This is a genomic window from Leifsonia sp. 71-9, assembly GCF_001898805.1.
In the GTDB taxonomy this organism is placed as follows: Bacteria; Actinomycetota; Actinomycetes; order Actinomycetales; family Microbacteriaceae; genus Leifsonia.
This window is the reverse complement of sequence record NZ_MKVJ01000001.1, coordinates 277,463-320,703: the sequence shown is the minus strand read 5'-3', so window position 1 is coordinate 320,703 and position 43,241 is coordinate 277,463. Positions and strand designations below refer to the sequence as shown.

The following is a 43,241-nucleotide window of genomic DNA, read 5'->3' as shown; positions in this document are numbered from 1 at the left end:
GCCCGATCCCGTGGCTGATGTAGCCGTCCTGCGCGAGGCCGCGGAGCGCGGCGGCGAGCTTCGCTCCGGCGCCCGTCACGCCGGCGGTGTACTTCTGCAGCACCGACGTGAGCTCGTCCGGCACGACCGTCGGCTTCGGCACCGCGTCGGAGCCCGGCTGGACCTTCTCGAGCTGAGCCGCGGTCAGCGTGGGCTTCACCACGAAGTCGGCGGTGTAGCTGTCCCCCGGCCGCAGCGCCGTGGTGACCGCCCCCGTGCCGGTCACGTCGTTGTAGAAGAACGCTCCGGCCAGGGTCGACGCGTCGCCGCCGGCGAAGGAGATCTGCTGCAGCTGACCGGTGCCGGGCACCCACGGCCCCCGGTAGTCGCGGACCGTGACCGTGAGCGCGCGATCGGTCCCGGTGACGTGCGACTGATCGAGGCGGTACGGGACACGGGTGAAGGAGCCGGAGGCGCTCGTCGACCCGTCGCTGCCCACCGCGTAGGTCACGCCGTCGTAGGTGTCCAGGGTCGCGATCCGCAGGCGCCCGTCCGGCGGGAGCCCGGAGACCGTGAGCATCGGCTCGTCGGCGCGCGGGCTCTCGAGGTAGGCGCGGAACCCGCTGAGCGGGCTGGGATAGGCGCGCGGGTCGAACGGCTGCTCGACGGCCGTGCGCACGACCTGCCGGTCCGCTGCCGGCGGAACGACGGCCGCGGCCGCGATCCCGACGGCCGAGGCCCCGACCAGCATCACGAGCGCACCCACACCGGTGAGCAGCGCGGTCGAGCGTCGTTCGCGCGGGGTCTCGACGGAGAGCCCGCTCTGCTCCCCCAGCGCCCGCAGCGCCGCGGACCGGCGGCGCAGACGGAACCGGATCAGCCAGACCAGCAGGACCGCGAGGAGGCCGAGCACCAGCCAGAGCGGAACCGCCGACGTACCGGGGCCGAGCGCGATGCCGGCGAGCAGGAGCAGCACCGGCGGGAGGGCCGCGGTCTCCGGGATGCGCGCCCGCAGAGCGATGCTCACCGTGACGACCGTGGTCAGCAGGATCAGGATGTACGCGGGGACGAGGAGCGCCTGGTACGACCCGACGGGCACGGAGATGGTGACGAGCTGCTTCCAGCTCAGCCAGGTGGCCTGCACGAGGTCGACGAAACCCGCGCCGGTCGGCAGGACCCCGCCTGCGGCGGTCTCGGCGGCCACCGCCAGCTGCACCCCCGCCCCGAGGTAGACGAGCAGCACGGCGCCGGCCACGACGATGCTGGGCCAGCGGAACACCGCACCCAGCACGGCCACCGCGCCGCCGAGGGCGAGCGTCGCCGCGACGAGCACGACGAACGCCGCCGACTGGTACACCGGCCAGAAGGACCATGCAGCGAGCCCGACGACGGCCAGCGCGATCAGAGTGTCGACGGTCGCGCTGCCCGCGCGCAGCCGGCGCCTCATGTCGCGAGCCGTTTCGCCAGGCTGTGCTTGAGATCCTCCAGGTAGCCGATGGTGAGCACGCTCAGATCGGCCACGCGCCGCAGCGACGGCACCGCGCCCGCGTCGCAGACGATCGCGACCACGTCCACGCCCAGCGGGAAGTGCGCGGCGGCGGCCCGCAGTTGGGCAGCGGTCGGGGCGGAGCCGGCGATCAGGAACGCGATCGACGTCCCCGCCGCCTCGTCCACCGACACCTGCGCCAGCTCCGGCAGCCGGAGGGCCGAGGACGTCGTCTCGACCCCGGCGAGGTCATCCAGCAGCCGCCCGCGGTTGACCGTGCTGAGGCGTCGGGCGCTCAGCACCATCCGCTTCGCGAACTCGGGGGTCGCGGCACTGGCCACGACGGACACCGTGCGCGAATCGAGCATGGCGCGCACGCCGAGCGAGCCGGTCGCGCTGACGGCGAGCTCGAACTCCTCGTCGGAGGCGTAGTCGGCCGCGGACAGGCTCAGGGCGACGAGGAGGTGGCTGCGCCGCGTCTCCTCGAACTGGCGCACCATGTAGCTTCCGGTCTTCGCGGTGCTCTTCCAGTGGATGTAGCGGCGCTCGTCGCCGGGCTGGTACTCGCGCAGTGCGTGGAAGGCGATGTCGCTCGCCGTGAGGTCGCGGGTCGGCGCCCCCTCCAGGTCGCGGATGAAACCGGTGCTCATGCTCGGGATGGCGACCGTGCGCGGATGCACGAAGAGGTCGAGCGAGTCGGCCCAGACCACCTCCCGGCGCAGCAATCCGATCGGGTCGGCCCTGACGGTTCGCACCGGGCCGATCGGGACGATGCCGCGCCGGGCGGTCGGCACGACGAAGACGTCCGAGTGCTCCTCGCCGGCGGAGAGGGCCGGCGAGGCGAACTCGGCGAGCCCTTCGCCGACGGGCACCTCGATCCGCAGGCCGGACTGGCGGCGGCGTCCGGGGTTGCGCACGGCGACCTCCCCCGGCGCGCGGTCGCCGACGACCACCCGGTTGGCGGGCAGCGACAGCCCCACGTCGACGCCGATGCGCCCCGCCAGGTAGCCCGTGGCGATCACGACGAGCGCGACGGCCGTCCAGCCGGCCACGACGGCCTCGGTCCAACCGAACACGTACCCGAGCACCAGGGCGACCACGGCGACCGCACCGAGCGACCAGCCCAGCGGCGTGACCACCGAGCCGACCCGGCGCGCGACCCGGGCGACGGCGCGCCCCGTCACGGCGCTGGTGCGCACGATCCACACGATCGCGTCGGCCATCGCGCCTTCGCGCTCGCCCACGATCCGGGCGCGCGCGTTGGTGAGCTCGGCCTGCGTTCGGGTGACGGTGCTGGTCACACGGCGATCCGGTCACTCGGCGGCGGGACCTCGATGAGCAGCTGGCCGACGACGCTGGACGCCGAGACGCCCTCGAACTCCGCCTCGGGGTCGAGTACCAGACGGTGCGCGAGCACCGGCTCGGCCAGCGCCTTCACGTCGTCCGGCGTCACGTAGTAGCGGCCGTTGGAGGCGGCGAGCGTCTTCGCGGTGCGCACGAGGGCGAGCGCGCCGCGCACACTGACGCCCAACCGGATCTCCTCCGCACCGCGCGTCGCCTCGACCAGGCGGGCGACGTAGTCGTTGATGGTGGCGTCGACGTGCACGCCGCGGGCCATGGTCGCCATCTCCACGACCGTCGCCGCCGAGACGACCTCGGGCACGACGACCTCGTGGGCGCGGTGCTCCGCTCCCTCCAGGATGCGCAGGGTCGCCTCGTGGTCGGGATAGCCGATCGACGCCTTCATCAGGAACCGGTCCAGCTGCGCCTCGGGCAACCGGTAGGTGCCCGCCTGCTCGATCGGGTTCTGCGTGGCGATCACCATGAAGGGCGCCGCGACGGTGTGGCGCACGCCGTCCACCGTGACCTGCTGCTCCTCCATCACCTCGAGGAGGGCGGACTGGGTCTTCGGGCTCGCCCGGTTGATCTCGTCGGCGAGCACGATGTTGGCGAAGATCGGCCCGCGGTGGAAGTCGAACGCGCCGGTGCGCTGGTCGTAGATGTTCACGCCGGTGATGTCGCCCGGGAGCAGGTCGGGCGTGAACTGGATGCGGTTGGTCGAGCCGCGCACGCTCTCCGCGATCGCGCGGGCGAGCGACGTCTTGCCCGTCCCCGGGTAGTCCTCGAGCAGCAGGTGGCCCTCGCTCAGCATCGCCGTCAGCGCCAGGCGGATGACGTGGGACTTGCCCAGCAGCACGCCGTCGATGTTCTGCACCAGCCGGTCGAACACACCCGCGAACCAGGTGGCCTGCTCAGGGGTCATCGTCATGCGCGGGCCTCTCGGGATGGGGAACAGGATGCGGACTGCGGCGAGCCGGTCCGGACATCAGTATGACGCCGCCTCGTCATTGCATGCCCGAAGCGTTGTAGGGGGTGCTGTACGTGTCGCCCGCGTTCCGCGTCACCGAGATGACCAGGGCGGGGTCCGGGTCGGTGCCGGGAGCCTGGCAGCTCGCGGACTCCCCGACCGCGGGCATGTCCGCGTTCGCGCCGCCGCAGCTGTACCGGACGGCCGAATAGCCCGCCCCCGTCGGCCACGCCGTCCAGGTGAACGTGCGGGTCGCGGCGTCGTAGTGCTGACCGCCGATCGCGGTGCTCACGGCGACGCCGAGGGGGAAGCTGTTCGCGGACTGATCGTGGCAGAGCTGGGCGCCGTCGGGGTAGGTCTCGCAGATCTGGGTGATCGTGATCGCGAGGTCCATGCCGTAGTGCGGGCCGTTCGCGCCCGCGGCGATCCGGTTCGTGGAGGTCAGGACGCCGCTGTCGATCGCGCTCCCGCCCGAGGTCAGCGTGTACGACACCGTCGACGTCGTCCCGCTGCCGGCCGCGTAGGCGACGGTCCCGATGGAGAAGTCGAACAGGCCGGTCGCGCTGGTCGTCAGGGACGGGTCGACCGCGACGTCGGACACCTGGCCGGGCGCGCGGCGCTGGGTGGCCGTGACGACGGGGCTGGCCGTGCACCCCTGACCGTTGTACGCGTACACGACGAAGTTGTACGTCTGGTTCGGCTGCAGCCCGGAGAAGTCGACGCTGCCTCCCTGCGTCTTCTTGAACGACCCGGAGGGCGGGTCGACGTGCAGGACCGGGCTGCCGTTCTCCACCCCGGTGACCGTGCAGCTCGGCTGGGCGCCGCCCTGGTAGACGCCCGCGAAGTACGCGACGATCGCCCGGCCGTTGTCGCTGAAGACGCCGGGCCAGCTGAGCGTGGCCGTGCTGCCGTCGGCCGTGTTCGGCGACGCGACCGGCGCCACGGCCGTGACGAGCGGCGCTCCCGCCGGGACGCCGCTGCTCTGCGTCTGGTTCCAGGTGGTGCGGCCCTGGTAGAACTCGTTCCGCGAGGCGACCGTGATGCCCACGGAGATCCCGTTGGCCAGCGTCGCGTCGGTCACGTTGAGCGCGTACGCGGTGCCGACGGCGTCCGATCCCGAGACCTGCAGCGAGCTGGCCACGCCGCCCACCGTCACCAGGTACGACGTGATCGGGCTGGCGCCGGCCGCGTTGGCGGGTTTCGTCCACGTGACGCGCAGACCGTTGTTCAGCGCGGTCGCCGCCACCCCGGCGGGAGCGTTCGGCACCACGTCCGACCACGTCGCCTCGGCGTAGGGGGTCGGGTCCGAGAGGCCGAGGGCGTTGCGCGCGCGCACGCTTAACCGCACGGCGTTGTCCGGTCCGTTGCCCGGCGTCTGGATGGCGCAGGAGGTCGTGGTGCACGTGGTGGTCGCCAGCGTCGCGCCGCTGGCGGCGGCGGTCGTGGTCACCTCGAAGCCGGTGATCGCCGCGTTGTTGAACGCCCCCGGGATCCAGCTCACCGTGAGGCTGCGGTCGCCGATGGCCGTGATCTGCACGTTCGACACCGGCGACGGGCGGTCCTGCACGGAGATCGTGATGGTGCCCCAGGTGTAGCGGTCCGGGTCGCCGGTGGCGTCGGCGACCTCGTACTGCAGCGTGGTGTCCGCCGGTGCCGCCGTCGTCGACACGGTCACGTCCAGCGTCGCGTTGTCCGCGCTCGGGACGATGCTCACCCCGCTCGGGAGGGCGCCGCCGAGGCCGCGCACCGCGACGACCCGCAACGGTTTGCCCGGGAACGGGTTGGTCGCGGCGTCGTTGGCGAGCACGTCGACCCGCGTCGTCTGACCGCGCGGCGCGATCACGCGATCGGGCTGCGGGCTCGCCAACGGCCGGGTCGAGGGCACCACGTTGATGTCGATGCGCCCCGCCTGCCCGGCGTTGACCGCATCTTTGACCCCGATGGAGATCGACGGGGTGGATCCCTTCTGCGCGCCGGCCGCGACCGCGACCGTCAGCTTCTGGCCGCTCAGGGAGGTCGTGACGCCGGCGGGCTGCGGATCCTGGACCGAGTAGGTGAGCTCGCCCTGGTCCTTCGCATACGGGTAGCTCGTGAGCTTGGTCAGGTCGATCGTCTTGCTCTGGCCCGGCTCGAAGTCGATCAGTGCACCCGTGAACACCGGCGGCTGGTTCTCGCGCGGCGTCACGTCGATCGGGAGCACGATCGTGGCGACGTTGCCCTGCGGATCGGTCGCGCTCGACCCGTCCGTCACCTGGAACGAGATGGAGGCCGGGCCGAAGTACCGCGCCGACGACGTGTACTGCAGGGTGTCGCCGCTCACCACGAGGTCGTCGCCGTTGGCGTGGGTCGCCCGGACGGTCGCCGCGTCGGTCAGCCGCACCTTGCGGCCGCCCACCGCCACGATGTAGTCGTTGAGCCGGATGGTGAGGGTCTTCTCGCTGACGACCGAGAGCTTCGGCGCGCCGCGCTTCACCTGCGGGAGCGCGTCGTCGTACCCGGGCACGTGCACGAAGCCGTACGCCACGACGGAGGTGTCCTCGGGGTTCGCGACGGCGAACGGGATGATCTGGCTCTTGGCGCCGATGGTCACCCGCACGCGCTTGCCCGCGGTGACCTGGGCGCTGTTCCCGTAGCCGGGGACGACCGACAGCTTCAGGGTCGAGACGGCCCCGTCGGCGAAGAACACGTTCGCCAGGACGTTCACGTCGACGTGGTCCTTGCCCAGGATGTCGGAGAGGCCGAGCGTCGTGTCGTCCACGAGCGGGCGGGCGGGCGGCGCGTTCGCGTCCACCGTCACGCGGAGGAACGCCTGGCTGGTCCCGCCGCGCTCGTTCTGGATCGTGTAGAGGAAGCCGTAGACGCCCTCCTTCTCCGGAGCCGAGACGACCACGATGTCTCCCGAGACCTTGGCCTTCGCCGTGCCGTCGAGGGAGGTGACCCCCGTCACCGCCAGCGGGCTGCCGTCCGGGTCGCTGTCGTTGGCGAGCACCTGGACGCTGAGGGTCTTGCCGGGGCGCGTGGTGACGTCGTCCTCCACCGCCACGGGGTTGCGCGCGCCCTCGACCCGCGCGGCGATGCCGACGCGGACGGTGCCGGTGGCGCGCGCGCCGAGCGCATCGACCACTGCGTACGTGAAGGTGTCGGTCCCGGCCGCGTAGTCGCCGGCCTGGAAGTCCATCCAGTCGGGGCCGGAGGCGATCACCGCGCCCTTCTGCGGGTTCGTCTCCTGGCCGATGAACTGCACGGAGTCGCCGTCGGGGTCGATGCCCGAGAGCGGGATCGTGATCCGCACCACGTCGCCGGCGAGGACGCGGGCCGTCACCGTCTTGGGCACGGGCGGGTTGTTCGTGGCCGCGTCGCGCTCGCGCACGGCGATCGTGACGTCGGCCGTCGCCCATTGGCCGTCCTCGCCGACCACCTTGTACGCGGCGGTGTAGTTGCCTGGCTTGGTCGGCGCCAGGTAGCGCAGGTGGTCGCCGCTGGCGAAGAGGAGGCCGGCGCCCGCGGGGAGCGGCGCCGCGAGGGTCGGGTCGAGGGTGAGCTTGTCGCCGTCCGGCTGCACGTCGTTCGCCAGCACCGGGATGTCCACCACGTCGCCGACCCGCACCGCCACCGAGTCGGGCGCGGCGATCGGGGGCTGATGCACCGTGAGCGGCGGCAGCTGGACGACCGTGACCGTGCCCGTGGTGTCGGCGAGCCCGTTGCTGAGGCGGTAGTGGAAGTCGACCGGGCCGGCGAGCGGCCGGCTCAGCGTGACCCGGAGCGTGCGCTGCTGCAGCACCTGGACGTGCACGCCTGTGCTCGCCTCCGGCTCGCTGACGCCCGTCACCAGCAGCACGCCGCCCGACGGGTCGATGTCCGTGGCGAGCACGTCGACATCCTGCGTCGCCTGTTCGCGGATGAAGGCCGTGTGCGGCACGGCGATGGGCGCGGTCTTCGCACCGGGCGGCGCCTTGACCTCCACCCGGACCAGCCCCGTCGTCGTGACCACGCCGTCCGTCACCGAGTACTCGATGTTGTGGGTGCCGGGCTGATCGGAGTCGAACCGGAACGTGCCGCCCTGATAGTCCGGGGTGATCGTGGCGTCCGCCTTCGTGGGCACCGTCGCCAGCCGCACCGTGCCGTTGCCGCCGCGCACATGGTCGAGCGGCTGGATGGTCACCTCCTGGCCCTCGTACGCGAGCACGGCGAACGGATCCGCGATGATCGGCACCTGGCCGGGGGCGCGCACGGTGACGGCGAGCAGGCCGGTGCCCTCCGCGCGGCCGTCGGAGAGCACGAGCGCGACGTCCTTGAGGTCGCCGCCCTCGCCGTGGTCGGAGAACGCCACCTGGCCCTGCGGGGTGAAGGTCACGGTGTCCGGAGCCGGCACCGTGGCGCCGGCGAGGTAGAACGAGTCGCCGTCGGGGTCGTAGCAGTCCCCCAGCACATCGGAGGTCACCCGCCCGCCGGTCTGGACGACGGCCTTCGCGTTGCGCACGCAGACCGGCGGCGAGTTCTCCTGCGGCCCGCGCACGGTGACGGTCACGTGCGCGGTGGCGGTCCCGCCGCGCCCATCGGAGATGGTGTAGTCGAACGCGATCGCTCCGCTCGCGGTGTCCGGCAGCGAGATCTGCAGCTGCTGGTCGGCGTTGGTCAGCTCGATCGTGCCCTGCTGGTCCGGGATGGCGGTGAAGGAGTCGATCGTGAGCACGTCGCCGTTGGGGTCGTAGTCGTTGAGCAGCACCGGCAGCGGGGTGACACGCCCCGGACGCGCGCCGAACTGGTCGTCGACCGCGACGGGAGGCTGCTCCTGCTTCTCGAACTGCGGCGCGGTGTCCTGCTTCGACTGGTCGACGAGCTCCTGCGTCGTCTTCTTCGCGACCAGCTCGTCCCAGTTGTCGATGCGCGTGTTCCCGCTCTGCACGGCCCAGGAGACACCGGACCGGGTGTCGTTCAGCACGGCGCGGTCCCCGTTCACCCGGAAAGCGAGCGTCGCGCCCGACGGCACGTCACCGAGGGCCGACCGCTCCCCCGTCCCCGAGGCCCCGCACGAACGCCAGGCGGTTCCGTCGTTCCAGCCGGCGTACGTGCAGTCGCCGACCGTCACCGGCGCGGCCGCAGCGCCGGACGCGGCGGAGAAGGGCGTGGAGGCCGCGGTCCCGTCCAGGGGCACTCGGACGACGCCGCTCGCGGTCCCGATCCAGACCGCATCCCCCGTCGCGGAAGGCTGCTGCAGCACCGGATCCGCGTTCTGGCCGAGGCGGGACGACAGGCTGACGGAGCGTCCGTCGATCCAGAGCCGCCGCTCGTCCGGATCGAGGAGGGCCCAATGGCCGGCCACCGTGGTGAGCGAGACGTTCGCGCCGTCGCCGCTCGTCGCCACCTTCGTCGTCGTCGTCGACGGCTCGCTCCCGCTCAACTGGATCCGCACGACGGAGCGCGTCGACGGCTGATAGGTCACGAGGGCGCCGGACGGGTCCATCGCCGCGACGGTGCGTCCGCCCAGATCGACCGTCGCGGCCGAGCCGGAGTTGAACTGGTCGAGCTGGCCGACGCTCGTCAGCCAGAGCTGGCCGGTCGTCTGGGACAGCAGCGCCACCCGGTCGCCTGCGAGGAACACCTCCGGCGACCGCGGCGGCAGCGCCACGGATTTGCCGGCCTCCGCGGTCGCGGGGTCGACCACCGAGACCGTGTTGGCCTCCCGGTCGATCAGCAGGACGTTCTCGCCGTCCTGCACCACCTCGAGCGCCTCGCCGGTGCCCGCCACGACCGAGTTGAGCTTGTCGATCTCGGTGTTGGCCCGGCCGAGCGCCTTCTTCGCGTCGCTGGCCACCCAGACCGACGCGTCATCGAGCTGGAGGTGCTGGGCGCTGTAGCCTCCCGAGACGACCGCCAGCGTGGTGACGAGCGCCGCGACCACCGTTCCGCTCAGCGCGGTGGCGGCGATCGACTTGTGCGCTGCGACCCACGTCCAGGCGGCGCCCAGCCGGCTCACGACCCGCCGCCCCGTTCGACGCACTTCTCGCCGCTCGGCGACCCGGTCTTGCCGTCGCGGTTCACCGTCACGGTCACGCAGACCGTCTGGCCGGCCCGCGCGTCCACCCGGAACTCGGAGGTGCGCTGACTCGCGGGCGGCTGATCGTCGACCGTCACCTGGTACACGTCGCCGGACTGCAACCCGGGATCGCTCCAGCTGAAGACGATCGTGCTGCCGTCGACCCGGCCGCTGAGATCACGGACGGCGGGGATGCCGTCCGAGGCTCCGGCCCGGACGAGCACGATCGAGGCGATCACCCCGAGGACCACGACGAGCGCCGCGCAGGCGACCAGCGAGTAGACGAGCGCCCGAGGCGCACGCGCCGGCGCCACCGGGCCGGTGCCGGGCGCACTCCCCGCGCTCTCCCGCACGATCGTGCGGGTCGGCGACCGCGTCGCCGCGGTCGCCGCCGGGGCACGCCGCCGGCGGCGGGTCGAACCGGCCGGGTCGACCGCGACCACGCCCTTCACCCGCGTACGGTCCTCCGGGTCGACGGCGGTCGCGCGCGCCCAGTCGTCGGTGGCGACCTCGACCGGCGTCTGCGGGAGTCCGAGCTCCTGCTCCACCGCCTGCAGCTCGCGGACGAACTCGAGCGCCGACCGCTGGCGCTGGGACGGCTTGCGCGCCATCGACCGCAGCAGCACCTGCTCCAGCCGCGGCGGCACGTCCGGCCGGTCGATGGGCTGCGGGCGCCCCTTGGTGATGCGGTGGATCAGCTCGGCGGAGGTGTTCTCCTTGCCGGGGACCTCGAACGGCGATCGGCCGGCGATCAGCGAGTAGACGGTCGCCCCCAGCGACCACACCTCGCTCGCGATCGTGCCGCTGGTCTCGTCGAGCAGCACCTCGGGCGCGGACCACGGGATCGAGAGGCCGATCGCCTCGGTGACGTCGGCCTCGCTCAGCGTCGCCGCGATGCCGAAGTCGCTCAGCACCGGGTGGCCGTAGGCCGTGCTGAGGATGTTGGAGGGCTTGATGTCGCGGTGCAGCACGCCGGCGCGGTGCGCCGTCTCCACCGCGCTCGCGATCCGCACGCCGACGTTGAGCGCCTCGGCGACCGGGAGGGGCTCGCTGCGGTAGCGCTGCCCGATCGCGGACGAGCACAGCTCCATGACGAGGTAGGGACGACCGTCCCCGGAGACGCTCGCCTGATAGACCGTCAGGATCGACGGATGCGTGCTGAGCTGGGCCATGAGGTTGGCCTCGGCCTGGAACATCTGCTTGACCTGGCTCGTGACGACCTCGGCGAGCATGACCTTGATCGCGACCTGCCTGCGGGGCATGTTCTGCTCGTACAGGAACACGTCGGCGAAGCCGCCGGACCCGAGCACCCGGACGTACGAGAAGCCGGGGAGGTTCGGCGGCTGGGACGGCAAACGCCGGGCCACGGGCTCCTCCGTTCCGCGTCGACAACGTTCGCGGACGCGAGCGTTTCCCAATTGTAGGCAGCGCCAGAGGGCCGTCAGCAGGCTGCGGCCCGTGCGCGACGACGGCGCGCACCCCCACTCCGGGGGTCACGCGACGGGGTCAGTGGCGGCGGGCCGCCCGCCGGGACGAACCCTCGCGGTGCGCACCGCTCTCCGGGGTCGCGAGCACGTCGACGACGACGACCGTCACATTGTCGCGACCGCCGTTGCCGAGGGCCGCGTCCATGAGCTGCTGGGCCGCGTCCAGCGGGGAGGATCCCTCCCCCAGGAAGTACCGGATGCCGTGCTCGGTGAGCTCCTTCGTCAGCCCGTCGGAGCAGACGAGGAGCCGGGAGCCGGCGACGATCGGGAAAAGGAAGAAGTCGGGGACCGGGTCCTCGTTGAAGCCCACCGCGCGGGTGATCACGTTGCTGTGCGGGTGCACCTCGGCCTCGGCCGGGGTGATGGCACCCGCATCAAGGAGCTCCTGGACGATCGAATGGTCGACGGTCAGCTGCTCGAGCGTGCCGTCGCGATAGCTGTAGACCCGCGAGTCGCCGATGTTGAACACCAGCCAGTAGGGCGATCCGTCGACGAGCGTGAGCGCGAGTCCGGTGACGGTCGTCCCGGTGCCGAGGTCGGTGTGCCCGACGCCGCGGCCCATGTCGCCCACCGCGGAGCGCAGCGCGCCGGTCAGCGACTCCTCGCCGACGAACTCGCTGGAGACCTGCTCGGCGAGCCGGGTGACGACGGCGGACGAGGCGAAGTCCCCCGCGGTGTGGCCGCCCATCCCGTCGGCGACGGCGAAGATCGGCGAGCGGGCGAGGAGGCTGTCCTCGTTGACGCTGCGCCGGTACCCCTTGTCGCTCAGCGCCGCCCAGGCGAGGCTGATGCGCGCGTCCGGGTTGCCGGGCACGGCCACGGTGTGGCGCCTGTTGCTGCGACCGATCTGGGTCACTCGCGTCCCTCTTCGTCTCGGTGCCCGTCCGTGCCCCCAGTGCCCCCCGGCGCGGCGGTGATCTCGATGATATTACCGTCGCCGATCTCGACGGTCGCGCCCGCGAGGGCCACCGTCGACTCGCCGGGCCGCAGGCGGAGTCCGGCACCCCCGGCCGCGACCACGCGCGTCCCGTTGGTGGAGCGGAGGTCGGTGACCACCACGGCGTCCCCCGATTGCTCGATCCGGACGTGCGTGCCCGACACCTCCTGCGTCGCCGAGACGACCCGGACGAGGCGCGGCGTCACGCCCGACTCGACGCGTGACGGCGAGGGGTGCCGACCGAACACGATGGGGACGTCGAGCGGCAGGATGTCCCCCGCTCCGAGCCGGACCGCGAAGGCGGCCGGGGCGGGCGGGAGTACCAGCGGTTCGGTGGCGGGCAGCGCGGCCTCCACCGCCGGGAACGTCAGGGCGTCCGGCGTGTCGCGGCCGGATCGGGGCGCCTCGATGTCGACGGCGCCGGGCAGCTCGTGGGCCACCGGGAGCTCCGGCACGGGAGGGACCTCACCGCCGGCCAGCGCGACCGGCGATACCGCGGGGGTCACCGCGTGCCCGAACAGGCTTCCGCCGCGCTGCGGGATGATCGTCTCTCCCGCTGCCGCATCGGGCTCGGCGGCCGCAGCGGGCTGCGGGCGCACCGCGGCGTCCGGCTCCGGGACGGCGCTCCGCTCCACCCGCTCGATGGGCGAGAGGGACCAGGTCAGCAGCTCGCCGTCGACGACGCCCAGGCCGACCGGCAGGGAGCCGATGGACAGCCGCGCCACGGGGCCGGTCGGCGCGTCGTCGGCGCCCAGCACGAGACCGGTCACGCTGCGGAACTCGGCGAGGACCCACGGTTGTACGCCCGCGGATGCGAACCGGCGGGAGCCGCCGACGGAGAAGATGTCGATCGCGGCCGATCCGCGCACCACGGCCGTCACGACGACGTCGCCGGACGGGCCGGGCCGGCCGATCTCGGCGACGGCGAACGAGCGGACACTGTCGGGGCCGGCCAGCGGGAACGCCCCCACCACGGACTCGATGGTCGCGAGCTCGGATCCGGCGAGCCACCAGACGGTGTCGATGATCTGGTCGGAGACGGTGCTCTCCACGGCGGCGACGAAGCGGCGCCCGGCGATCAGGAGCCAGCGGGAGGGGCCGGCGGTGGGCGCGTAGCGGACGTAGCCGTTCGCGGCATCGGCGGCGCGAGCGTCGGCCGACGTCGGATCGGAACTCACGCGGCGCCCCCTTCTCGTCGTCACGGCGGCCGCCTGCCGCGGCGGCCTATCCGAGTGTAGTCGTCGGAGCGAGGCGGAACGGGGTGCCGGGGCACGTCACGTCCCTGTCGGGGTCGGCGACGGTGCGCCGGACGGTCCCGGGAAGCACGGCGGGGTCGGTCGAGACCACCACCCGGCCGTCCGCGTTGACGAGGACCAGCGGCACCCCGGTCGCCAGCAGTCCGGGCAGCAGCTCGTGCTCGAGGCGCTTGACGAAGACGTCGACGCCGACGACGCCGATCATCCCGCCCTCCCGTTCCACCGGAGCGGTCACCGTGACGATGTAGTCGCACGTGCACAGGTGGTCGACGTACGGACCGGTCACGTGCGTCCGATGGGTGGACTGCGGGACACGGTACCACTCCAGCGAGCGGAAGTCCCGCAGATAGTCGGTGTAGGAGCGCGTGCCGAGGTCGAGCTTCGTCGGCCCGGTCGTGGCGCCGTAGACCGGGTTCTCCTCCAGCGGCCCGAGCCACCAGGAGAAGTGGACGGCGTCGGTCCCGGTCAGCTCGGGCGCCGCGATGAACCCGGCCCCGATGACGAGGGCCGCCGGATCGTCCAGCTCGGGCAGCACGAGGGCGCCGACGGCCGCGTCGAGGGCCGCCGTGGTCGGCCGCTCGGGCGTGGCGGCGAGCACCGCGTCGCGCCAGCGCCCCAGCGTCTGCTGGAGGCGGGAGAAGAGGTCGCCGACGTGCTGGGCCGCGGCGGCGAGGTCGGGCGAAGGCTCAGGCATCGGCCACACCGCCCCGCTCCAGGCGGGCCTTCGCCGCGAGCAGCCACTCCGTCACCGACGAGACCAGGTCGGTCACCGCCTCCCGGGCGCCGTCCCGATCGCTCTGGGCGACGGCGCGGGCGACGGCTCTCATCGCGAGGACGGCGCGCTCGCGCGGGGCGGCGTCGTACAGGCCGATCCAGAGCAGCGGGCCGTACTCGGCCTGGAGGCGGATCTGCTCGCGCACCAGCCGGGCGGACTGGCTGAGCACGGCGAGCTCGAGGAGGAAGCCGCCGGCGTTGCGCCGGGCGTCGGCGGGCGTGCCGAACGATGCAGCGTCGAGCCAGCCCGCGAGGCGCTCGCCGTCGGCGGCCGTTGCCCGCTCGGCCGCCCGGTCTGCGCAGCCGGCGGCGATCGCCGTCACGTAGACGCCGAGGTCCGCGAGCTCGACCTGCGAGAGGCCGTGGAGGCGCGCGGAGAGCAAGGCGTCTTCGCCGCCGTCCGGAGCGACGACGAAGCTCCCGCCGTCGCGGCCCCGGCGCGTGTCGACGAGCCCGGCCTCCCGGAGCATCCCGAGGCCCTCCCGCGCCGTCACGAGGGCGACGCCGAAGCGGCGCGCGAGCTCGGCCTCGCTCGGGAGGCGCTCCCCCGGCACGAGCACGCCGAGCACGATCGCATCGGCGATCCGCCGCGACACCTGCTCGGCACGGCCGACATCGGCGAGCTGCGCGAACACCGCATCGCGGGCGCCCGGGGACACCCGTGCGGGCCCGGTCGTCCCGGTCGGGTCGGTCGCGCTGGTCACCCGCCCACGATATCCCGCCGCAATCATTCGGTATAGGATGAATTCACGATCGCGGCGCACGGGAGCGCCCGGCAGCGGAACGGAGCGCAGCATGGCCGACGGAGTCCTCGCCGGAGTGCGCGTCGCGGATTTCTCCCGCGTGCTCGCCGGCCCCTACGCCACGATGATGCTCGCCGACTTCGGCGCCGACGTCGTGAAGATCGAGAGCCCCGCGGGCGACGACACCCGGGCCTGGCGCCCTCCCGTCGACGCCGCCGGCGAATCCACGTACTTCGCCTCGGTCAACCGCAACAAGCGGTCGGTGGTGTGCGACCTGCGCACGGAGGCGGGGCTCGCGGACGCCCGTCGGCTCGCCACGACCGCGGACGTGATCGTCGAGAACTTCCGTCCGGGTGTGATGGAGTCGTTCGGGCTCGACGAGGCGTCGTTGCGGGCGGAGAATCCGGGCGTGGTGTACTGCTCGATCACCGGATTCGGACGGGAGGCCGGCGCCGCCCTGCCCGGCTACGACCTGCTCGTGCAGGCCGTCGGCGGGCTGATGTCGATCACGGGTGCACCAGAAGGAGAGCCCAGCAAGGTCGGCGTGGCGCTGGTGGACATCCTCACCGGCCAGAACGCGCTCGCGGGCATCCTGCTCGCCCTGCGCTCCCGCGACGAGACCGGGCGGGGATCCCGGGTCGACGTGGACCTGCTCGGATCGCTGCTCGCGGCCCTGACGAACCAGGCGTCCAGCACCCTCGCGACCGGGACCCCGCCACCCCGCCTCGGGAACGCGCACCCCAGCATCGCTCCCTACGAGCTGTTCCACGCGGCCGACCGGGAGCTCGTCGTCGCGGTCGGCAACGACCGGCAGTTCGCCGCCTTCGCCGCGACGATCGGCCTCCCCGCGCTCGCGAGCGACGACCGCTTCGCGACGAACGAGGCCCGCGTCGGGCACCGCGCCGCACTGCGGTCGCTCCTGGAGCCCGCACTCGCCGAGCGCCCCGCCGCGGACTGGGTCAGCGCCTTCGGCCGCGCGCGCGTGCCCGCCGGCCTGGTCAACTCGGTCGCCGAGGCGTTCGCCTTCGCCGACTCCCTCGGGCTCTCCCCCACGGTCGAGACCCGCGACCCGGCCTCCGGCCGCAGCAGCCGCCAGCCCGCGACACCGATCCGGCTCGACACCGCCCCGGCCGTCCATCGGACGCCGCCGCCCCTGCTCGGCGAGCACGAGCCGTACTGGCGCGACGACGCGCCCGCCCCGACCACGACGCCATCCACCACCGACGATAGGGACACACCGTGACCGCATCCTCCCTCGACGAGGCCTTCAGCATCGACCACCTGCTCAGCGACGAGGAGCGCGGCTGGGCGGCGAAGGCGCGCACGTTCGCAACCGACCGCATCCGCCCGGTGATCGAGCAGGACTTCGAGGACAAGCACTTCCGCCGGGAGCTCGTCGCCGAGCTCGGCGCCCAGGGCTTCCTCGGCATGCACCTGACGGACGAGGGCTGCGCCGGCGCCGGCGCGGTCAGCTACGGCCTGGTCTGCCACGAGCTCGAGGCGGCCGACAGCGGCTGGCGCACCTTCGTCTCGGTGCAGGGCTCGCTCGCGATGAGCGCGATCTCGAAATTCGGCTCCGACGAGCAGAAGGCCGAGTGGTTGCCGCCGATGGCGCGCGGCGAGCGGATCGGCTGCTTCGCCCTCACCGAGCCCGACGGCGGGAGCGATCCGGCGGCCATGACCACCCGAGCGCGGCGCGACGGCGACGACTGGGTGATCACCGGCGTCAAGCGCTGGATCGGCCTCGCCGCCCTCGCCGACGTCGCCGTGGTCTGGGCGGCGACCGAGGACGGCGTGCGCGGGTTCCTCGTGCCGACGACCACGCCCGGCTTCTCCGCCACCGCGATCGACGGCAAGCTCTCGATGCGCGCCTCCGTGCAGTGCGACGTGGTGCTCGACGAGGTGCGCGTGCCCGCGTCCGCGCAGCTGCCCGGCGCCCGCGGGCTGTCCGGCCCGTTCTCCTGCCTCAACGAGGCCCGCTACGGGATCGTCTGGGGTGCGATGGGTGCGGCCCGCGACTGCCTGGAGGTGTCGATCGCGCGCGCGACGGCGCGTCAGGTCTTCGGCCGCCCGATCGGCGCGACCCAGCTCATTCAGGAGAAACTCGCGAACATGCTCGTCGAGTACGAGAAGGGCGTGCTGCTCGCGCTGCACCTGGGGCGATTGAAGGAGGCGGGTCGCCTCACGCCCACCCAGATCAGCGTGGGCAAGCTCAACAGCGTGCGGGAGGCACTGGCGATCGCACGGGAGGCGCGCACCATCCTCGGCGGGGACGGCATCACGAACGCGTTCCCGGTCATGCGCCATATGGCCAACCTCGAGTCGGTGCGCACCTACGAGGGCACGGACGAGATCCACACGCTCGTGCTCGGGCGTGCGCTCACCGGTCTGGCGGCCTTCGCATGAGCGCCGCGGTCGAGACGGTCGACGCCGCGGCGACGGCCGCGACCGTGGCCGCCCGCTCGGTCACCACGCGCGCCGAGCGCGCGGGCTGGCTGGAGGCGCTCACCCTCGAGCTGGAGGCCGACCGCGCGGAACTCGTGCGCATCGCCGCCGCCGAGACGGGGCTCTCCGACACTCGGCTCGACGGCGAGGTCACCCGCACGGCGGCGCAGCTGCGGTTCTTCGCCGACGTCGTGCGCGAGGGCGGCTACCTGGAGGCGACGCTCGACTCCCCCGATCCCGCGCTCATCCCGCCCCGGCCGGATCTGCGCCGCATGCTGCGCCCGCTCGGCCCGGTCGCGGTCTACACGGCCTCCAACTTCCCGTTCGCCTTCTCCGTGCTGGGCAACGACACCGCCTCCGCCCTCGCGGCCGGCTGCCCGGTGGTCGTGAAGGCGCACCCCGGCCACCCGGAGCTGTCCCGCCGCACCGCCGAGCTGGCGCAGACCGTGCTTCCTGCCGGGATGTTCACGCTCGTCGAGGGGATGGACGCGGGCGTCGCGCTCGTGCAGCATCCCGCGATCGCGGCGGCGGGATTCACGGGTTCGGAGCGCGGCGGCCGGGCGCTCTTCGACCTCGCCTCCGCACGGCCGAGGCCCATCCCGTTCTACGGGGAGCTCGGAAGCATCAACCCGGTCGTCGTCACGCCGGCCGCGGCCGCCGTGCGCGGGCCGGAGATCGGCGCGGGCCTGGTCGGCACGTTCACGCGAGACGCCGGGCAGTACTGCACCAAGCCCGGGCTCGTCTTCGTGCCGGTCGGCGGCGCTGTCGAGGACGCCGCGCGGGAGGCCCTCCGTGACGCACCGTCGTCGCGGCAGCTGACGGCCGGGATGACCGACGCGTTCTCCACCGGCGTCGAGGCGTTCGGCGATCTGCCGGGCGTCGAGGTCGTGCGCGGCACGGCGGGCTCGGCGGGCGAATCCGCGCCGGCACTCGTCCTGACGGACGCGGGCACCTTCCTCGCCCACGCCGACGCGTTCCTCGCCGAGTGCTTCGGCCCGGTCAGCGTGGTCGTGCGCTACCGGGATGCGGAGCTGGACGCCCTCGTCGGCGCACTGGAGCCCTCGCTCACCGCGACCATCCACCGGGCGCCCGGCGAGGACGTCAGCGCGCTGGCCGCGTCGCTCGGCTGCATCGCCGGTCGTCTCCTGTTCGACGGCTGGCCCACCGGAGTGGCCATCGGCTGGGCGCAGCACCACGGCGGCTCCTGGCCGGCGACGACCGCCTCCGTCCACACCTCCGTGGGGGCGACGGCGATCCGGCGCTGGCTGACCCCGATCGCCTATCAGGACGCGCCGCAGGAGGTGCTGCCGCCCGAGCTCCGCGACGGCAACCCGCTGGGCATCCCGCGCCGCGAGTCCTGACCGGCCGTTCCAGCCACGACGAGAGGTCGCGTCCCGCTCCGCCGAGGCAGGAGCGGCGGGACGCGACCTCTCTGCGCGTCAGGCCCGCGGAGCCCCGGTGCCGGAGCGGTGCGCCCGCAGCAGTTCGGCGACCCGGATCGCGTCGCCCTCCGGCGCGTCGGACTGGCGGTCCGGCCGCGCGATCACGAGGTACAGGCCGCCCGAGACCGCCACGATCCCGAGGCCGATCAGCACGATCCAGTCGTTGAAGACGTTCCCGGTCGCGGTCGGCCAGGCGAGCAGGAGCATCGCGCAGACGCCGTAGAGCAGGGCGATCGCGTTGACGACGACGCCCGCGCGGCCCAGCGAGAACGGCCCCGCGGGCCGCCACCCGCGCAGCCGCTGGCGCAGCGACGCGAGCACCACCGACTGGAACGCGACGTAGATGCCCAGCACGGCGAACGCGGTCACCTGCGTGATCAGGCCGTCGGGCCCGAGGTAGACGATCAGACTGATGATCACCGGGATCGAGCAGGCGACGATCAGCGCGTTGACCGGCACCTTGCTGCGCGGGGACACCTTGGCGAGCCAGCGGTGCGCCGGCACCATCCCGTCGCGCGCGAACGAGAACAGCAGGCGGCTCGCAGCGGCCTGGAGGCTGAGCACGCAGGAGAGGAAGGCGGTCACGGCGACGACCAGGAAGATCTTCGCGCCGACGGGCCCGAGCGAGGATTGCAGGATCTCCGGGATGGGGTCCACATCCTGACCGGCGACGATCTTCTGCAGGTCAGGAGCGGCGAGCACGTAGCCGCCGAACGCGAAGAGCGCCGAGACGCCCCCGACGAGGATCGTCATCATCATGGCGATCGGGATGCGCTTGGCCGGGTTCGCCACCTCCTCCGCCACGTCGCCGCACGCCTCGAACCCGTAGAAGAGGAACAGCCCCGCGAGCGCCGCCCCGAGGAACGCGGCGAGGTACGAGCCGTCGCCCTGCACGCCCATCGAGTCGAAGAAGACGGAGAACTCCTGCTTGCGCTGGAAGATCAGCAGGTAGAGGCCGACCGCGATCACGCCGACGAGCTCGGCCGCGAGGCCGATCCTCGCCACGGTCGCCAGCGTCTTGGTGCCGGTGAAGTTCAGCGCCAGCGCCACGATCAGCAGCAGCACGGTGAGTCCGAGCGTGATCTCCTTGGTCACCGGGAGGCCGAACAGGCTGGCGAGGAACCCGCTGCCGTACGACGCGACGGCGGTGATCGTCACGATCATCGCCCAGATGTAGACCCACGCCGCCATCCACGCGTACCGCCGGCCCCACAGCCTCCTGGCCCACGGGTAGATGCCGCCGTGGATCGGATACTGCGACACCACCTCGCCGAAGACCAGCGAGACCGTGAACTGCCCCGCGCCGACGATGAGGATCCACCAGATCGAGGGCGGCCCTCCGGTCGCCAGCGCGGTCGCGAACAGCGAGTACACGCCCACCAGCGGCGACAGGTAGGTGAAGCCCAGGGCGAAGTTCGCCCAGAGGGTCATGGAGCGGTTGAACGAGTCCTCGTAGCCGAGGACGGCGAGGTGCTCGCCGTCCCCGAGCTCCGATGAGGTCGAGGGTTCTGCGGACATCGGATGCCTTCCGGATCAGCTCCACACGGCGATGTGTGTGGGGGCAGCGTACCGGAGGTCCTGGCTTAATACCTATAGGACAGGATGATTGAATCCGTCCGCGTGTCGCGTCACTCCCCGATGTAGCTCATGACGTGCTTGATGCGGGTGTAGTCCTCGAAGCCGTACTGCGAGAGGTCCTTGCCGTAGCCGGAGTGCTTGAACCCGCCGTGCGGCATCTCGGCGACGATCGGGATGTGCGTGTTGATCCACACGCAGCCGAAGTCGAGCCCCTTCGCGAAGCGCATCGCCCGGCCGTGGTCCTTCGTCCAGACGGACGACGCCAAGCCGTACTGCACGCCGTTCGCCCAGCGCAGAGCCTCCGCCTCGTCGGTGAACCGCTGCACGGTCTGCACCGGGCCGAAGATCTCGTTCTGCACCGCATCGTCGTCCTGCCGCAGCCCGGAGACGATCGTCGCCTCCCAGAAGTACCCTCGGTCGCCCTGCCGCTTGCCGCCCAGCTCGACGGTCGCGTGGTCGGGCAGCCGGTCGACGAAGCCGCTGACCTGGGCCAGCTGGTTCGCGTTGTTGAGCGGCCCGTACAGGATGCCGTCCTCGCGCGGCCCGCCGGTGAGGGCGTTGGCGCGGGCGTACTCGGCGAGGGCGGCGACGAACTCGTCGTGGATGCCGCTCTGCACGAGCAGGCGCGTCGCGGCGGTGCAGTCCTGGCCCGCGTTGAAGTAGCCGGCGGCGACGATGCCCTCGACGGCCTTCGGGATGTCGGCGTCGTCGAACACGATGACCGGCGCCTTGCCGCCCAGCTCGAGGTGCACGCGCTTGAGGTCGTAGGAGGCGGCGCGGGCGACCTCCATACCGGCGCGCACGGACCCCGTGATCGAGATCAGCTGCGGGATCGGGTTCTCGGTCATCGCCGCGCCCGTGGTGCGGTCGCCCAGCACCACGTTCAGCACACCCGCGGGGACGAACTCGGCCGCCACCTCGGCCAGCAGCAGCGTCGAGAGGGGGGTCGTGTCGGACGGCTTGAGCACCGTCGTGTTGCCCGCGGCCAGCGCCGGCGCGAACTTCCAGACCGCCATGTTCAGCGGGTAGTTCCAGGGTGTCACCTGCCCGACGACGCCGATCGGCTCGCGGCGGATGAAGGAGGTGTGGTCGCGCATGTACTCGCCGGCCGAGCGTCCCTCGAGGTTGCGCGCGGCGCCGGCGAAGAAGCGGATCTGGTCGACCGACAGCAGGATCTCGTCGTCCACCAGGGTGGAGCGCGGCTTGCCGGTGTCCTGCGACTCGGCGTCCGCGAACTCCTCGGCCCGCTCCTCCATCGCGTCGGCGATCCGGAACAGCGCCAGCTGACGCTCCGCCGGGGTCGTGCTCCCCCAGCCCTCGAAGGCCGCCTGCGCCGCGCGATAGGCGTCACCCACGTCCTCCGCGGTGGAGACCGGGGAGGTCGCGTAGACCTCCTCGGTCGCCGGGTCTATCAGGGGCAGGGATGCCTCCCCGCGGGCCTCGACGTGCGTGCCGTTCACGAAGTTCTTCAGCTCGGTCATGGCCGGGAGTCTACTGATTTCGTCATCGAATACGCCAGGAAAGTGCGGAATCGCTTGCCAGAGCGCATCCGCACTGACAGAATCGCTCCATGAGTACCCCTCGGGCAACGAACGGCGCGAAGGCTCCGCAGATCGACGACGTCTCCAAGGCGATCATCGAGCAGCTCCAGGTGGACGGCCGCAAGTCGTACGCCGAGATCGGCAAGGCCGTCGGTCTGAGCGAGGCAGCGGTCCGCCAGCGCGTGCAGAAGCTGACCGAGTCGGGTGTGATGCAGATCGTGGCCGTGACCGACCCGATGCAACTCGGGTTCTACCGCCAGGCGATGATCGGCGTCCGGGTCTCCGGGGACACGCGGATCGTGGCCGACAAGCTGGCAGCGATGCCCGCCGTCGACTACGTGGTCCTCACGGCCGGGACGTACGACATCCTCGCGGAGGTGGTGTGCGAGAACGACCTCGATCTGATCACCATGCTCAATTCGGAGATCCGGACCCTCGACGGCGTGCTGTCGACCGAGACGTTCGTGTATCTCAAACTCCACAAACAGTTCTACAACTGGGGAACACGATAACCATGACAACCGTAGAAACGTTCGGCGAGCCGATCACCTCCGACGAGGCGACGCTCCAGGCCAAGGCCAAGGACCACCTCTGGATGCACTTCGCCCGCCAGTCGGTGATGGAGGACGGCGGCGGGGTGCCGATCATCACCCGCGGCGAGGGACACCACATCTGGGACTCGCACGGCAAGCGCTACATCGACGGGCTCTCCGGTCTGTTCGTGGTCAACGCCGGTCACGGCCGCAAGCGCCTCGCCGAGGCGGCGGCCAAGCAGGCCGAGCAGCTCGCGTTCTTCCCGATCTGGTCGTACGCGCACCCGAACGCGATCGAGCTCGCCGACCGGCTCGCGCACTACGCGCCCGGCGACCTCAACCGCGTGTTCTTCTCCACCGGCGGCGGTGAGGCGGTCGAGACCGCCTTCAAGCTCGCCAAGTACTACTGGAAGCTGCAGGGCCGCCCGACCAAGCACAAGGTGCTGTCGCGCAACGTCGCCTACCACGGCACCCCGCAGGGCGCGCTGGCGATCACCGGCATCCCGGCCATGAAGGAGATGTTCGAGCCGCTGACCCCCGGTGGGTTCCGCGTCCCGAACACGAACTTCTACCGTGCGGGCGAGATGGGCGCGCCGACCGACGACATCGAGGCCTTCGGCGTCTGGGCGGCCAACCGCATCGAGGAGATGATCCAGTTCGAGGGTCCCGAGACCGTCGCGGCGATCTTCCTCGAGCCGGTGCAGAACTCCGGCGGCTGCTTCCCGCCGCCTCCCGGATACTTCCAGCGCGTGCGCGAGATCTGCGACAAGTACGACGTGCTGCTCGTGAGCGACGAGGTCATCTGCGCCTTCGGCCGCATCGGACACATGTTCGCCTGCGAGCAGTACGGCTACGTGCCCGACATGATCACCTGCGCGAAGGCGATGACCTCCGGCTACTCCCCCATCGGCGCGACGATCATCAGCGACAAGCTGTACGAGCCGTTCAAGCACGGCAACACGTCGTTCTACCACGGCTACACCTTCGGCGGTCACCCGGTCTCGGCCGCGGTCGCGATGGAGAACCTCGACATCTTCGAGGAGGAGGGCCTGAACGAGCGCGTGCGCGAGAACTCGCCGCTCTTCCGCGCCGAGCTCGAGAAGCTGCTCGACCTCCCGATCGTCGGAGACGTGCGCGGCGACGGTTACTTCTTCGGCATCGAGCTGGTGAAGGACAAGACCACCAAGGAGACGTTCGACGACGACGAGTCGGAGCGCCTGCTGCGCGGGTTCCTCTCCAAGGCGCTCTTCGACGCGGGCCTGTACTGCCGCGCCGACGACCGCGGCGACCCCGTCGTGCAGCTCGCCCCGCCGCTGACCATCGGCCCGGACGAGTTCGTCGAGATCCGTCAGATCCTCGAGTCCGTCCTCACCGAGGCGAGCAACCACCTGTAATCCGCCGTACCCGGCGGCATGAAGCGGGTCCGGCCTCCGCACCAGCGGAGGGCGGGCCCGTTTCCCGCACCCGGGCCGATCCGTTCCACCCGACACGGCCGTTCCACTCGACAGGGAGACCCATGGACTACCGCAGCACCGGATTCTGGTTCGACTCCATCGCGGAGGCCGAGGGCGGTTTCGCGCCGCGTCCCGGGCTCACCGAGGACGTGGCCGCCGACATCGCCATCGTGGGGGCCGGCCTGACCGGCCTCTGGACGGCCTACTACCTGCTTCGGGCCGACCCGACCCTGCGCGTCGTGGTGCTCGAGAAGGAGGTCGCCGGTTTCGGCGCCTCCGGCCGCAACGGCGGCTGGTGCTCGGCCCTGTTCCCGTGGTCCGCGTCCAAGCTCGAGGAGCGGTACGGCTTCGACGCCGCGGTCGCCCAGCGCCGGGCGATGGTCGGGACCGTGCACGAAGTCGGCCGCGTCGCCGAGGCGGAAGGCATCGACTGCGACTACCGCCTCGGCGGCACGGTGACGTTCGCACGCTCACGCCCCCAGGTGGAGGCCGCCCGCGCCGAGTTCGCAGAGTCGGAGCGCTTCGGCGTCGACCGGGTGGCCCTCTGGGGCACCGAGACGGTGCGGTCGCGGTTCGGCGTCCCCGACGCGATCGCCGCCACCTACACGCCCGACTGCGCGCGCATCCACCCCGGCAAGCTCGTGCGCGGCCTGGCCCGGGTCGTGGAGCAGGCCGGAGCCACCATCGCGGAGGGCACGGAGGTGATCTCCTGGTCCCACGGCATCGTCCGCGCACGGTCCGGCGGCGCCGAGCACACCGTGCGCGCCGGGGTCGTCGTCAACGCCACCGAGGGGTACGGCTCGCAGGTCGAACAGGTCGGCCGCCGCATCCTCCCCCTCTACTCGCTCATGATCGCCACCGAGCCCCTGTCCGACGCCGTCTGGGAGCGGATCGGCATCGCGCACGGGCAGACCTTCACCGACTTCCGCAACCTGATCGTCTACGGCCAGCGCACAGCGGACAACCGCTTCGCGTTCGGCGGCCGCGGCGCCCGCTACCACCTCGGCAGCTCCATCCGCACCGAGTACGACCGTTCCCCCCTCGTGCGCGACCACCTGGTGCGGACCCTGTTCGAGCTGTTCCCGGATGCCGCCGGCGCCCGCGTCACCCACCACTGGGGCGGCCCCCTCGGGGTGCCCCGCGACTGGCACGCGAGCGTCGGGCTCGACCCCGCACGCAAGGAGGCCTGGGCCGGCGGCTACGTCGGCGACGGCCTCAGCACGACGAACCTCGCCGGCCGCACCCTCGCCGACCTCCTCGGCGGCCACGACACCCCCCTCACCCACCTCCCTTGGGTCGGCCACCGCTCCCGCGAGTGGGAACCGGAGCCCCTGCGCTTCCTCGGCGCGAACGCCGGCCTCGTCGCGATGGAGGGTGCCGACCTCGAGGAACGGCTCACCGGTCGCTCCTCGGTGGTCGCCCGCGCCGTTGCCCCGCTCATCGGGCACTGAGGGGCTATACACGCCCGTTCAGGCCGGGGCGCCAAGAGAATACTGGTATTTCACGCGCAAAACGCTAGCGTTGTAGCTGTGTATGACACATGTTTCGGCGGGATGATGCGCGCCGGCACGCTCGGAAGCAAACGCGAGCGACGCGGACCGCGCCTCGTACTTCGACGAGCGCCGTGCGTCGTTGTGCTGGCGATTGCGCTGAGCGTAGGGCTGAGCGCGTGCGTGTTCGGAGGAAACGCAGTGAGCGAGGAGAAGAGCACCCACGTGAATCTGATCAATCAGCGGAAGGTTGCCCTCGCCTTCCTCGACCTGCACCCAGGGATCGATCGAATTCGCTTCACGCAAGATGGAGGACCCTCGGGCTTCGGAGCTCCGTGGGCGGCAAACGCAGTGATCACGATGGGCGGAGAGGACTATCAAGCGATCCTTGGGATAGGGATCCTCTCGTCGGATCCCCTCCCGAGTGTTGCAGCGGGGACAGCACCGGGGCCCACGACAGTCGTTTATAGTGACGGCTCGTCGGAGGTGATCGAGTGACGAGCGCCAAGGATTCAGTGCGTGCGTGTTTGGAGGAACTGGAATGCGAATGACAACCGCACCCAAATGCAGACGGGCCGTGCGTCTGGTGGAGGAGACCCATGGCTAGGCGGGCTCCGCTGGTGGTCGGGATCATGCTCGCGGTCGTTCTCAGCCTGACCGCATGTGCTTTCGGAGGAGATTCAGTGAGCGAGCACAAAGCAAATCTGGCCAACCAGAGAGAGTCGGCCCTCCTCTTCCTGGAAAAGCAGGGCGGCGTGGAGCAGATCAGATTCACGCAGGAGGGAGGGAAGCCAGGGCTAGGTGCTTCATGGAGCGTGAACGCGGTCGTCACGATCGGCGGGCAGGAGTATCGAGCCATACTCGGCATTGACCTGATCTCGTCGGAGCCGCTGCCTTCGATCGCGCCAGAAGAGACCCCGCCGCCTGTGTCTGTCATTTACAGCGATGGCTCCTCGGAGGTTCTGCCATGACAACGGATCAGGACTACAAGTCATTCGCGAACGAGGCCTACTCGGTTGACCCATTGTCGCGAAGAACCCGATCCCAAAGGGCGACCCCTTCAGCTCAATGGGCCCTGGTGAGCAAGAGTTTCAGGTCATTGAGACGTGGCCGGATCCAGTGACGGGTCTCCAGAGGATGAGCGATGTCCCGATCGTCAACGGACTGACATAACGAAAGGTCACCCGCTCGCTCCTCGTCATCGCGGCGCAGGTCTGACGCCTCCTAATCGCAGGTTGGCGACCGTATGTGAAATGTTGCCTACGATGCGTTACTTTAACAATCGTGAGTTATACATCCTTCGCATCCGCCGTTTCGCCTTGGCCCCTCGGCGAGCGCAGGGTCGGTCCACCGGCGCAGGTGGATGAGGCGACGGCGTTCGGTTCGGGACCGTCTGACACTCGGCGGGCCGGGACTCGCGAACGCGGGAGGCGAGCTGTGTACAGACGAGTCCTCGCGGCCGCGGGGCTTGCAGTCGCACTCACCCTGGGGCTCAGTGCGTGCGTGTTTGGAGGGACAGGAATGACAGACCACGAGACGAATCTGGCGATCCAGAAGAAGGTAGCCATCAGGTTCGTCGCAATGCAGGGCGGAGTAGAGGAGATTCGATTCACTCAGGAAGGCGGCAAGCCAGGTCTGGGCGCATCGTGGCGAGCCGACGCGGTCGTCACGATCGATGGAGTCGAATATCGAGAGACGTTGGGACCTAGCATTCTGAGCGGCGATTCTCTTCCTGACATTCCGCCCTCCGCACACAATCAAACGACAGTGATTCTCAGCGACGGAACGCGGGACCTCATCGAATGACAACCGCGCAAGATTACGCGACGATCGCGGACGAGGCGTACGGTGCCGACCCGCTGCTCCATGGGTTCCCGACCGAAGTAGGGACGAGCTTTCGTACCGACGGCGACAAAAGCAAGCAGGAGTTCGAAATCATCGACACCGAGTCGGATCCGGTGACCGGCTTCCAGGGGATTGCGGTGGTCGCGATCGTCAACGGCGCACCCGACTTCTCCACCGTCTACATCTCTTTTGCCGGCACGAACCCCGACGACCGGGGCGACATCCTCGCCGACGCCCAGTCGGTGGTCGGTGGCCAGATCGGCCCAGGAACCCAGGCCGACCAGGCTCTGGAGTTCGCGGCGCAGGTGCAGTGGGAAACACGGAAGAAGCACCCGGATGCGTCGTTCGAGACAGTGGGGCATTCGCTGGGTGGGTTCCTGGCGATGCTGGTGGCGGCGGAGATGCGGTGGCGGTCGACGTCGTTCAACGGGCCGGACCCGTGGGACTCGCTGTCGCCGGAGGCGAAGAAGTGGTTGCGGGAGCAGATCGCGGCCGACAAGAACCCGTTCACGAACTTCGTCAACCAGTTGGACGTGATCGGCAATCTCTTCGGCAACGGGACCGGTGCCGGGCTGTTCGTGAAGGACGAACCGGGGAGGGGGATCATCGATTACCACGATCTGAGCACCGGGTTCGAGTTCAACTCGGATGGCTCGATCAAGAACACCGGTGGCGCGCACCTGGCGCTCAACGTCAGCGCGATCATCAAGGCCATGGCCCTCGTCGACGGAGCGGACCCGCGGATTCTCGCGGCTCTGGAGGCGAAGCTCGCGGAGTTCGGGCGTTCCTTCTACCGCGGCGCCGGCCAGGTCGTCTCGCGCCTCATCGTCGCCGTGGATACGGTCGGTGCGGCCGGGTTGGCGGCGAGCGTCGGCGAGACGGCGATCCAGTTGGCCGAGATCGAGCGGGTGAACGGCGGTCTCGTGCCGGCGATGACCGACGCGCTGACCGGGTCGAAGAACGCCGCATCCCTGCTGCCCACGATCACGGAGCTGGACATCGAGAACTGCGTGGCCATGTTCGGGCTGGGCGTCAGGGAGAACATCGACCTAGACGCCGTCGACCACGTCGACAGACTGGTCGACGACCACCTGGAGACCGTCGGGAAGATCAGCGACGGCGTGATGAGAACGGTCCAGAATGCGGCCGCGCAGGACGCGCAATGGGCGCAGCTCTACAGCGGACGCTAGACCAGGGGGGAAGAGATCGTGTCATGGTGGGATGACGTCATCGACGGGGCGAAGAGCGGGCTCGCGCCCGAATCGTCGTGGGCGCTCATCGACGCCGCCGTTCATCGGGCGGCCGTCGGGCTGTTGAACTCCGCGCTTCCGACGGTGGTCCGGGCGCGGTACACCGCGGTGCGCGCCACGAACTGGGTGCCGATCGAGAACGCCGCGGCCCACGTACGCTTCGCGCTCTCCACCGCAGACGTCAGCGGAGCACTCGCCGGCGCCGTGGAGGAGTCGGTGTCCGACGGGCTCGCGCACCTCGCGAAGGACACCGACTACGCCCGCGCAGTGAACAGCATCCGATCGTGATCCCGAAGGACGATCGCACCCGCGGGGAGTTGGAGGACGCGCACCGGGACGAGAACCTGGCCGCGCGCCGCCGCATCGACCACGCCGAGGAAGCTGTCGCGCACTACCGGTCGCGGATGACATCGATGCAGGAGAGCTTCTACGAGTTCGCGGCCCGCAACGACGCGGCGAACGACCCGGAGTTCCGCACAGCGCTCCAGAACGTCACGGACGAGATCGACCGCAATGTGCGCGAAGCGTCGGCCGCGATAGCGCGACTGGAAGAGGAGCACCAGGCGGCGCTGGCACGTCAGGCCCGCGAACTCGACGACCACGCCGACGCCCAACGCGAGAAGCGGCAGGCGACGGACTGACCGGACGAACGAGAACCCCGGAGCAGCAGAAGACCGCAAAAAACCGCCGAGCACGCAACGGAGCTGCGTACTCGGCGGTTCGGGTTCCGCGCGGGACGGGGTCAGGCCTGCTGGAGGACCGCCTGGAGCTCGAGCGTGATGGTGACGTCCTCGCCGAGGAGGACGCCGCCGGTCTCGAGGGCCGCGTTGTAGGTGAGGCCGAAGTCCTCGCGGTTGATCTTGGTCTTCGCGGTCGCGCCGGCCTTGTAGTTGCCGTACGGGTCCTGGCCGAAGCCGCCGAAGTCGAACTCGAAGGTGACCGGCTTGGTGACGCCCTTGATCGTCAGGTCGCCGTCGACGAGGAAGTCGCCGTCCTCGTGGCGCACACCGGTCGACACGAAGTCGATGGTGGGGTGCTCCTCGGCGAGGAAGAAGTCGCCGGTGCGCAGGTGCGCGTCACGGTCGGCGTTCTTCGTGTTGACGGACGCGACGTCGGCCTTGGCGGTGACGGTCGACTCGAGCGGGTTCTCGGCGGTCACGAAGGTGGCGTCGAAGTTCTCGAAGGTGCCCTTGACCTTGCTGATCATGAGGTGACGGATGCTGAAGCCGACCTCGGAGTGGGTGGGGTCGATGGTCCAGGTGCCCGCCTTGTAGCCGGGGATGTCGATGGTCATTCGCTGATCTCCTTGAGGATCGATGGTCTCGCTTGCGGAGCGGCGGACGATGCTACGCCCCGCTCAGGTACATGCAAGTGCATGGAGTGCCGGGATATTCCGATTCCGCGAAAAAAAGTTGACGCGTCACTCTTTCAGGGCGATCGAGTGCCGCAGCACGAGCAGCGCACGCGCGTCCGCGTCGATCCGGGCGGGCGGGATGCGCCCGCTCTGCACGGCGACGACGACCGCGTCGATCAGCGCGTCCGGGGCCGATCCGGTCGGGATGACGTCGAGCACCATGGTGTTGCCGGCCGCGATCGCCTGCACAGCGTTCTCCCCCGCGTCCTGGTACTGCGGGAGGCCGGTGTCCTGCAGCATCCGCAGGTCGTCCGTGATGGTCACGCCGTGGAAGCCGACCTCGTCCGCGAGGATGCGATGCCAGGTTGGCGAGAGCGACGCGGGCAGACTGTCGACCCCGCTGTAGATCAGGTGACCGAACATCACCACCTCCGCGCCGGCGTCGACGCCCGCGCGGAAGGACGGGAGGTCACGCGCCTCCCACTCGGCGCGGGTCGTGGGCGTCGTGGGCACGACGTGATGCGAGTCGGCGTCGGTCTCGCCGTGACCCGGGAAGTGCTTGAGGGTGCTGAGCACCGTCCCGTGCTCCCCCGCCACCGCTGCGGCGACCCGGGCCGAGGCCGAGGCCGGGTCCGTTCCGAGGATGCGGTCGGCGATGAACGAGCCGGGGTCCGCGGTCACGTCCGCGACGATGCCGAAGTTGACGTTCACCCCGGCCTGCTTCAGGAGCGCGGCCCGCGCGGCGAACGCCTGCCGGGCGGCGTCGGGGCTCTGCGAGTGGAGAGCGTCACCACCGGGCTGCCCGTCCCAGGGCAGACGGGTGACGTCACCGCCCTCCTCGTCGATGCCGATGAGCGGCGGCAGCGCGGGGTCGGAGGCCCGCATCGCGGTGGTCTGCGCCGCCAGCGCCTCCGGCGAGCCCGGGATGTTGTCCCCCATGAGGATCATCCCGCCGAGCCCATAGCGGTCGGCGAACCCGCGGAGGGCCGCGGCATCGGTCCCCGGCGCGTGCAGCATGAACAGGCTGGCGACCTTCTGCCGCAGGGTCATGTTCGCGAGCCGGGCGTCCGCGTAGGCGGCGACAGGATCCGTCGTCGGGGTCGGCGTCGCCGTGGCTGCTCTCGGTTCGTGCGTTCCGTGCGCCGGAGCGGATCCGGCGGACGCGGTTCCGGCGGACGCGCATCCGGCCAGACCGGCGACGAGAGCGGTGGCGATGCCCAGCACCGTCCACCGTCTCGTCGTCCGCATCCCCCGATGCTAACCGTCAGCCCTTGACGGCGCCTCCGAGCCCGGCGCTGCGCAGGAAGAGGCCCTGGAAGATCAGGAACAGCACGATCGGGATCAGCGTCGAGATCGCCAACGCCGCGAGGTACACGTCGAGCTGGATCGCCGCCTGCAGGGTGGGCAGCCGCACCGACAGGGGCTGCATGCCCGGGTCGCGTAGCACCAGCAGCGGCCAGAGGTAGTCCTTCCACGCGGCGATGATGGCGAACACCGAGACCACGCCGAGGATCGGCTTCGACATCGGCAGCACGATCGACCAGAACAGCCGGAACGGCCCGGCGCCGTCCGTGCGGGCCGCCTCGAACACCTCCCGGGGCAGGTTGTCGAAGAACCGCTTGACGAGCACGACGTTGAACGCGCTCGCCCCGGCGGGCAGCCAGACGGCCCAGAACGTGTTGATCAGGGACTGCCCGAGCAGCGGCGGGTTCAGGATGGTGAGGTACAGCGGCACGAGCAGCACGACCGACGGCACGAAGAGCGTGCAGAGGATCATCCCGTACAGCACCTTGCCGTACTTCGGTCGCAGCACGCTCAGCGCGTAGCCGGCGGTCGTCGCGACGAGCACCTGTGCGGCCCACGACCCCGCGGCGACCCAGATGGTGTTCACGAACTGCACGTCGATGTGGACCGTCGACCACGCCGTCGAGAGGTTCGCCCAGTCGACGCCGTTCGGGAACAGCGCCATCGGCGTCTTCAACGTGTCCGCGGTCGGGGTGATCGCCGACTTGGCGAGCCACAGCAGCGGACCGAGGCCCACCACGATCAGCACCACCAGCAGCACGGCGTTGATCACGCGCGAGCTCCAGCGGACCCCCGGGCGCCGTCGGTCGGAGATCGAGAGGATGCCGCGGTCGGCGTCCGCCTGCGGGCGACGACGCCGGCGGCGACGGCGCGGCGGCTCCGGGCTCGCGCCGTCCTCGACGACGGCGGTCACCACGGAGGCGACCTCGGGCGGGATCTGCGTCGACGTGCTCAATTCTGGCTCCAGGACTTGGTGAGGCGGAAGTACACGAGGGAGAGGACCGCCAGGAACGCGGCGAGCATCAGGCTCAGCGCCGTCGCGGCGCCGTAGTCGCCTCCGAGCGAGTTCTGGAAGGCGTAGCGGTAGATCAGCAGCAGGATGGTCACGGTCGAGTTGACCGGGCCTCCACTGGTGAAGAGGAACGGCTCCAGGAACACCTGCGCCGTCCCGATGATCTGCAGGATCAGCGTGATCAGCAGCACCCCGCGCAGCTGCGGCAGGGTGACGTGCCAGATCTTGCGCCAGATGCTGGCGCCGTCGACCTCGGCCGCGTCGTACAGCTCGGGCGAGACCCCGGTGATGGCCGCGAGGTAGATGATGATCGTGCCACCGGCGGCGGCCCAGGTGGCCTCGACCACGAGCGAGGGCATCGCCTGTGTCGCATCCTGGATCCACGGCTGCGGCGGGATGCCCACCCAGCCGAGGATCGTGTTGAAGACGCCGGTCGGCCGCGCGTCGTAGAAGAACTTCCACAGCAGCACCGCCACCACGGGCGGCACCACGACGGGCAGGTAGGCGAGGGCGCTGTAGAGGCCCTTCGCGCGCTTGACCTCGCTCATCAGCACGGCGGCGATCAGCGGGATGGGGTAGCCCAGGATGAGCGCGAGCAGCGCGAACCAGGCGGTGTTCCCCACGACGGTCCAGAACAGCGGGTCGTTCACCACCTGGACGAAGTTGTCCCAGCCCACCCAGGTCGGCGGCGTCACCAGGTTCGTGTGCTGGAAGCTCATCACCACGCTGCGGACGATGGGCCACCAGGAGAACACGCCGAAGATCAGCAGCATCGGCAGCAGGAAGAGCAGGTTGCTCACGCCGCCGCCGCGGATCCAGGTCAGGGGCGTGCGCCGGGCTCGGCGGACGGCCGGGCGGTTTCGGTCGATCGCGGTCATGCGCGGGTCACTCTCTCGGATCGGGCGGGCGGCCGGCGGCGCAGCACGCGCCGCCGGCCTCCCGTCGGTGTCACTTGTCGGCGTCGACGAGCTTCTGGATGTCCGAGTCGACCTTGCTGAGCAGCTGGTCGATGTCGGCGTTCTGGTCCGTCAGCACGGCCTGGACGACCGTGTCGAGCGCCCCGTAGAGCTCCTGGGTGTGCTTGTTCGGCTCAGGCACCAGGGTGGCGTCGAAGATCTTGTCCGTGAACGGCGCCACGTTCGCCTGCGGCACGTTGATCTCGTCCTTGATCCACTCCATGTTCTGGTCGTAGGTCGCCTTGTCGAAGACGGGCAGCGTCGGCACGCCGACCGGCTGGCCCGACTTCACGAGCACCTTGGCGTCGGCGACGGCCTGGTCCTGGTTGAGCAGCTTCTGCATGTAGTAGAAGTCGATCCACTTGACCGCCGCGTCCTTCTGCGCCTGCGACGACTTGGGGCTGACCGCCGCGACGTTGCCGCCGCCGAGCACGCCGGCGTCCTTGTTGCTGGTGTCGATCGGCAGCATGGTCAGCCCGTAGTTCTTCGGGTCGACCGCGTTCTGCTGCACGAGGGAGGTCAGCACGTCGGAGCCGGACGGGTACATGGCGATCTGCCCGGCGCCGAAGGCCTGGTTGATGCCGGACCAGTCGAGCAGGAAGTTGCTGCCGACCGAGTTGTCCTTCCAGCGCAGGTCCTTCAGCCACTGCAGGGCCTCCTTGGTCACCGGGTTGTTCGTGGTGACCTTGGTCTTGCCGCCCTCGGTGGTCTCCATCCGGCCGCCGCGCGCGTACACCGTGGTGGTGAGCTCCCAGCCGCCGGTGTTGCCCTGCGTCATCTGCATGTAGCCGGCGACGCCCGGCACCTTCTCGGAGATGGTCTTCGCGTCGGCGCGCACCTCGTCCCACGTCGTCGGGGGCTTGTCGGGGTCGAGTCCGGCCTTGGTGAAGATGTCGCGGTTGTACGACAGGCCCATCGCGTACGGGCCGTAGGGGATCCCGTAGATCTTGTCGCCGTCCTTCGCGACCGCGAGCACGTTCTCGTTGAACTTCGACGCGTACGGCAGCTTGTTCACCTCGGCCGAGATGTCCGCGAGCTGCCCCGCCTGGATCAGCGACTGCGAGTCGGTGAACGGCACGTTGAAGACGTCCGGGAGGGTGCCGCCCGCGAGCTGGGTCGCGAACGTCGGGCCCGTCCACTGGTACTCCTCCGACTTCACGACGATGTCGGGGTTGGCCTTCTCGAACTCCTTGACGCGATCGTCGAAGGCCTTGAAGGAGGCCTTGTCGCTGCCCGGGATGAGGCTGGCGACGGTGATGTGGACCTTGCCGTCGTTGGCGTCGGATCCGGCGGACGAGCAGCCCGCCAGGACGCCGGCCCCGGCGAGGGCGACCGCGGCGACGGCCGCGATCGTGCGTGGTGACTTCATTGTCGGTGTTCCTTCCAGTGAGTGGTGAGGGGTTCTCTCAGTGAGTGGTGCTGGTCTCCGGCGGCCGATGCTGTGTTCGTAGCCACGCCGTGGAGTCGGGAGGCAGCAGGCCGTCGTCGAGAGGGCTGCTGCTGAGGAGGAGCGCGGCGTCGTCCGGCAACGGGACCGGCACCGCGGACAGGTTGGTGACGCTGGCGAACCGGGCGCCGCGGGCGAACGCGAGCACGCCCTCCTGCGCGTCGAGCCAGGAGAACGGCCCGTCGCCGAGGCCGGGCTCGGACCGGCGGATCCGCAGCGCCTCGCGGTAGAGCCGCAGCATCGACCCCGGGTCGTTCTGCTGCGCCTCGACGGTCAGTGCGGCCCACGAGGCGGGCTGCGGCAGCCACGGCTCGGCCGTCGCGCCCGCCGGGCTGAAGCCGAACGGGGCGGCCTCCCCGCCCCAGGGCAGCGGGACCCGGCAGCCGTCCCGCCCGGGGTCGATGCCGCCGGAGCGGAAATGCATCGGATCCTCGAGGCGATCGGCGGGGAGGTCCTCCACCTCGGGCAGGCCGAGCTCGTCGCCCTGGTACAGGTAGAGCGAGCCGGGCAGCGCAGCCGTGAGCAGGGCGGCGGCACGGGCGCGCCGGCGGCCGACTTCGAGATCCGTCGGCGTGCCGGTGCGCTTCTTGACGAAGGCGAACGAGGAGTCCTCCCGGCCGTATCTGGTCACCGGCCGCGTGACGTCGTGGTTCGACAGCACCCAGGTGCTCGGGGCGTCCACCGGTGCGTGCGCCCCGAGCGTCTCGTCGATGGAGGTGCGCAGCTCCGCGGCGTCCCAGGGCCGGGCGAGGAAGTCGAAGTTGAAGGCGGTGTGCAGCTCGTCGGGCCGCAGGTACATCGCGAAGCGGTCGATGTCGGGCAGCCAGATCTCGCCGACCAGCACGCGCGTGCCGGGGTAGGAGTCGGCGATCGACCGCCAGGAGCGGTAGATGTCGTGCAGCTCGTCCCGGTCCTGGTTCGGGTGCTCCCCCGCTGCGGGCCGCTCCGGCACCTCGGGCAGCTCCGGGTCTTTGACCAGGAGGGCGGCAGAATCGATCCGCACCCCGGCCACGCCGCGGTCGAACCAGAACCGCAGGATCTCCTCGTGCTCCCGGCGCACGTCCGGGTGGTTCCAGTTGAGGTCGGGCTGCTCGGGGCTGAAGAGGTGGAGGTACCACTCGCCCGGCGTCCCGTCGGCGTCGGTGGTACGGGTCCAGGTGTCGCCGGAGAAGTTGGAGACCCAGTTCGTCGGCATCTCCTCGCCGTGCTCGCCGCGGCCCGGACGGAACCAGAACCGCTCGCGTTCGGGCGAGCCGGGCCCGGCCGCCAGCGCCGCCTGGAACCAGGGGTGCTGGTCGGAGACGTGGTTCGGGACGACGTCGATGATCGTCCGGATCCCCAGCGCGAGGGCGTCGGCGATCAGCGCCTCCGCCTCCGCAAGGTCGCCGAAGGCCGGGTGGATGCGGCGGTAGTCGGCCACGTCGTAGCCGCCGTCCGCGAGCGGCGAGACGTACCAGGGCGTGAACCAGAGGGCGTCGACGCCGAGATCCTTGAGGTAGTCCAGGTGCTGCCGCACGCCCGCCAGGTCGCCGACGCCGTCGCCGTTGCCGTCGGCGAAGCTGCGCGGGTAGATCTGGTAGATCACCGCGCTGCGCCACCAGGCGGGGTCGTCGCCCGCGGGCGCCGGAGCCGGCGTCTGCGCTGCGGCGAGGCCGGCGGCGGCCGCGTCGGCGGTGCGGTGCCCGGCATCGGAGCCGGTCAGCACGGAGAGGTCCACAGTGAGCCCTTCGCATCGGGCGGCCCTCTGGTCGGGGCCGCGTCGGTCGCGACGCTGCCCTCGGCATCATCGCTGCTCACCGAAATGTAGCTAACACGACAAGATGATGCAAGAACTCAACAATGAGTAATTCACTTGCGTACTTTTGCGCGGAGTTGCGCTCCGCGGCGGCGCTCAGGCGGGTCCGGTGGACCCCCGCACGACCAGTTCCGGCTCGAAGAAGAGCTCGTCGCGGATGGCGGAATCACTGGAGATCTGCCGCAGCAGGAGCTCGATGACGGTGCGCCCCATCGGCTCGATCGGCTGACGGATCGTGGTGAGCGGCGGCTCGGTGCAGTTCATCAGAGCGGAGTCGTCGTAGCCGACGATGGAGACGTCGCGCGGCACCGAGAGCCCGGCCCGACGGGCGGCCCGGATCGCGCCGAGCGCCATCGGGTCGCTGGCGCAGACGATCGCGCTGACCCCGGCCGCCAGCAGCCGCGCCGCGGCGGCCTGACCGGCCTCCAGCGAGTAGAGCGAGTGGACGACCAGGCCCTCGTCGAGCGGGGTCCCCCACTCCTCGAACAGCCGGCGCGCCGTCGCCAGCTTGCGCATGGAGGGCACGTGATCGCGCGGGCCGAGGAGGAGCCCGATCCGCTCGTGCCCGAGCGAGCGCAGGTGGCCCAGCGCCTGCGCGGTCGCGACGGAGTCGTCGCACGACACCGTGGCGAAATGCAGCTCGTCGACGGGCGCGTTGACCAGCACGGTCGGGAGGTGGAGGTCGCGCAGGCGGTCGTAGTGCTCGTGCGACGCCCCGACCTGGGCGTAGGCGCCGCCGACGAACACCACGCCGGACACCTGCTGCTGCAGCAGCAGCTCCACCCAGTCCGCCTCGGAGATGCCGCCGGCGGTCTGGGTGCAGAGCACTGGGGTGTAGCCGTTCTGCGCGAGCGCTCCCCCGATGATCTCGGCGAATGCGGGGAAGATCGGGTTCTGCAGCTCGGGCAGGACGAGTCCGACGAGCCGCGCGCGCTCGCCACGCAGCTTGGTCGGGCGCTCGTAGCCGAGCACGTCGAGCGCGGTCAGCACCGCCTGACGGGTGGCACCGGAGACGCCGGGTTTGTCGTTGAGCACACGGCTGACGGTGGCTTCGCTCACTCCGACCTTGCGCGCCACCTCGGCGAGACGTTTCGACATGCCCCGATTCTACGCAAGTAGTTGCAAAATCGCGCAAGTACGTTGCAACTGCCGCCGCGGTCTACGATGACGGACATGGCGACGCGTGCGACCTCCCTCCTGCTCGCCTCCCATCCCGGACCGACCCTCGTCGTCACGGCCATCGCAGCGGGCCTCGGGCTGGGTCTCGGTTATCCGCCCGGCCGCCTCGCCCTGCTCGCCGTCGCGGTGCTGCTCGGTCAGCTGTCGATCGGCTGGTCGAACGACTGGCTGGACGCCGCCCGCGACCGCGCGGTGTCCCGCGCGGACAAACCGGCCGCGCGCGGCGACATCCCCGTCCCCGTCGTCCGGTCCGCCGCCTTCATCGCGCTGGTGCTCGCGCTCGTCGTGACCGCCGTCCTCGGCCTCGGCGCCCTGCTCGCCCACGTCGTCGCCATCGCGGGAGGCTGGGCCTACAACCTCGGGCTCAAGTCGTCCGTCTGGTCGTTCGCGCCGTTCGCGGTGAGCTTCGGCCTCCTGCCGGCGATCGCGACGCTCGGCCAGGAGGACCCGGCCCTCCCCGCGCCCTGGGTCCTGGCCGCGGGCGCGCTGCTCGGCGTCGCAGCACACATCACCAATGTCCTGCCCGACCTGGCCGACGACGCCGAGACCGGCATCCGTGGCCTGCCGCACCGGCTCGGCGCGCGCCGCAGCGGGCTCGCCGCGTTCGCCTGCCTCGCCGTCGCGACGGCGCTGGTCGCGTTCGGTCCCGGCTGGCCGGTCCGGCCGGTGCTGCTGGTCGGGCTCCTCCTGGGTCTGGCCGCCGTCGTCGCGGGCGTCGTCCTGCTCCTGCGGCGCAGCCCGACGCGCCTGCTGATGCAGCTGATCATGACGTGCGCCCTGATCGACGTCGTGATGCTGGCCCTCGCGGGTCAGTCGGTCGTCACCGCCTGAACCGGCTCGGCGACCGGCTCCTTGTTGCGGATCCCGATCGCCGACACGATGCCGCCGGCGAGCAGGAGCGCCGCCGTCGCGATCATCGCCCGGTGCAGCCCGTCGACGTCGAGCTGCTCGCCGATGATGAGGCCGGCCAGCGCCACCGTGATCAGCCCGGCGATGCGCGAGACGGCGTTGTTGGCCGCGGAGGCGATGCCGGCCTCCGCGGGGTGGATGGCGCCGAGGATGGCGCTTGTGAGCGGTGCGACCGTCATCGACAGGCCGACACCGAAGAGCAGGACGGCCGGCAGGAGGCCGGTCCAGTAGTTCACGTGGGCGTCGGCCAGCAGCAGCCACAGGAAGCCGACCGAGGCCACGATCGGGCCGACCGCCATGAAGAACCGCGGCCCGTATTTGCCGGCGAGCCCGCCGAAGAATCCCGACAGCAGGAGCATGCAGAGGGTCGACGGGATGAACACGAACCCGGCAGCGATGGCGGAGAACCCCGCGACCTGCTGGAGGAACAGCGTCACCATCAGCGGCCCGAACGACAGCGCACCGTAGACGAACGCGGTGGCGATGTTGCCCACCCAGAAGTTGTGCACCCGGAACAGCGCCAGCGGCAGCATGGGCTGCGACACGCGGCTCTCGACCACGAAGAAGGCGGCGAGGGAGAGCAGCCCGATGACGAGCGGGATCCAGACACGCGGACTCCCCCAGCCGAACGCGCCCTGCTCGATGAGGGCGAACACCGTGCCCGCGAGGCCGACGGAGCCGAAGATCGCACCCAGGATGTCGACGCGCCCGCCCGTGCCGTGGTCGTCCTCCTTGAGCGTGAGCATCAGCACGAGGGTGATCGCGATCGGGACCACGTTGATCACGAACACCCAGCGCCAGGAGAGCGTGTCGACGAAGACCCCGCCGATCACCGGGCCGGCGATCATCGCGATGCCGGTCCAGGCCGTCCAGCGGCCGATCGCCTTCGCCTGCGCGGCCCCCTCGAAGCGGGAGATGATGATCGCCAGAGAGCTCGGCACCAGCAGGGCCCCGGCGACACCCTGGAGGGCGCGCGCGACGACCAGGAACACCCCGGTCGGGGCGAACGCGCAGAGCAGCGACGTGATCCCGAAGCCGATGAGGCCCGCGTAGAGCACGCGCTTGCGGCCGAAGACGTCGGACAGCGAGCCGGCGAGCAGGATGAACGAGCCGAGCGTCACCAGGTACCCGTCGACCACCCACTGCTGCAGCGGCAGGCCGCCGCCGAGCTCCTTGTCGATCGCCGGCAGAGCCACGTTGATGACCGCACCGTCGAGGAAGGCCACGAAGCTCGCCAGGATCGCGATGATCAGGACTCTCAGCTGGAGCGAGCTCATGCGTTCGGTGGCCATGTGCTCATTCAACGGCCCCGGGACCACCGGTGCAAGCGCGCACGTGCGCGACTACTTGTTCCCCTTGGTGCAGGTCTGCTGCGCGGCCGTCTGGCCGGTGATGGTCGAGGGGAGCTCCACCGCCGTCGGCGAGGGGTCCGGTGCCGGCGGCGCGGCGGCATCGGTCGTCGGCGCGGCGGGGGCGTCCGGGGCCGTCGTGTCGGTCGGCGTCGGGCTCGCCGTCGCGTTGGGATCCTCCGCCGCGCGTCCGGTCGACCCCGTCAGCTTCACCGCGACGTCGTTCACCAGCGCCTCGTTGAGGGCCTTCGCGGCCGACGACGCCGGCACGACACGCTCCTTGTTGTCGGGGTCGGCCACGGTCGGGTACTGCACGAAGACCATGTTCTCGAGCCCGGTGTCCTTCACGGCCAGGGCGATCTGCACGAGCGTCGTGGGATTGCTGAGGCTCTCGGACGGCGTGACGCTGCCGACCGCCGCCTTGGCCAGGCTGTAGAGCTGCACGGGGTTCGAGAGCACACCGCCGCTGACGATCTTGCGGGCCAGCGCGGAGAGGAAGACCTGCTGGTTGGAGATGCGGCCCAGGTCGCTGCCGTCGCCCACCCCGTGGCGGCTGCGCAGGAACGAGAGCGCCTCGTCGCCGACGAGCTCGTTGTTGCCGGCCGGGAGGTCGAGCGCCGGAGTCGTGTACTCGTCGTAGACCGGCGTCGCCAGGCAGACCGTCACGCCGCCGACGGCGGTCGACATCTGGCTGACGCCGGCGAAGTTGATCACCGCGCCGAACGGGATGGTGAGCCCGGTCATCTTCTCGACCGTGAGCACGACACAGGCCAGGCCGCCGCGGGAGAGGGCGGTGTTGAACTGGGCGTAGTCGCTGCCGTCGACCGTGCCGTCGCCCTTCGGAGTCGGGCAGTCCGGGATCGAGATCATCAGGTCGCGCGGAAAGCTCACGACCATCATGCTCTTGTGGTCCTGGGCGATGTGCAGCAGCATCGTGACGTCGTTGTTGCCCTCGCCGGTGCTGGCGTCCTGCTCGTCCGCCGACTCGTAGATGCCGCCCAGCCCGGTGCGGCTGTCGGTGCCGGCGAGGAGGACGTTGATCCCGCCCTCCATGGCGGCGACGTCCGGGATGGCCTGCTGTGTGTGCCCCGGCGCCGAGACCAGCTTCACCCCGGTCTTCACCGAGCGCGCGACATCCCACACCGCGTACGCGCCGACACCGCCGACGCTGACGAGGACGACCGCCATCACGGCGGCGAGGAGCCCGAACACCGTCCCGACCGCCCGCCGGCGGCGCAGCTGGCCGTGGCGCACGGGGAGCGGACCTCGAGCACGCTGGTGCCGTCGCGGCAGGTCCGTCATGCCATGCCTTTCGGGGTCGGGAGCACGGGGATGCGGGAAATACTAGCGATGAATCCTTTCGACCCGCTGCGAGACGCGCCCGCGCATCGCGGCGGCGGACCCCCGTTACTGGGGGTGCCGACGCCCGATCCGCAAGCCAGCGTTACCCGCGGTGACGGTCGTGACGCCGCGTGACGGAGCGCCTCGACCCCGGCGCGCGGCCTCTGCGAACCTGCGTGGCAACCGTCGAACAGGAGGGTGGTTCCAGACATGAGCGACCAGCTGATCCTCGCCGTCGCGCTCGAGGGAGCGGGATGGCACCCGGCCGCATGGAGGGACGCGGGCATCCCGGCGTCCACCGTGTTCCGGCCGTCGTACTGGGTGGAGCAGGCGCGCAGCGCCGAAGCCGCCGGCGCCGACTTCCTCACCTTCGAGGACGCGCTGAGCGTCGCGACGCCGACGCGGGCGGACCGCATCCGCGGTCGGCTCGACGCCGTGCAGCTCGCGAACTTCGTCGCGCGGCGCACCGAACGCATCGGCTTGGTGCCGACCACGAGCGTGCTGGAATCGGAGCCGTTCCACGCCTCCACCCAGCTCGCGACGCTCGACTACGCCAGCGAAGGGCGGGCCGGCTGGAAGGTGCAGCTCGGCCGGCCGGGCGAGAGCGCCAACGTCGGCCGGCGCGCGCTTCCCGAGCTCGGGCCGGCCCTCCTCACGGCGCCGGACGGACCCGAACAGCTCGCCCGGCTCTTCGACGAGGGGGCCGAGTTCGTCGCCGTCGTCCGCCGGCTCTGGGACAGCTGGGAGGACGACGCCGTGATCCGCGACGTGGCAACCGGCCGCTACCTCGACCGCACCAAGCTGCACCACGTCGACTTCGAGGGCTCGGCCTTCCGCATCGCCGGGCCGTCGATCACCCCGCGGCCGCCGCAGGGTCAGCCGCTCGTCACCGTGCTCGCGCACGCCGCGATCCCGTACCGGCTCGCCGCACGCGCGGCCGACGTCGTCTACGTCACCCCGGCCGACGTCGACGACGCGGGTCGCATCGTGCGGGAGGTGCGCGCGCTCGAGAAGACCGAGCGGTTCGAGCCGGAGCCGCTGCGCGTCCTGGCCGACCTGGTGGTCGTGCTCGAACCGGACGCCCGCGACGCCCGGCGCCGCCTCGCCGAGTGGGACGCGCTCGACGGGGAGACCTTCGAGAGCGACACCGCGATCCACGCCACGGATCCCGAATCGCTCGCCGACCTGATCGGCGAGCTCGCGGGCGCCGGGATCGAAGGCGTCCGTCTGCGCCCCGCCTCCGTCCACCGCGACCTCCCCGCCATCGGGGACCTGCTGGTCCCGGCCCTCCGGCGCCGTGGACTGCTGCCCGACCAGCCGCGCGAGGGGACCCTCCGCGACCGGCTCGGTCTCGACCGCCCCCGCAACCGCTACGCCGCGTGACCCGAGGAGAGCCATGACAGCACAGAACAAGCGCCGGCTCCGGCTGGCGGCCGGGGTGCCCGGCGTCAACCACTGGACCGTCTGGGGCGCCCCCGGCGCCGGCAGCCAGATCGACTTCAGCACCTTCGAGCACGTCGCCCGCACCGCCGAGCGCGGCTTCTTCGACTACTTCTTCCTCGCCGAGGGGCTGCGGGTGCGCGAGCACAAGGGGCGCATCCACGAGCTGGATGTCGCCGGGCGCCCCGACAACCTCTCGGTGCTCGCCGCCGTCGCGGCCGTCACCGAGCACATCGGGCTGGTCGGCACGGCCAGCGCGACCTACAACGAGCCGTACGACCTGGCACGCAAGCTCGCCTCGCTCGACCACCTCTCCGGCGGCCGCGCGGGCTGGAACGTCGTCACGTCGTCCGACGCCTTCACGGGCGCGAACTTCCGCCGCGGCGGCTACCTGGCCTACGAGGACCGCTACCGCCGGGCGGAGGAGTTCGTCGAGCTGTCGCGCCTGCTCTGGGACAGCTGGTCCGCCGACGGCCCGGAGCCCTACCGGTTCGCCGGCGAGTTCTTCGACACCCACGGCTGGTTCCCGGTCGAACCGGGCCCGCAGGGGCGCCCCGTGCTCGTGCAGG

35 protein-coding genes are annotated in these 43,241 nt (G+C 71.0%); 14 read left to right on the top strand and 21 right to left on the bottom strand.

Annotated features, from left to right (window positions below; translation table 11 throughout):
• The 9 genes from BGO91_RS01580 to BGO91_RS01540 form a co-directional block, all read right to left on the bottom strand.
• Positions 1-1,426 (bottom strand): transglutaminaseTgpA domain-containing protein (locus tag BGO91_RS01580; protein WP_290471117.1); only part of this gene is annotated, 1,426 nt, incomplete at its 3' end.
• Positions 1,423-2,766 (bottom strand): DUF58 domain-containing protein, encoded by a 1,344-nt coding sequence (locus tag BGO91_RS01575; RefSeq protein ID WP_290471116.1) that lies wholly within the window; start codon positions 2,764-2,766, stop codon positions 1,423-1,425. The genes BGO91_RS01580 and BGO91_RS01575, both read right to left, overlap by 4 nt.
• Positions 2,763-3,734 (bottom strand): MoxR family ATPase, encoded by a 972-nt coding sequence (locus BGO91_RS01570; RefSeq protein WP_290471115.1) that lies wholly within the window; start codon positions 3,732-3,734, stop codon positions 2,763-2,765. The genes BGO91_RS01575 and BGO91_RS01570 overlap by 4 nt, the downstream gene beginning before the upstream one ends.
• A gap of 76 nt (positions 3,735-3,810) precedes the next feature.
• On the bottom strand, positions 3,811-9,750 hold the full coding sequence (locus BGO91_RS01565) for an Ig-like domain-containing protein (protein WP_290471114.1): 5,940 nt from the start codon (positions 9,748-9,750) through the stop codon (positions 3,811-3,813).
• Complete coding sequence (locus BGO91_RS01560; protein WP_290471113.1) at positions 9,747-11,177, bottom strand: serine/threonine-protein kinase; 1,431 nt, start codon at positions 11,175-11,177, stop codon at positions 9,747-9,749. The genes BGO91_RS01565 and BGO91_RS01560 overlap by 4 nt, the downstream gene beginning before the upstream one ends.
• Before the next feature lie 139 nt (positions 11,178-11,316).
• The gene (locus BGO91_RS01555) at positions 11,317-12,153 is read right to left on the bottom strand and encodes a protein phosphatase 2C domain-containing protein (RefSeq protein ID WP_290471112.1); all 837 of its coding nucleotides are present in this window, start codon (positions 12,151-12,153) and stop codon (positions 11,317-11,319) included.
• A complete protein-coding gene (locus BGO91_RS01550; protein ID WP_290471111.1) occupies positions 12,150-13,412 on the bottom strand; it encodes an FHA domain-containing protein in 1,263 nt (420 codons plus the stop codon). The genes BGO91_RS01555 and BGO91_RS01550 overlap by 4 nt, the downstream gene beginning before the upstream one ends.
• A gap of 46 nt (positions 13,413-13,458) precedes the next feature.
• Complete coding sequence (locus BGO91_RS01545) at positions 13,459-14,184, bottom strand: cache domain-containing protein (protein WP_290471110.1); 726 nt, start codon at positions 14,182-14,184, stop codon at positions 13,459-13,461.
• Positions 14,177-14,968: a GntR family transcriptional regulator gene (locus BGO91_RS01540; protein ID WP_290471109.1), complete on the bottom strand. Its 792-nt coding sequence runs from the start codon at positions 14,966-14,968 to the stop codon at positions 14,177-14,179. Before BGO91_RS01540 ends, BGO91_RS01545 begins: the two co-directional genes overlap by 8 nt.
• Positions 14,969-15,059: 91 nt before the next feature.
• Here BGO91_RS01540 and BGO91_RS01535 point away from each other — a divergent pair, with 91 nt between their 5' ends.
• From BGO91_RS01535 to BGO91_RS01525, 3 genes are read left to right on the top strand one after another with little or no spacing between them, the layout of a single operon-like run.
• Entirely contained in the window at positions 15,060-16,250 is a 1,191-nt protein-coding gene (locus BGO91_RS01535) for a CoA transferase (protein ID WP_290471108.1), read from the top strand.
• A complete protein-coding gene (locus BGO91_RS01530) occupies positions 16,247-17,413 on the top strand; it encodes an acyl-CoA dehydrogenase family protein (RefSeq protein ID WP_290471107.1) in 1,167 nt (388 codons plus the stop codon). Before BGO91_RS01535 ends, BGO91_RS01530 begins: the two co-directional genes overlap by 4 nt.
• The gene (locus BGO91_RS01525) at positions 17,410-18,813 is read left to right on the top strand and encodes an aldehyde dehydrogenase (NADP(+)) (RefSeq protein ID WP_290471106.1); all 1,404 of its coding nucleotides are present in this window, start codon (positions 17,410-17,412) and stop codon (positions 18,811-18,813) included. Before BGO91_RS01530 ends, BGO91_RS01525 begins: the two co-directional genes overlap by 4 nt.
• Before the next feature lie 78 nt (positions 18,814-18,891).
• On the opposite strand, the gene BGO91_RS01520 is transcribed toward BGO91_RS01525, so the two are convergent.
• On the bottom strand, positions 18,892-20,412 hold the full coding sequence (locus BGO91_RS01520) for an amino acid permease (RefSeq protein ID WP_290471105.1): 1,521 nt from the start codon (positions 20,410-20,412) through the stop codon (positions 18,892-18,894).
• Between the two features lie 110 nt (positions 20,413-20,522).
• Positions 20,523-21,953 (bottom strand): gamma-aminobutyraldehyde dehydrogenase, encoded by a 1,431-nt coding sequence (locus BGO91_RS01515; RefSeq protein WP_290471104.1) that lies wholly within the window; start codon positions 21,951-21,953, stop codon positions 20,523-20,525.
• A gap of 89 nt (positions 21,954-22,042) precedes the next feature.
• On the opposite strand from BGO91_RS01515, the gene BGO91_RS01510 reads away from it, so the two are divergent.
• The 3 genes from BGO91_RS01510 to BGO91_RS01500 all read left to right on the top strand — a co-directional run bounded on the left by BGO91_RS01510 (position 22,043) and on the right by BGO91_RS01500 (position 25,451).
• Positions 22,043-22,525 (top strand): Lrp/AsnC family transcriptional regulator, encoded by a 483-nt coding sequence (locus BGO91_RS01510; protein WP_290471103.1) that lies wholly within the window; start codon positions 22,043-22,045, stop codon positions 22,523-22,525.
• Positions 22,526-22,527: 2 nt separating this feature from the next.
• Positions 22,528-23,940, top strand: coding sequence for an aspartate aminotransferase family protein (locus BGO91_RS01505; protein ID WP_290471102.1), 1,413 nt, complete (start codon positions 22,528-22,530; stop codon positions 23,938-23,940).
• 122 nt (positions 23,941-24,062) lie between these two features.
• Positions 24,063-25,451: an FAD-dependent oxidoreductase gene (locus BGO91_RS01500; protein ID WP_290471101.1), complete on the top strand. Its 1,389-nt coding sequence runs from the start codon at positions 24,063-24,065 to the stop codon at positions 25,449-25,451.
• 18 nt (positions 25,452-25,469) lie between these two features.
• Here BGO91_RS01500 and BGO91_RS01495 read toward each other — a convergent pair whose 3' ends face one another.
• Positions 25,470-25,796 (bottom strand): hypothetical protein, encoded by a 327-nt coding sequence (locus tag BGO91_RS01495; protein ID WP_290471100.1) that lies wholly within the window; start codon positions 25,794-25,796, stop codon positions 25,470-25,472.
• Positions 25,797-26,173: 377 nt separating this feature from the next.
• Here BGO91_RS01495 and BGO91_RS01490 point away from each other — a divergent pair, with 377 nt between their 5' ends.
• The 5 genes from BGO91_RS01490 (at position 26,174) to BGO91_RS01470 (ending at position 29,226) form a co-directional block, all read left to right on the top strand.
• Positions 26,174-26,461: a hypothetical protein gene (locus BGO91_RS01490; RefSeq protein ID WP_290471099.1), complete on the top strand. Its 288-nt coding sequence runs from the start codon at positions 26,174-26,176 to the stop codon at positions 26,459-26,461.
• Positions 26,462-27,011: 550 nt separating this feature from the next.
• On the top strand, positions 27,012-27,296 hold the full coding sequence (locus tag BGO91_RS01485) for a hypothetical protein (protein ID WP_290471098.1): 285 nt from the start codon (positions 27,012-27,014) through the stop codon (positions 27,294-27,296).
• Positions 27,293-28,525: a DUF6792 domain-containing protein gene (locus BGO91_RS01480; protein WP_290471097.1), complete on the top strand. Its 1,233-nt coding sequence runs from the start codon at positions 27,293-27,295 to the stop codon at positions 28,523-28,525. The genes BGO91_RS01485 and BGO91_RS01480 overlap by 4 nt, the downstream gene beginning before the upstream one ends.
• Positions 28,526-28,543: 18 nt before the next feature.
• Positions 28,544-28,873 carry a hypothetical protein gene (locus tag BGO91_RS01475; protein WP_290471096.1) on the top strand — a complete coding sequence of 110 codons (330 nt, stop codon included), beginning with the start codon at positions 28,544-28,546 and terminating at the stop codon, positions 28,871-28,873.
• Positions 28,870-29,226, top strand: a complete 357-nt coding sequence (locus tag BGO91_RS01470; protein WP_290471095.1) for a hypothetical protein — start codon at positions 28,870-28,872, stop codon at positions 29,224-29,226. The genes BGO91_RS01475 and BGO91_RS01470 overlap by 4 nt, the downstream gene beginning before the upstream one ends.
• 101 nt (positions 29,227-29,327) lie before the next feature.
• On the opposite strand, the gene BGO91_RS01465 is transcribed toward BGO91_RS01470, so the two are convergent.
• The 7 genes from BGO91_RS01465 to BGO91_RS01435 all read right to left on the bottom strand — a co-directional run bounded on the left by BGO91_RS01465 (position 29,328) and on the right by BGO91_RS01435 (position 37,552).
• Positions 29,328-29,879, bottom strand: coding sequence for a YceI family protein (locus tag BGO91_RS01465; protein WP_021763309.1), 552 nt, complete (start codon positions 29,877-29,879; stop codon positions 29,328-29,330).
• Positions 29,880-30,005: 126 nt separating this feature from the next.
• Positions 30,006-31,187, bottom strand: a complete 1,182-nt coding sequence (locus tag BGO91_RS01460; protein ID WP_290471094.1) for a glycoside hydrolase family 3 N-terminal domain-containing protein — start codon at positions 31,185-31,187, stop codon at positions 30,006-30,008.
• Positions 31,188-31,203: 16 nt separating this feature from the next.
• Positions 31,204-32,199 (bottom strand): carbohydrate ABC transporter permease, encoded by a 996-nt coding sequence (locus tag BGO91_RS01455; protein WP_290471093.1) that lies wholly within the window; start codon positions 32,197-32,199, stop codon positions 31,204-31,206.
• Positions 32,196-33,134, bottom strand: coding sequence for a carbohydrate ABC transporter permease (locus tag BGO91_RS01450; protein ID WP_290471092.1), 939 nt, complete (start codon positions 33,132-33,134; stop codon positions 32,196-32,198). Before BGO91_RS01450 ends, BGO91_RS01455 begins: the two co-directional genes overlap by 4 nt.
• A 70-nt stretch (positions 33,135-33,204) precedes the next feature.
• Positions 33,205-34,581 (bottom strand): extracellular solute-binding protein, encoded by a 1,377-nt coding sequence (locus tag BGO91_RS01445; protein WP_290471091.1) that lies wholly within the window; start codon positions 34,579-34,581, stop codon positions 33,205-33,207.
• Between the two features lie 37 nt (positions 34,582-34,618).
• The gene (locus BGO91_RS01440; RefSeq protein ID WP_290471151.1) at positions 34,619-36,244 is read right to left on the bottom strand and encodes a glycoside hydrolase family 13 protein; all 1,626 of its coding nucleotides are present in this window, start codon (positions 36,242-36,244) and stop codon (positions 34,619-34,621) included.
• A gap of 306 nt (positions 36,245-36,550) precedes the next feature.
• A complete protein-coding gene (locus BGO91_RS01435) occupies positions 36,551-37,552 on the bottom strand; it encodes a LacI family DNA-binding transcriptional regulator (RefSeq protein WP_290471090.1) in 1,002 nt (333 codons plus the stop codon).
• Positions 37,553-37,627: 75 nt separating this feature from the next.
• On the opposite strand from BGO91_RS01435, the gene BGO91_RS01430 reads away from it, so the two are divergent.
• Positions 37,628-38,464: a UbiA family prenyltransferase gene (locus BGO91_RS01430; protein ID WP_290471089.1), complete on the top strand. Its 837-nt coding sequence runs from the start codon at positions 37,628-37,630 to the stop codon at positions 38,462-38,464.
• Here BGO91_RS01430 and BGO91_RS01425 read toward each other — a convergent pair.
• Both BGO91_RS01425 and BGO91_RS01420 read right to left on the bottom strand, forming a co-directional pair.
• The gene (locus BGO91_RS01425; protein WP_290471088.1) at positions 38,443-39,834 is read right to left on the bottom strand and encodes an MFS transporter; all 1,392 of its coding nucleotides are present in this window, start codon (positions 39,832-39,834) and stop codon (positions 38,443-38,445) included. The genes BGO91_RS01430 and BGO91_RS01425 overlap by 22 nt on opposite strands.
• Before the next feature lie 51 nt (positions 39,835-39,885).
• Positions 39,886-41,193, bottom strand: coding sequence for an LCP family protein (locus BGO91_RS01420; RefSeq protein ID WP_290471087.1), 1,308 nt, complete (start codon positions 41,191-41,193; stop codon positions 39,886-39,888).
• A 249-nt stretch (positions 41,194-41,442) separates the two neighbouring features.
• Between BGO91_RS01420 and BGO91_RS01415 the strand changes: the two genes are divergently transcribed.
• Positions 41,443-42,615 carry an LLM class flavin-dependent oxidoreductase gene (locus BGO91_RS01415; RefSeq protein WP_290471086.1) on the top strand — a complete coding sequence of 391 codons (1,173 nt, stop codon included), beginning with the start codon at positions 41,443-41,445 and terminating at the stop codon, positions 42,613-42,615.
• A gap of 13 nt (positions 42,616-42,628) precedes the next feature.
• On the top strand, positions 42,629-43,241 hold a 613-nt coding region (locus BGO91_RS01410), incomplete at its 3' end, for an LLM class flavin-dependent oxidoreductase (protein WP_290471085.1).

Bases quoted from the DNA above. Each gene is read 5' to 3' on its own strand.
- BGO91_RS01500 (WP_290471101.1), top strand. From the start codon at position 24,063: ATGGACTACCGCAGCACCGGATTCTGGTTCGACTCCATCGCGGAGGCC.
- BGO91_RS01415 (WP_290471086.1), top strand. From the start codon at position 41,443: ATGAGCGACCAGCTGATCCTCGCCGTCGCGCTCGAGGGAGCGGGATGG.
- BGO91_RS01435 (WP_290471090.1), bottom strand. From the start codon at position 37,552: ATGTCGAAACGTCTCGCCGAGGTGGCGCGCAAGGTCGGAGTGAGCGAA.
- BGO91_RS01510 (WP_290471103.1), top strand. From the start codon at position 22,043: ATGAGTACCCCTCGGGCAACGAACGGCGCGAAGGCTCCGCAGATCGAC.
- BGO91_RS01460 (WP_290471094.1), bottom strand. From the start codon at position 31,187: ATGCGGACGACGAGACGGTGGACGGTGCTGGGCATCGCCACCGCTCTC.
- BGO91_RS01570 (WP_290471115.1), bottom strand. From the start codon at position 3,734: ATGACGATGACCCCTGAGCAGGCCACCTGGTTCGCGGGTGTGTTCGAC.
- BGO91_RS01480 (WP_290471097.1), top strand. From the start codon at position 27,293: ATGACAACCGCGCAAGATTACGCGACGATCGCGGACGAGGCGTACGGT.
- BGO91_RS01525 (WP_290471106.1), top strand. From the start codon at position 17,410: ATGAGCGCCGCGGTCGAGACGGTCGACGCCGCGGCGACGGCCGCGACC.
- BGO91_RS01450 (WP_290471092.1), bottom strand. From the start codon at position 33,134: ATGACCGCGATCGACCGAAACCGCCCGGCCGTCCGCCGAGCCCGGCGC.
- BGO91_RS01515 (WP_290471104.1), bottom strand. From the start codon at position 21,953: ATGACCGAGCTGAAGAACTTCGTGAACGGCACGCACGTCGAGGCCCGC.
- BGO91_RS01425 (WP_290471088.1), bottom strand. From the start codon at position 39,834: ATGGCCACCGAACGCATGAGCTCGCTCCAGCTGAGAGTCCTGATCATC.
- BGO91_RS01545 (WP_290471110.1), bottom strand. From the start codon at position 14,184: ATGCCTGAGCCTTCGCCCGACCTCGCCGCCGCGGCCCAGCACGTCGGC.
- BGO91_RS01505 (WP_290471102.1), top strand. From the start codon at position 22,528: ATGACAACCGTAGAAACGTTCGGCGAGCCGATCACCTCCGACGAGGCG.
- BGO91_RS01420 (WP_290471087.1), bottom strand. From the start codon at position 41,193: ATGACGGACCTGCCGCGACGGCACCAGCGTGCTCGAGGTCCGCTCCCC.
- BGO91_RS01535 (WP_290471108.1), top strand. From the start codon at position 15,060: ATGGCCGACGGAGTCCTCGCCGGAGTGCGCGTCGCGGATTTCTCCCGC.
- BGO91_RS01430 (WP_290471089.1), top strand. From the start codon at position 37,628: ATGGCGACGCGTGCGACCTCCCTCCTGCTCGCCTCCCATCCCGGACCG.
- BGO91_RS01520 (WP_290471105.1), bottom strand. From the start codon at position 20,412: ATGTCCGCAGAACCCTCGACCTCATCGGAGCTCGGGGACGGCGAGCAC.
- BGO91_RS01465 (WP_021763309.1), bottom strand. From the start codon at position 29,879: ATGACCATCGACATCCCCGGCTACAAGGCGGGCACCTGGACCATCGAC.
- BGO91_RS01445 (WP_290471091.1), bottom strand. From the start codon at position 34,581: ATGAAGTCACCACGCACGATCGCGGCCGTCGCCGCGGTCGCCCTCGCC.
- BGO91_RS01485 (WP_290471098.1), top strand. From the start codon at position 27,012: ATGACAGACCACGAGACGAATCTGGCGATCCAGAAGAAGGTAGCCATC.